At 65.7% G+C, this 41,286-nt stretch carries 45 protein-coding genes, 1 tRNA gene and 1 pseudogene (1 of these 47 cut by a window edge); 30 read left to right on the top strand and 17 right to left on the bottom strand.

Going from position 1 to position 41,286, the window contains the following annotated elements:
* Window positions 1–164: 164 nt before the first annotated feature.
* From ybaL to AC5JLE_RS09055, 4 genes are all read right to left on the bottom strand, one after another.
* On the bottom strand, window positions 165–1,862 hold the full coding sequence (gene ybaL / locus AC5JLE_RS09070) for a YbaL family putative K(+) efflux transporter (protein ID WP_483287193.1): 1,698 nt from the start codon (window positions 1,860–1,862) through the stop codon (window positions 165–167).
* 195 nt (window positions 1,863–2,057) lie between these two features.
* Entirely contained in the window at window positions 2,058–2,939 is an 882-nt protein-coding gene (locus AC5JLE_RS09065; protein WP_050483532.1) for an XVIPCD domain-containing protein, read from the bottom strand.
* A 9-nt stretch (window positions 2,940–2,948) separates the two neighbouring features.
* Window positions 2,949–3,257: a hypothetical protein gene (locus tag AC5JLE_RS09060; RefSeq protein WP_005418535.1), complete on the bottom strand. Its 309-nt coding sequence runs from the start codon at window positions 3,255–3,257 to the stop codon at window positions 2,949–2,951.
* 279 nt (window positions 3,258–3,536) lie between these two features.
* Window positions 3,537–5,924 (bottom strand): TonB-dependent receptor plug domain-containing protein, encoded by a 2,388-nt coding sequence (locus AC5JLE_RS09055; protein ID WP_496065236.1) that lies wholly within the window; start codon window positions 5,922–5,924, stop codon window positions 3,537–3,539.
* 334 nt (window positions 5,925–6,258) lie between these two features.
* Between AC5JLE_RS09055 and AC5JLE_RS09050 the strand changes: the two genes are divergently transcribed.
* The gene (locus tag AC5JLE_RS09050; protein ID WP_164167716.1) at window positions 6,259–8,124 is read left to right on the top strand and encodes an ATP-binding cassette domain-containing protein; all 1,866 of its coding nucleotides are present in this window, start codon (window positions 6,259–6,261) and stop codon (window positions 8,122–8,124) included.
* 76 nt (window positions 8,125–8,200) lie between these two features.
* Here AC5JLE_RS09050 and ampR read toward each other — a convergent pair whose 3' ends face one another.
* On the bottom strand, window positions 8,201–9,067 hold the full coding sequence (gene ampR / locus AC5JLE_RS09045) for a LysR family transcriptional regulator AmpR (RefSeq protein ID WP_014648174.1): 867 nt from the start codon (window positions 9,065–9,067) through the stop codon (window positions 8,201–8,203).
* 175 nt (window positions 9,068–9,242) lie between these two features.
* On the opposite strand from ampR, the gene blaL2 reads away from it, so the two are divergent.
* The 3 genes from blaL2 (at window position 9,243) to AC5JLE_RS09030 (ending at window position 12,152) form a co-directional block, all read left to right on the top strand.
* The gene (gene blaL2 / locus AC5JLE_RS09040; protein ID WP_049406179.1) at window positions 9,243–10,157 is read left to right on the top strand and encodes a L2 family extended-spectrum class A beta-lactamase; all 915 of its coding nucleotides are present in this window, start codon (window positions 9,243–9,245) and stop codon (window positions 10,155–10,157) included.
* 85 nt (window positions 10,158–10,242) lie between these two features.
* The gene (locus tag AC5JLE_RS09035) at window positions 10,243–11,457 is read left to right on the top strand and encodes a cation:proton antiporter (protein ID WP_164167225.1); all 1,215 of its coding nucleotides are present in this window, start codon (window positions 10,243–10,245) and stop codon (window positions 11,455–11,457) included.
* A 53-nt stretch (window positions 11,458–11,510) separates the two neighbouring features.
* Window positions 11,511–12,152 (top strand): hypothetical protein, encoded by a 642-nt coding sequence (locus tag AC5JLE_RS09030; protein ID WP_134967264.1) that lies wholly within the window; start codon window positions 11,511–11,513, stop codon window positions 12,150–12,152.
* A gap of 99 nt (window positions 12,153–12,251) precedes the next feature.
* Here the strand turns inward: AC5JLE_RS09030 and AC5JLE_RS09025 are convergent, their stop codons facing one another.
* Window positions 12,252–12,989, bottom strand: a complete 738-nt coding sequence (locus tag AC5JLE_RS09025) for a DUF3011 domain-containing protein (RefSeq protein ID WP_164167222.1) — start codon at window positions 12,987–12,989, stop codon at window positions 12,252–12,254.
* Window positions 12,990–13,147: 158 nt separating this feature from the next.
* Here AC5JLE_RS09025 and aspS point away from each other — a divergent pair, with 158 nt between their 5' ends.
* The 18 genes from aspS (at window position 13,148) to queC (ending at window position 29,159) form a co-directional block, all read left to right on the top strand.
* Window positions 13,148–14,899, top strand: a complete 1,752-nt coding sequence (gene aspS, locus AC5JLE_RS09020) for an aspartate--tRNA ligase (RefSeq protein WP_046432163.1) — start codon at window positions 13,148–13,150, stop codon at window positions 14,897–14,899.
* A gap of 16 nt (window positions 14,900–14,915) precedes the next feature.
* Window positions 14,916–15,239 (top strand): hypothetical protein, encoded by a 324-nt coding sequence (locus tag AC5JLE_RS09015; protein ID WP_014648168.1) that lies wholly within the window; start codon window positions 14,916–14,918, stop codon window positions 15,237–15,239.
* Between the two features lie 31 nt (window positions 15,240–15,270).
* Window positions 15,271–15,792 (top strand): GNAT family N-acetyltransferase, encoded by a 522-nt coding sequence (locus AC5JLE_RS09010; RefSeq protein ID WP_014648167.1) that lies wholly within the window; start codon window positions 15,271–15,273, stop codon window positions 15,790–15,792.
* 75 nt (window positions 15,793–15,867) lie between these two features.
* A complete protein-coding gene (locus AC5JLE_RS09005; RefSeq protein ID WP_032958946.1) occupies window positions 15,868–16,500 on the top strand; it encodes an esterase/lipase family protein in 633 nt (210 codons plus the stop codon).
* A 176-nt stretch (window positions 16,501–16,676) separates the two neighbouring features.
* Window positions 16,677–17,408 (top strand): YebC/PmpR family DNA-binding transcriptional regulator, encoded by a 732-nt coding sequence (locus tag AC5JLE_RS09000; RefSeq protein ID WP_032128531.1) that lies wholly within the window; start codon window positions 16,677–16,679, stop codon window positions 17,406–17,408.
* A 105-nt stretch (window positions 17,409–17,513) separates the two neighbouring features.
* Window positions 17,514–18,035, top strand: coding sequence for a crossover junction endodeoxyribonuclease RuvC (gene ruvC, locus AC5JLE_RS08995; protein ID WP_014648164.1), 522 nt, complete (start codon window positions 17,514–17,516; stop codon window positions 18,033–18,035).
* Between the two features lie 13 nt (window positions 18,036–18,048).
* Window positions 18,049–18,642 carry a Holliday junction branch migration protein RuvA gene (gene ruvA / locus AC5JLE_RS08990; RefSeq protein WP_014648163.1) on the top strand — a complete coding sequence of 198 codons (594 nt, stop codon included), beginning with the start codon at window positions 18,049–18,051 and terminating at the stop codon, window positions 18,640–18,642.
* 49 nt (window positions 18,643–18,691) lie between these two features.
* Window positions 18,692–20,611 (top strand): potassium transporter Kup, encoded by a 1,920-nt coding sequence (locus tag AC5JLE_RS08985; RefSeq protein ID WP_014648162.1) that lies wholly within the window; start codon window positions 18,692–18,694, stop codon window positions 20,609–20,611.
* A gap of 136 nt (window positions 20,612–20,747) precedes the next feature.
* The gene (ruvB, locus tag AC5JLE_RS08980) at window positions 20,748–21,788 is read left to right on the top strand and encodes a Holliday junction branch migration DNA helicase RuvB (protein WP_049465540.1); all 1,041 of its coding nucleotides are present in this window, start codon (window positions 20,748–20,750) and stop codon (window positions 21,786–21,788) included.
* Window positions 21,778–22,209, top strand: a complete 432-nt coding sequence (ybgC, locus tag AC5JLE_RS08975; RefSeq protein ID WP_014648160.1) for a tol-pal system-associated acyl-CoA thioesterase — start codon at window positions 21,778–21,780, stop codon at window positions 22,207–22,209. Before ruvB ends, ybgC begins: the two co-directional genes overlap by 11 nt.
* A gap of 10 nt (window positions 22,210–22,219) precedes the next feature.
* Window positions 22,220–22,999 (top strand): protein TolQ, encoded by a 780-nt coding sequence (gene tolQ / locus AC5JLE_RS08970; RefSeq protein ID WP_005410752.1) that lies wholly within the window; start codon window positions 22,220–22,222, stop codon window positions 22,997–22,999.
* A 24-nt stretch (window positions 23,000–23,023) separates the two neighbouring features.
* A complete protein-coding gene (gene tolR, locus AC5JLE_RS08965) occupies window positions 23,024–23,452 on the top strand; it encodes a protein TolR (protein WP_006438804.1) in 429 nt (142 codons plus the stop codon).
* Window positions 23,442–24,497 (top strand): cell envelope integrity protein TolA, encoded by a 1,056-nt coding sequence (gene tolA / locus AC5JLE_RS08960; protein ID WP_032958950.1) that lies wholly within the window; start codon window positions 23,442–23,444, stop codon window positions 24,495–24,497. The genes tolR and tolA overlap by 11 nt, the downstream gene beginning before the upstream one ends.
* Window positions 24,498–24,782: 285 nt before the next feature.
* Window positions 24,783–26,102 (top strand): Tol-Pal system beta propeller repeat protein TolB, encoded by a 1,320-nt coding sequence (tolB, locus tag AC5JLE_RS08955; protein ID WP_100450490.1) that lies wholly within the window; start codon window positions 24,783–24,785, stop codon window positions 26,100–26,102.
* 64 nt (window positions 26,103–26,166) lie between these two features.
* Window positions 26,167–26,685 carry a peptidoglycan-associated lipoprotein Pal gene (gene pal, locus AC5JLE_RS08950; protein ID WP_014648158.1) on the top strand — a complete coding sequence of 173 codons (519 nt, stop codon included), beginning with the start codon at window positions 26,167–26,169 and terminating at the stop codon, window positions 26,683–26,685.
* A 3-nt stretch (window positions 26,686–26,688) separates the two neighbouring features.
* Window positions 26,689–27,507: a tol-pal system protein YbgF gene (gene ybgF, locus AC5JLE_RS08945; RefSeq protein ID WP_049406165.1), complete on the top strand. Its 819-nt coding sequence runs from the start codon at window positions 26,689–26,691 to the stop codon at window positions 27,505–27,507.
* Window positions 27,508–27,713: 206 nt separating this feature from the next.
* Entirely contained in the window at window positions 27,714–28,415 is a 702-nt protein-coding gene (gene queE, locus AC5JLE_RS08940) for a 7-carboxy-7-deazaguanine synthase QueE (RefSeq protein WP_496065235.1), read from the top strand.
* A gap of 78 nt (window positions 28,416–28,493) precedes the next feature.
* The gene (gene queC, locus AC5JLE_RS08935) at window positions 28,494–29,159 is read left to right on the top strand and encodes a 7-cyano-7-deazaguanine synthase QueC (protein ID WP_014038216.1); all 666 of its coding nucleotides are present in this window, start codon (window positions 28,494–28,496) and stop codon (window positions 29,157–29,159) included.
* Between the two features lie 92 nt (window positions 29,160–29,251).
* Here the strand turns inward: queC and AC5JLE_RS08930 are convergent, their stop codons facing one another.
* Window positions 29,252–30,208: a DUF2268 domain-containing putative Zn-dependent protease gene (locus tag AC5JLE_RS08930; protein WP_496065234.1), complete on the bottom strand. Its 957-nt coding sequence runs from the start codon at window positions 30,206–30,208 to the stop codon at window positions 29,252–29,254.
* A 179-nt stretch (window positions 30,209–30,387) separates the two neighbouring features.
* Here AC5JLE_RS08930 and AC5JLE_RS08925 point away from each other — a divergent pair.
* A tRNA-Lys gene (locus tag AC5JLE_RS08925) sits at window positions 30,388–30,463 on the top strand.
* 67 nt (window positions 30,464–30,530) lie between these two features.
* Here AC5JLE_RS08925 and AC5JLE_RS08920 read toward each other — a convergent pair.
* Together AC5JLE_RS08920 and AC5JLE_RS08915 are read right to left on the bottom strand one after the other, a co-directional pair.
* The gene (locus tag AC5JLE_RS08920) at window positions 30,531–31,412 is read right to left on the bottom strand and encodes a site-specific integrase (RefSeq protein ID WP_496065233.1); all 882 of its coding nucleotides are present in this window, start codon (window positions 31,410–31,412) and stop codon (window positions 30,531–30,533) included.
* A gap of 187 nt (window positions 31,413–31,599) precedes the next feature.
* Window positions 31,600–31,839 (bottom strand): hypothetical protein, encoded by a 240-nt coding sequence (locus AC5JLE_RS08915; protein ID WP_496065232.1) that lies wholly within the window; start codon window positions 31,837–31,839, stop codon window positions 31,600–31,602.
* Between the two features lie 503 nt (window positions 31,840–32,342).
* On the opposite strand from AC5JLE_RS08915, the gene AC5JLE_RS08910 reads away from it, so the two are divergent.
* Window positions 32,343–32,831, top strand: a complete 489-nt coding sequence (locus AC5JLE_RS08910; RefSeq protein WP_496065231.1) for a hypothetical protein — start codon at window positions 32,343–32,345, stop codon at window positions 32,829–32,831.
* Between the two features lie 14 nt (window positions 32,832–32,845).
* Here the strand turns inward: AC5JLE_RS08910 and AC5JLE_RS08905 are convergent.
* The 4 genes and pseudogenes from AC5JLE_RS08905 to AC5JLE_RS08890 all read right to left on the bottom strand — a co-directional run.
* Window positions 32,846–33,202: pseudogene (locus AC5JLE_RS08905) on the bottom strand (bifunctional DNA primase/helicase); the annotation flags it as partial.
* A gap of 63 nt (window positions 33,203–33,265) precedes the next feature.
* Window positions 33,266–34,057 carry a DUF5677 domain-containing protein gene (locus AC5JLE_RS08900; protein ID WP_496065230.1) on the bottom strand — a complete coding sequence of 264 codons (792 nt, stop codon included), beginning with the start codon at window positions 34,055–34,057 and terminating at the stop codon, window positions 33,266–33,268.
* 208 nt (window positions 34,058–34,265) lie between these two features.
* A complete protein-coding gene (locus AC5JLE_RS08895) occupies window positions 34,266–34,715 on the bottom strand; it encodes a hypothetical protein (protein WP_496065229.1) in 450 nt (149 codons plus the stop codon).
* A 252-nt stretch (window positions 34,716–34,967) separates the two neighbouring features.
* The gene (locus AC5JLE_RS08890) at window positions 34,968–35,258 is read right to left on the bottom strand and encodes a hypothetical protein (protein WP_496065228.1); all 291 of its coding nucleotides are present in this window, start codon (window positions 35,256–35,258) and stop codon (window positions 34,968–34,970) included.
* 829 nt (window positions 35,259–36,087) lie between these two features.
* On the opposite strand from AC5JLE_RS08890, the gene AC5JLE_RS08885 reads away from it, so the two are divergent.
* The gene (locus tag AC5JLE_RS08885; RefSeq protein ID WP_496065227.1) at window positions 36,088–36,438 is read left to right on the top strand and encodes a hypothetical protein; all 351 of its coding nucleotides are present in this window, start codon (window positions 36,088–36,090) and stop codon (window positions 36,436–36,438) included.
* A gap of 59 nt (window positions 36,439–36,497) precedes the next feature.
* Here the strand turns inward: AC5JLE_RS08885 and AC5JLE_RS08880 are convergent, their stop codons facing one another.
* The 4 genes from AC5JLE_RS08880 to AC5JLE_RS08865 all read right to left on the bottom strand — a co-directional run bounded on the left by AC5JLE_RS08880 (window position 36,498) and on the right by AC5JLE_RS08865 (window position 39,543).
* Window positions 36,498–37,424: a 2OG-Fe(II) oxygenase gene (locus tag AC5JLE_RS08880; RefSeq protein WP_496065226.1), complete on the bottom strand. Its 927-nt coding sequence runs from the start codon at window positions 37,422–37,424 to the stop codon at window positions 36,498–36,500.
* Window positions 37,425–37,657: 233 nt separating this feature from the next.
* Window positions 37,658–38,179 carry a hypothetical protein gene (locus AC5JLE_RS08875; RefSeq protein WP_496065225.1) on the bottom strand — a complete coding sequence of 174 codons (522 nt, stop codon included), beginning with the start codon at window positions 38,177–38,179 and terminating at the stop codon, window positions 37,658–37,660.
* Between the two features lie 535 nt (window positions 38,180–38,714).
* Complete coding sequence (locus AC5JLE_RS08870; protein WP_032958956.1) at window positions 38,715–38,948, bottom strand: hypothetical protein; 234 nt, start codon at window positions 38,946–38,948, stop codon at window positions 38,715–38,717.
* Window positions 38,949–39,036: 88 nt separating this feature from the next.
* Window positions 39,037–39,543: a hypothetical protein gene (locus tag AC5JLE_RS08865; RefSeq protein ID WP_032958957.1), complete on the bottom strand. Its 507-nt coding sequence runs from the start codon at window positions 39,541–39,543 to the stop codon at window positions 39,037–39,039.
* A gap of 85 nt (window positions 39,544–39,628) precedes the next feature.
* On the opposite strand from AC5JLE_RS08865, the gene AC5JLE_RS08860 reads away from it, so the two are divergent.
* The 5 genes from AC5JLE_RS08860 to AC5JLE_RS08840 all read left to right on the top strand — a co-directional run.
* Entirely contained in the window at window positions 39,629–39,889 is a 261-nt protein-coding gene (locus tag AC5JLE_RS08860; protein WP_032958958.1) for a helix-turn-helix domain-containing protein, read from the top strand.
* The gene (locus AC5JLE_RS08855; RefSeq protein ID WP_014038211.1) at window positions 39,879–40,307 is read left to right on the top strand and encodes a hypothetical protein; all 429 of its coding nucleotides are present in this window, start codon (window positions 39,879–39,881) and stop codon (window positions 40,305–40,307) included. The genes AC5JLE_RS08860 and AC5JLE_RS08855 overlap by 11 nt, the downstream gene beginning before the upstream one ends.
* A gap of 125 nt (window positions 40,308–40,432) precedes the next feature.
* Complete coding sequence (locus AC5JLE_RS08850; protein ID WP_014038210.1) at window positions 40,433–40,630, top strand: hypothetical protein; 198 nt, start codon at window positions 40,433–40,435, stop codon at window positions 40,628–40,630.
* Window positions 40,627–41,163: a glycoside hydrolase family protein gene (locus AC5JLE_RS08845; protein WP_014648117.1), complete on the top strand. Its 537-nt coding sequence runs from the start codon at window positions 40,627–40,629 to the stop codon at window positions 41,161–41,163. The genes AC5JLE_RS08850 and AC5JLE_RS08845 overlap by 4 nt, the downstream gene beginning before the upstream one ends.
* A 3-nt stretch (window positions 41,164–41,166) precedes the next feature.
* Window positions 41,167–41,286, top strand: partial view of a lysis system spanin subunit gene (locus tag AC5JLE_RS08840; RefSeq protein ID WP_014648116.1) — the beginning only. Its footprint extends 345 nt past the window's final position; 120 of the gene's 465 nt are visible here — the first part of the coding sequence; its start codon is at window positions 41,167–41,169; its stop codon lies off the right edge, out of view.

Here is a 41,286-nt window from a genome sequence, read left to right as displayed (position 1 = left end):
GGGGCGTGAGCCGCATGGATGCGGCGACCGAGCTTACATGGACGTACTTGCAGCGGCCCCCGCAACCGGACCCACCCCGCCATCCCACGCAATGCCAGCCTTTGCTTTCGCCGTTGCCGCCGCTTCGGCAGGTGCAGGGCGCAGCCCTGCCGCACGCACACCCCTCACACCACCGGAATGCTGTGCTGCCCCAGGTTCCGGTACGGCGGCGTGGACATGATCATCTCCGCCAGCGAATACGCCAGCTCGCGCTCGGCCATCACCGTGCCATCGGCGCCGTGCTCCAGCAGATGCTTCACCTCGGCATCGCTGTGTGCGCGCGCCAGCAGGGTCAGGTCCGGATTGATCGCCCGCAGCTTGGCCAGCGCCTCACCGGCTTCCAGCGGCTGCGGAATCGCCAGCACCGCGATCTTGGCGCGCTCCGGATGGGCCTCGGCCAGCACCCGGTCGGCGGCGGCACTGCCGCGGATCGCCGCCAGGCCCTTGGCATGTGCCTGCTCGACGTGTTCCTTGTTGTCATCGATCACCAGCACCGGCACGCCACGGTCGCGCAGCACCTGCGCCAGTTCGCTGCCGACGCGGCCGTAACCGATCACGATGGCGTGGTCATGCAGGTCGCGCGACGGGCCGATCGCTTCGGGCGGCTCGGGTACCTGCGGAGACTGCTCCTGCTTGGCCTGCCAACGGTCCAGCAGGCCGAACACCAGCGGGTTGAGCATGATCGACACCAGCGCGCCGGCCAGCACCAGCGACTGGCCTTCCTTCGGCAGGATCTGCAGCACCACGCCGAGGCCGGCGATGATGAAGGCGAACTCGCCGATCTGCGCCAGGCTGGCCGAGATGGTCAGCGCGGTGCTGGTCGGGTGGCCGAACGCACGCACGATGAAGAACGCCGCCGCCGACTTGCCGAACATGATGATGGCGACGGTGGCCAGCACCTGCCACGGATGCTGGACGAGGATGTTGGGGTCGAACAGCATGCCGACCGACACAAAGAACAGCACCGCGAACGCATCGCGCAGCGGCAACGAATCATGCGCGGCCTTGTGGCTCAGCTCCGATTCGTTGAGCAGCATGCCGGCGAAGAACGCGCCCAGCGCGAACGAGACGCCGAACAGCATCGCCGAGCCGAACGCCACGCCCAGCGCGATCGCCAGCACGGACAGTGTGAACAGCTCACGCGAACCGGTACCGGCGATGCGCTCGAGGATCCACGGGATGACCCGCCGACCGACCACCAGCATCACCGCCACGAACAGGCCCAGCTGCACGAAGGTCCAGCCGATGTCGGCCAGCACGCTGCCGAGCGAGTGCGATTCCTTGGCCGCGTCAGGACCGAACACACCGGCCATCACCGGCATCATCACCAGCGCCAGCACACAGGCCAGGTCTTCCACGATCAGCCAGCCGACCGCGATCTTGCCACGCATCGTTTCCAGCAGGCGGCGTTCCTCCATCGCCCGCAGCAGCACCACGGTACTGGCGGTGGCCAGCGAGAAACCGAAGATGACGCCATGGATGGCCGGCCAGCCCATCAGCGAGGCCACGCCCCAGCCGAGCAGGGTGGCCACCGCGATCTGGCCGATGGCGCCGGGGATGGCGATCGCCTTGACCGCCATCAGGTCCTTCAGCGAGAAGTGCAGGCCGACGCCGAACATCAGCAGCATGACGCCCAGTTCGGCCAGCTGGTTGGCCAGCGCCTGGTCGGCGACGAAGCCGGGAGTGAACGGGCCTACGCAGATGCCAGCAACCAGGTAACCGACCAGGGGAGACAAGCGGAGCTTGTTGGCCAGCGCGCCGAAGATGAAGGCGAGCCCCAGGCCAACGGCAACGATGTTGATCAGGTCGGTGTCATGGTGCATCGGCACTCGCAGGAAATCGGGGGATGCCCCGATTTTCACCGATGCGGTCACATACGGCAAACGCTGGCCAGCGTATCGGATCGTTGCGTGGGCGGCTTGTACGGGCGAGATATCAAGCCTTGTTGAGAGATGGCAGGCCCTGACGGGCCGAATGGTGCCTACCTATGGGGGGGCTCCAGGCGTAGCCGTCGATGATCACACCATCTGCCGGCGCTGGGTCTCTTCCAGGGCAGGCTCGGCCTGCTGCGGCGAGGCGGCCAGCTGCTTGTCCAACTGATGAATCTGCCGCAGCGACTCCGCAACGGGTGGCTGAAGGGCCGTTTCAATGTTGATGTGGGCACGCAGATGGCCCGGGTCATCCAAGGCTCCTTGAATGACGAAGATGTTCTCCGGCCTTGGGGGCTGACCAGCCGGCAAGCCCAATACCACATGGTCGATCCGTTCCAGACCTTGTGCCCGGGCAAGTTGGGTGAGGCTGGCCGCCATGCGTTGGCTGGCTTCATCAGATGCGCGACCCAACGATGCGTCCAGCGCGTGGACGCCGGCGAGTGCTTGCTGGTGAAGCGATGCCGAGGCATCGCTCAGCGTTGGGATGCTGGTTTCCGGCCGTTCGGTTGCCGGTTGCGGCTGCGAAGGACTGGTGGGCCGCACGCGCTCTGCCTTGCGAATGGACTCGATCAGCTCCCGCGGTGTATCGGTGAACAGCAGTTCGCCTGCATCCAGGGACTGCCCGGTAACCTTGTTCACGGTACTGGTCGCCCACGATGCGCAGGTATTGCCATATGACCAGGTGACATTTTCGCCCAAGGCCTGGTCAAGTCGCTTGACCTGCTCGGGAGTCAATTCGTAATAGCGTGAGGCCGAAGGTGTGGCCCGGGCTTCCATGCCTTCGCGGATGTCCGAACCTGGGCCATTGTCCTCAACGAGTGGATGGTTGTCTGGCCACAGGCCATGGAACGTCGTATGGCCGTTTCGCGTCACCGAGATCCAGGCGTGGCCGTCCACGAACTGATTGAACGACCCCTGTGTATTGGGGTCTACGTGACTATGGATGCCGAGGACGACCTTGTCGCTCATGGGATGCCCTTACGGAAAAATCTGTGTTTCGCCATCGGCGTACAGCATCACCACGCGCGGCGCCATCAAGGGAATTTCCTGACGGGCCGGGCCAGCAGGTCCGGGCTTCACGTCGCGCCGCAGCATGGTTGTGCATTGGCCGGATATGGGGCAGCGATCAACAACGACTTTCATGGTGTCCCCTTCCACGACATAGCTCATCCCTGCCGCGTAGTACATGCTTTCCATCGGTTCATTGAACTGGACCTGGAGCTTCGACGCGGAGAGCTGGGTGACGACGACCGGCTCAAGGCTCGATTTGGAATAGCTGGGTTTCACGTGATCTCCTGAACACCCTGACAGGGGGGCCGCCAGCGCAACCCACGCGAGCGCAGCGTACACATGGCGGCGAGTGATGCAGGCTCTCGTCACGGAGCGGCTCCTTCGTTGGTCCGCTGATTATGCACGGGACGACCTATGAGGCGCGTGCAACAGAGCACAGCCTGGAAACCGGGTGCAGGAGCTGGCAACGGTATACGGTCAGGGCCGCGCCTGCCCCGAGGCCGCGGGCGGGTGTGTGGAGCAGCGCCGGGCAGGGCCCGGCGCACCCATTACCCCTTACCAGGTGTACTTGATCCGCCCGTACACATACGCGCCGTTGAAGCCGAACGGCGAGTAGTTGCTGTACGGCAGCATGCCGAAGGTGGAGTTCTGCAGGTCCTCGGTGCGGTCCGGGTACTTGTCCAGCAGGTTGTCGGCACCCACGGTCAGGGTCCAGTTGCTGCTGGGCTTGTAGCTGGCCGAGGCATCCACCACCCAGGCGTCGCCGTAGGTCTGGTCACGCAGCGCGGTGGCCGAGTTGCGCACGGTGAATTTGCCGTAGCGGGTGGCGGCCAGGCCCAGCTCCCAGTGGTCCGAACGCCAGGTGCCGCTCAGGATCGCCTTGTCGCGCGGGTAGCTGTCCTCGATGCGACCGATCTCATCACGGCCGATCAGCGACTGGGTCAGGCCCAGCGTGCCGAACACCGGCGGGGTGCCGCCAACGCGGCGCACTTCGGTGTCGTTATAGCTGTACGCAGCGGTCAGCTCCAGGCTGCTGGCGCTGAACGGTACCGTGTAGCTGGAGACGAAGTCGACACCGCGGGTGCGCGTATCCAGGCCGTTGGTGAAGTAGGAGAACGCGGTCACCTGCGGCAGGCCCAGGGTGCCCAGCAGCGCGCTGGTCGCGGCATTGGTGGTGATGCTCGACGACAGCGCGATGCGGTCATCGATGTCGATCTGGTAGGCATCGACGGTGATGTACAGGCGGTCGACCGGCTGCAGCACCAGGCCCAGGCTGTAGGAGGTGGAGGTCTCGGCCTTCAGCGGCGAGGCGCCCAGCGCCTGCGCGGCCTGGCTGGTGGTCGGGAAGGTGCCGCGCTCGACGAATACGCCATTGAGGAACTGGCTGGTCACCGCCTGGTAGCCCTGCTGCGCCAGCGAGGGCGCGCGGAAACCACTGGAGGCGGTGGCCCGCAGCGCCACCTTGTCGGTGAACGCGTAGCGCGCCGACAGCTTGCCCGAGAAGCGGTCGCCGAAGTCCGAGTAGTCCTCGTAGCGGCCGGTGATGCCGGCCGAGAACTTCTCGGTCAGGTCCGCTTCCAGGCCGGCGTAGACCGCGTAGTTGTGGCGGTCGGCATGCACTTCATTGGTCGGGGTGAAGCCCGCGAAGCCCTGCGCGCCGCTGCCGGTGTACGAGTTCAGTTCGCCCGGGTTCTGGTCCCACTTCTCCTTGCGGTACTCACCGCCGAAGGACAGCGTGACCGGGTAGGCCAGGCCCCAGTCCAGCGACTTGGTCAGGTCGGCATTGAAGATGTCCTGCTGGTACTTCAGCGTGCCGTCGTAGAACGAGCGCGGGCTGGTCGCACCCAGGCTGTAGTTGATGCTGTTGCGGGTGTGGAAGTCCAGGGTGTTCTCGCCGTGATTCAGGCTCAGGTCCCAGGTCCAGCCGTTGTCGGTGTTGCCCTTGACCCCGGCCACCAGCGAGCGGTCCTTGGAGTACTGGTTGATCTCCGGCACGAAGCCGTCCGGATAGGTCTGCGCCAGCAGCGCGCTCTGCCCGCTGTGGTTGCGCGAACGGTAGAACGCGAACGAGGTGATGTCGCGGTTGCTGAGCAGCGCGCTGGCGTAGCCGGTCACGTGGTCGCTGAAGTCGAAGCTGGCGTTGGCCGAGGCCGCGGTGGCATCCACGCGCGGGTCGCCGACGATGAAGGTCTTCTGGCCGATGCTGGGGAAGTTGCCGGTGTTCGGCGTGGTGCCGCGGTACGGGCCGGCGCGGTTGCTCTCGTCCTGCTGGCTGATCTGGCCGGCCACATGCACGCGGCCACGGCCGTTGCCGAACTCGACGCCGGTGTCGCCGGACAGCTGGTACTTGTTGCCGTCGCCGGCCGAGTACTGGCCGTAGTCCACTGCCAGGCTGCCGCCACGGCCGCTGCCCTTGAGCACGATGTTGATGACGCCGGCGATGGCGTCCGAGCCGTACTGCGCCGAGGCACCGTCGCGCAGCACTTCCACGCGCTCGATCGCGGCGATCGGGATCGCGTTGATGTCCACCGCCGACGAACCACGGCCGATGCTGCCGTTGACGTTGATCATCGCCGAGGTGTGGCGGCGCTTGCCGTTGACCAGCACCAGCACCTGGTCCGGCGACAGGCCGCGCAGCTGCGCCGGGCGCACGCCGCTGGTGCCGTCGGTCAGCGCCGGGCGCGGGAAGTTCAGCGAGGGCAGGGCGCGCGACAGTGCGGTGGCCAGTTCACTGGTACCGGTGGACTGCAGCACTTCGGGGGTGATGATGTCGATCGGCGACTGCGATTCGGCGACCGTGCGGTCGGCCACGCGGGTGCCGGTGACGATCACCGTGTCCAGGGTGTTGGCGGCGGTGCCGGCCTGCTGTGCAGCGGCGACGAACGGAGAGCCACCGAGTGCGACAGCGACGGCGGCGGCGATCAGGCGGGTCTTGCGGGTCATCGGGATGGGCTCCGGTTGGCGGGGGCGGCACCGGAATCGACATCACGGGGGTGAGGCGGACGGCGGTTGTTGCGGTGCGCAAAGCAGGAATTAACGGGATATTCAGTGGCTGTCAAATGCCGGTCATCGGGAAAACCGTTGCAGAAGCAACCATTTAGCCCGGATCGGCAGTCGCGGGGAGGGGACCCGGGAGGCGCGCGGCGAGGACGTGGGAGAGAGGAACGCCGGCCGCCGCGCATCCCGGGGCGCGTCAAGTATTCGTTAACGCTAGAATTGCGTCGCAGGAACAGTGCTCACCAGCACATTCCATTCGGTTATATGGACGCCTTCCCCCATGATTTCGCTTCGTAATTTCGCCTTGCGCCGCGGCGAGCGGCTGCTGTTGTCCAATGTCGACCTGACCCTGCATGCCGGTTACCGGGTGGGTGTGGTCGGTCGCAACGGTGCTGGCAAGTCCAGCCTGTTCGCGGCGGTGAAGGGCGAGCTGGAGGCGGACAAGGGTGACGTCGACCTGCCCGGCAAGGTGCGCATCGCCAGCGTGGCCCAGGAAACCCCGTCGCTGCCCGACCCGGCGCTGAGCTTCGTGCTCGGCGGCGACCTCGAGGTGGCCGCGGTGCTGGCCGCCGAGGCCGACGCGACCGCGCGCGAAGACTGGGAAGCGGTGGCCGAGGCACACACGAAGATGGCCGAGCTCAACGCCTACGACGCCGAAGCGCGCGCCGGCAAGCTGCTGCACGGCCTCGGTTTCCCTGCCGAGACGCACCACCGTGCGGTGTCCTCGTTCTCCGGCGGCTGGCGCGTGCGCCTGAACCTGGCCCGCGCGCTGATGATGCCCAGCGACCTGCTGCTGCTCGACGAACCGACCAACCACCTGGATCTGGACGCGGTGTACTGGCTGGAACAGTGGCTGCTGAAGTACCCCGGCACCCTGCTGCTGATCTCGCATGACCGCGAGTTCCTCGACAACGTGGCCACCCACACCCTGCACCTGCATGGCGGCGGCGCCAAGCTCTACCCGGGCGGCTACACCGATTTCGAGCGCCAGCGCGCCGAACAGCTGCGCCAGCAGCAGATCGCGCACGAGAAGGAACAGGCCGAGCGCGCCCACCTGCAGAGCTTCATCGACCGCTTCAAGGCGCAGGCCAGCAAGGCTGCGCAGGCGCAGAGCCGCATGAAGCGCCTGGCCAAGCTGGCCGGCACCGAAGCGGTGCGCGCCGAGCGCGAGTTCCGCATCGAGTTCGCGCCGCCGGCGAAGCTGCCGTTCTCGCTGATCCGCCTGAACCACGTCGAGGCCGGTTACGGCAAGGACGCGGTGATCCTGCACAACGTCGGCTTTGGCCTGGAAGCGGGCCAGCGCATCGGCCTGCTCGGCCCGAACGGTGCCGGTAAGACCACCCTGGTGAAGACCTTGGTGGGCGAGCTGGCGCCGATCGTTGGCGAGCGCATGGCGCATCCGGACCTGAAGATCGGCTACTTCGCCCAGCACACGGTGGAGTCGCTGCACGAAGGCCAATCGCCGATGGAGCACTTCCGCGAGATCGCCCCGGACGCACCGAACCAGTCCTTCCGCGATTTCCTCGGCAAGTGGAACTTCCCGGGCGACCGTGCATTCGAGCCGGTCGATGGGTTCTCCGGTGGCGAACGCGCCCGCCTGGCGCTGGCGCTGATCGCCTGGCAGCAGCCGAACGTGCTGCTGCTGGACGAACCGACCAACCACCTTGACCTGGAAATGCGTGAAGCGCTGGCCGAAGCGCTGGCCACCTTCGAAGGCGCGATCGTGATGGTCTCGCATGACCGCCACCTGATCGGCCTGGTCTGCGATACCTACTGGCGCGTGGCCGATGGCGTGGTCGAGCCGTTCGATGGCGACCTGGATGCCTACGCCGCGTGGCTGCGCACCCGCCCGCAGGCGCAGGGCACCAAGGCACGCATGGAGCAGGTGGAAGAACCGGTGGTGGTCAAGACCGCGCCGGTGGCGCAGGTGGTGCAGAAGAAGCCGGTGAACCCGCACAAGCTGGCCGCCGCCGAGGCCAAGGTGGCCGAACTGGAGGGCGCGCTGGCCGAGCTCGACCGCCAGTTGGCCGACCCGGCCAACTATGCCGATGCCACCCGCATGGCGGTGATCGGCCGCGACCGCGAAACCACCGCCGCGCAGCTGGAGAAGGCCGAAGCGGCGTGGATGGAGCTGCTGGAGTCCTGATCACGCAAAAAAGGGGACGGAGGGGATTAAGTCGTTTGTGCCACAAACGACTTAATCCCCTCCGTCCCCTTTTTTGTTACGTGCCCTGCGCCTGCAGCCATTCGCGGAACCGCTTGGCCGGTTCGCGCTCGGCGCGCGAGCGCAGCCGCGTCAACCAGTAGCGGCCCAGCTCCAAGGTGGTGCCGAAGGGCTGCAGCAGGCGGCCTTCGGCCAGTTCCTGCTCGAACATGCACAAGGGCAGCAAGGCCACGCCGGCGCCCCCGGCGGCGGCCATCGCCACCGTCAGTGAGGAATCGAACACCGGCCCGCGGGCTTCCACGCCGCTCACCCCGGCCGCCTGCAACCAGCGCGGCCATTCGTCGCTGCGGTAGGAACGCAACAACGGCAGTGTGGCGAGGTCCCGCGGTTGCTTCAGCCGCCGCGCCAATGCGGGGGCGCACAGCGGTGCGAAGGGCGCATCGAGGATTGCCGTGCAGGCCTGGCCCTGCCAGTCGCCATCGCCGAAGCGGATCGCCAGATCCAGCCCTTCGCCGGCCAGGTCGATACGGTTGTTGTGGGTCTGCAGGCGCAGCTCGATGTCCGGGTGCGCGGCTTCGAACGCCGCCAGCCGTGGCAGCAGCCAGCCGGTGGCGAAGGTACCGACCACGCCCAGCGTCAGTACTTCCCGGGCCGGCCCGCCGGTGTAGCGCGCAATGCTGGCGGAGATGCGTTCAAACGATTCGTTGAGCACCGGATACAGCGCCGCGCCCTCGTCGGTCAGCGCCACGCCGCGCGGCAGGCGATGGAACAGGCGGATGCCGAGCCGGTCTTCCAGGCCCCGGATCTGGTGGCTCAGTGCGGCCTGGCTGACGCACAGCTCCAGCGCGGCTCGGGTGAAGTTCTGGTGGCGGGCGGCCGCCTCGAACGCACGCAGCGCGTTCAGTGGCAGGGTGGGGTGCAGCATCGGAGAGCCGTGAGCCAGGGTGATGGCTGATCCTACCCGTTCAATGAGGAATTTCGTAAATCTCAAACATTTGATCGCGTCAGGCATGAGTTCAACTTATGGCTTGCCCTGATTTTTCGCGCTGGTCGGTCGCAGGGGAGGCGCCAATAATCGAGCGGTCACCAGGAGAACCCCTATGCTCGCCCGTCGCCGATTCCTGCAGTTCAGTGGTGCTGCCGTTGCGTCCTCGCTGTTTGCCCCGGCGCTGGCGCAACCGGTTTCCGCCTCGTCTGGCATACCCGCCGCGAACGCCGCCATTGCCGGCGCCGCCGATTTCGCCGCGCTGGAGAAAGCCAGCGGTGGCCGCCTGGGCGTCACCGTGCTGAACACCGGCAACGGCCGTCGCATCGGCGGGCATCGGCAGGATGAGCGCTTCCCGATGTGCAGCACGTTCAAGTCGATGCTGGTCGCCCATGTGCTGAGCCTTGCCGATGCAGGCCGCGTTTCGCTCGACACCCGTGTGCCCATCGCCGGGAAGGATCTGCTGTCCTACGCTCCGGTGGCGCGCCGCCACGTGGGCAAGGATCTGACCGTGCGCGACCTGTGCCGGGGCACGCTGACCACCAGCGACAACACGGCGGCCAACCTGCTGCTGGAGGTGGTGGGCGGGCCGTCGGCGCTGACGGCATTCCTGCGCGGGCAGGGCGACAGCATTACCCGCAATGACCGCAACGAGCCGGACGTGAATCTGTTCGCGAAGGGAGACCCGCGCGATACCACCAGCCCGGCCGCGATGGCCACCAGCCTGGCCCGCTTCGCGGTGGGCAATGGCCTGCAGCCTGCATCGCGCCGGCAGTTCGCCGATTGGCTCATCGACAACCAGACCGGCGATGCCTGCCTGCGCGCCGGGCTGGGCAAGCGCTGGCGGGTGGGGGACAAGACCGGCAGCAACGGTGATGACACGCGCAACGACATCGCCGTGCTGTGGCCGCATGCGGGCGGCACCGCGTGGGTGGTCACCGCCTATCTGCAGGGCGCATCGGTCGATGACGACCAGCGCGCAGCAGTGCTTGCACGGGTGGGGGCGCTGGCCGATGCGATGATCGGATGAGGTAACCGGGGTCATCGGGAAATGGCTTGCCGGATCGGTCGGGCACGCGCATCCTGCGCGCGTTCGAACCCCACGGAAGACCCCGATGAGCCATGAGTTGATCTACCTGCTGCTGATCTTCGCGCTGCTGGTGATCCCGCGCGCACTGCAGCGCTTCAGCCTGCCGGCGCCGTTGACCTGCCTGCTGTTCGGCATCATCGGCATGCTCTGGCTGGGCGACCAGGCACACGACGCGGTGATCGGCCTGCTGGCCACGCTGGGCATTTCCTCGCTGTTCCTGTTCGCGGGCCTGGAAGTGGATCTGCAGGCGCTGCGGCGTGGCATGTGGCCGCTGCTGGCGCACCTGTTGATCCGTACCGGCACGCTGTTCGGCGTGGGCTGGCTGGCCTGGCGCTATGCGGGGCTGCCATGGCAGGCCGCTGGGCTGCTGGCGCTGGCGCTGCTGACGCCCTCCACCGGCTTCATCATGGATTCGCTGTCGCGGCTGGGCCTGAGCGAGGACGAGCGGTTCTGGGTCACCAGCAAGGCCATCGCCGGCGAACTGCTGGCGCTGGCGGCGTTGTTCATCGTGCTGCAGGCCGGCGACCCGGGCCACATGGCGCTGTCCAGCCTGGCCCTGCTGGCGATGATGATCGGCCTGCCGCTGCTGTTCATCGCGCTGGGCCGCTGGGTGGCGCCGCACGCGCCGGGCTCGGAGTTCTCGCTGCTGGTGATGGTCGGCATGGTGGCGGCGTACATCACCTATCTGCTGGGCGTGTATTACCTGGTGGGCGCGTTCATCGCCGGCCTGGTCGCGCGCCTGCTGCACCAGCGCATGCCGCTGCTGGCCTCGCACGAGAACCTGCACGCGCTGCGCCTGTTCGCCTCGTTCTTCGTGCCATTCTATTTCTTCAATGCCGGCACCAAGGTGCCCAGCGAAGCCCTCAGTTTCGAGGCGCTGGGGCTGGGCATCGTGATCACCCTGGTGGTGCTGCCGCTGCGCATCGGCGTGGTCTGGCTGCAGCGCCGGGTGATGTTCGGCGAGAGCTTCCGCAGCAGCCTGCGCGTCTCGCTGGCGCTGGCCCCGACCCTGATCTTCACGCTGGTCCTGGCGGCGATCATGCGCGAGCGTTTCCAGATTCCGGCGGTGCTGTTCGGCGCGCTGCTGCTGTACGCCGCACTGACCACACTGTTGCCGTCGCTGGTGTTCCGCACACCCTTCGACGTCGATCCGGTGGAGCAGGAGCCGGCGGGCGAGGGCGAGTCCGCGCCGGTAGCGGCCACCGAGACGCGGCCGGAACCTCACATCGCCGAACGCTGACCGGTTGCCGCGCGCGGTTTGCGCCCGTCGGCCATGGCCGTTAGGGTTGGGGCATGAAACTGCCTGCCGTTGTCACCGCTTCCGCCCTCCTGCTCAGCCTCGCTGCCTGCTCGCAGCGTTCCGATACGGTCGCGCATGATCTGGCGACCGCACCGGCCGATGCCTTCATGGCTGCCATCGCCGCGCATTGCGGCCAGGCCTATGAGGGCCGGGTGGTGGAGGACACGCCGGCACCGACCGGCAAGGACCCGTTCGCCGGCCAGCGCCTGGTCATGCATGTGCGCGGCTGTGCCGACCCCGCCCATGAACTGCGGATTCCCTTCCATGTGGGGGATGACCATTCGCGCACCTGGGTGCTGACCCGCACCGAAAACGGCCTGCGCCTGAAACACGATCATCGCCACGAAGACGGTAGCCCCGACGCGATCACCCTCTATGGCGGCGACAGCACGCCACCGGGCACCGCCGAGCGCCAGCAGTTCCCAGCCGACTCCGATTCGGTGGCGATGTTCCGTCGTGCCGACATGCTGGCCTCCACGCACAACACCTGGGCGATGGAGATCGACCCCGACCAGACGTTCGTCTACGAACTGACGCGCCCGGAAGGCCGCCGTTTCCGCGTGAAGTTCGACCTGAGCAAGCCGGTCGAGCTGCCGCCCGCACCGTGGGGCGACGAGAAGGCGCCAGCACCCTGATCTTCGGGTCGGATCCCTCCTGCGGAGGGTCCGGCCCGGTCACTGCATGAACCCACGGGTCAGAGCCCTGGCCGTCGGCCAGGGATCAGACCCCGGGGCTCAGCGCGCGCTGAAGCGTGCGCGGCAGCCGTTGCTCACCCACACCTGGCCGCGTGCATAGCCCCAGCTGCGGCCTTCCTGGCAGGCACTGCCGGACAGCTGCTGTTGCAGCACCGGCCGGCCCTGGCGCTCATCCCAGTCGCAGTTCTGCGTGCGGTTGTTGTTGCTGCTGCAGGTGATCGAATAATTGCTGTTGCCGCCGCCCCAGCCACCGCCGCCGCCGCCCCAGCCGCGGGCCTCGGCGAACTCGGCGCGGCAGCCGTTGCTGACCCAGACCGCGCCGTTGCGCACGCCCCAGGTGCGTCCTTCGTCGCAGGGGCTGCCGGACAGCTGGCGGACCAGGCGGGCGTTGCGCCAGCCGACCGGGCAGCTGCGCTCACGGTTGCTCTGGCTCTCGCAGCGGATGGTTTCGCCGGGACGGCCGTTGTTGCCGCCCCAGCCACCGCCATTGCCACCGCCCCAGCCGCCGCGGGCTTCAACGAACTCGGCGCGGCAGCCATTGCTGACCCAGATGCTGCCGTTGCGGCTGCCCCAGGTGCGGCCCTCGTCGCAGGCGCTGCCGGACAGCTGGCGGACCAGCTGCGCATTGCGCCAGCCGGTGCTGCAGACACGTTCACGGTTGTTCTGGCTTTCGCAGCGGATCACCCCGTCCTGCGCAGCGGCCGGAGCAGAGGGCAGGGCGAGCACGGCCAGAGTGCTCAGGGTCACGGCCAGGCTGGCCAGGGACAACGATTTCATGGCGGCATCCCATACGGTGGCAGGTGCCCGACTATAGGGACCGGGGCGATCAAGCCGGCGTGACTGCCCGGATTTGCCCCGGCCGGGGCCTCGGCCGCAGAATACGAGGCTTTCCGGCCCCCATCCGGTGCCGGCGTTCTCCAGCGGAGCTTCCCCCCATGCGTACCCACTTCTGCGGCCTGGTCGACGAGACCCTGATTGGCCAGACTGTCACCCTCGCCGGCTGGACCGACGTGGCCCGTAACCAGGGCGGCGTCTGCTTCATCGATCTCCGCGATCATGAAGGCATCGTGCAGGTGACCGTGGAGGTCGACAACGCCGACGTGTTCGCCGTGGCCGCGTCGCTGGGCTATGAGGACGTGCTGCAGGTGGAGGGCGTCGTGCGCGCCCGGCACGCGGTGAACGACAAGATGCGCACCGGCAAGGTGGAAGTGATCGCCACCGCCATCACCGTGCTGAACAAGGCCGCCCCGCTGCCGTTCCACGCCCACGAGAACCCGGGCGAGGAAACCCGCCTGAAGTACCGCTACCTGGACCTGCGCCGCCCCGAAATGCAGCGCATGCAGCGCACCCGCATCAAGCTGGTGCAGGCGCTGCGCCGCCACCTGGACGAAAAGGGCTTCCAGGACATCGAGACCCCGATCCTGACCAAGGCCACTCCGGAAGGCGCGCGCGACTTCCTGGTGCCGGCGCGCATGCATCCGGGCGAGTTCTACGCCCTGCCGCAGAGCCCGCAGCTGTTCAAGCAGATCCTGATGGTGGCCGGGTTCGACCGCTACTACCAGATCGCGCGCTGCTTCCGCGACGAGGCCCTGCGTGCCGACCGCCAGCTGGAATTCACCCAGCTGGACATGGAGTTCGCCTTCGTCCGCGAACGCGATGTGCAGGACTTCGTCGAGGACATGATCCGCGCCATCTTCAAGGAAGTGGTCGATGTCGAGCTGGATGCCAGCTTCCCGCGCATGACCTGGGCCGAGGCGATGCGTCGCTATGGTTCGGACAAGCCGGATCTGCGCATCGCGCTGGAACTGGTCGACGTGGCTGAACTGGTCAAGGACAGCGAGTTCCCGGTGTTCACCGGCCCGGCCAACGACGCCGAAGGCCGCGTCGCCGCGCTGCGCATCCCGGGCGGCGCGTCGCTGAGCCGCAAGCAGATCGACGAGTACGCCGCGCATGCCGCCAAGTACGGCGCCAAGGGCCTGGCCTACATCAAGATCGCCGACAACGGCGAAGTCAGCTCGCCGATCCAGAAGTTCTTCAGCGAAGAGCGCTTCGCGGCGCTGGTGGCCCATGTCGGTGCCGGCAATGGCGATATCGTGTTCTTCGGTGCCGGTGGCTACAACAAGGTCTCCGACTTCATGGGCGCGCTGCGCCTGAAGGCCGGCAAGGACTTTGGCCTGGTCGCCGACGGCTGGGCACCGCTGTGGGTCACCGACTTCCCGATGTTCGAGTGGGACGAGGAAGAACAGCGCTACGTCGCCCTGCATCACCCCTTCACCGCACCGGCCGTGGACGACATCGCCGATCTGCGCGCCAATGCCCGTACCGCCGTCTCGCGCGGTTACGACATGGTGCTCAACGGCAATGAAATCGGCGGCGGTTCGATCCGTATCCACCGTCCGGACATGCAGAGCGCGGTGTTCGAGCTGCTGGGCATCGGTGCCGAAGAGGCCCGCGCCAAGTTCGGCTTCCTGCTCGACGCGCTGAACTACGGCGCGCCGCCGCACGGTGGCATCGCCTTCGGCATCGACCGCATCGCCGCGCTGATGGCCGGAACCGAGTCGATCCGCGACGTCATCCCGTTCCCGAAGACCACCGGTGCACAGGATCTGATGACCGACGCGCCGTCGCCGATCGTCGACGCGCAGCTGGCCGAAGTGCACATCCAGGTTCGCCCCAAGACCAACTGATCAGGAGATCCAGGCAATGACCGAGTTTGCGTTTTCGCTGGAGTGGGAAAAGCTGGGCAATGAAGGCTCCGAGGCCACCCTGGTCACCGAGCGTGCACGCGTGTTCGGGGGGTGGCTGGTCCGCGTCGGTACCAATCCGGCCGCGATGGCCCTGACCTTCGTCGCCGACGGCGAAGGCCGTTGGGACGGTGAAGACTTCGGCGTCGAGGACTACGAGGACGACGAAGAGGAAGAAGAGTACGACGAGGACGAGGAAGGCGAGGAAGAAGAGGACGAGGACGAAGAGGAATACGAGGAAGAGGACGAGGAAGAAGAAGCGGAATCGCCTGGAAAGGCTTGACCCGCGCTTCGCCCTGACGTCAACTTCCTGCATGTATTCGATCCGCCGCGCCACTGTGGACGACGCGCCGACCCTGTCGGCGCTGGCCGCACGCACGTTCACTGAAACCTTCGGCCATCTGTACCCGCCGCAGGACCTGCAGGCCTTCCTCGAGGAGGCCTACACGGTCGAGCGCCAGCGCGTGATCCTGTCCCACCCCGATTACGCGGTGTGGCTGCTGGAATTGGATGGGGAGGCGGTCGGCCATGCCGCCGCCGGCCCCTGTGGCCTGCCGCATCCGGATGTGAAACCCGGTGACGGCGAACTCAAGCGCCTGTACCTGGTCAAGACGCAGCAGAGCTGCGGCTGGGGCAGCCGCCTGCTGGAAACCGCGCTGGCCTGGCTGGAACACGAAGGCCCGCGCACGTTGTGGCTGGGCGTGTGGTCGGAGAACTTCGGCGCGCAGCGCTTCTACGCCCGCTACGGCTTCGAGAAGGCCGGCGAGTACCTGTTCCCTGTCGGCGACACCCAGGACCTCGAATTCATCCTGCGCCGCGCGCCGCGCGCGGCCTGACGTTCACCGCCGCTTGCCGCGCGCGCGTGTTCAATCACCTCACGTTCCTGCCCCGCTGACCGCCAGGCTGTTTGCATGACTCCCCCCGTATTGCTGCTGCATGGCATCTGGAATGCCCGTGCCTGGGTCGGGCCACTGGCCTGGCGCCTGCGCGCGCGTGGTTTCCAGGTACACGCGTTCGGCTATCCCTCGGTGTTCGGTGGCCCCGATGTGGCAGTGCCGCAGTTGCTGGAACGTCTGGCCGACGCCGGGCCGTTGTCGCTGGTCGGTCACAGCCTGGGCGGACTGCTGGCACTGGAGGCGCTGCGCCGCGATCCGCAGCTGCCAGTGCAGCGCGTGGTCTGTCTGGGCTCGCCGCTGCGCGGCAGTGGTACCGCGCGCTCGTTGTCCGATCATGGCTGGGGCCTGGCGCTGGGGCGCAGCAGCGAGCTGCTGCTGGACGGCCTGCCGGACTGGCAGGGCAAGGCCGAGGTTGGCCTGATCGCCGGTTCGGTGCCGCACGGGCTGGGCAGCCTGCTGGGCGCGATCGACGATGCGTCCGACGGCACCGTGGCCCTGGCCGAGACCCGCCTGCCGGGCCTGGCCGACCATTGCGTGGTGCGTACCAGCCACAGCGGCCTGGTGGTGTCGCCCGACGCCGCGCGGCAGACCGCGCATTTCCTGCGCCACGGCCACTTCGACCACAGCCGCGACGCGGCGGCGGCATAGGGGCAGGGGAGGCGGGGCCGCCTTGTAGCGCCGAGCCCATGCTCGGCTGCATTCCGTCGGGCCCATTGAGCCGAGCATTGGCCCGGCGCTACAACAATACGGGCCTAGACACGGTTGCAGCGCCCGATCAGGTAGAATCCGCGCCTTGATCCTGAAGCAGCCAGACGGTAGCACCCATGGGTAGAGGCCCCTCCATCGAAGCCCGCAAGAACGCGTCCGACGCGAAGCGCGGCAAGATTTTCACCAAGATCATCCGCGAGATCGGCGTTGCCGCGCGCGGCGGTGGAGGCGACCCCAACAACAACCCGCGTCTGCGCGTGGCGGTGGACAAGGGCCTGGCCGTGAACATGTCCAAGGACGTGATCGAGCGCGCCATCAAGAAGGCCACCGGTGAACTGGAAGGCGTCGATTACGAGGAAATCCGCTACGAAGGCTATGCCCCGGGTGGCGTGGCCGTGATCGTCGACTGCCTGACCGACAACCGCGTGCGCACCGTGGCCGACGTCCGCCATGCGTTCAGCAAGTGCGGCGGCAACATGGGCACCGAAGGCTCGGTGGCCTTCATGTTCAAGCGCCTGGGCGTGCTCAGCTTCGCCCCGGGTGCCGACGAGGAAGCCATCACCGAAGCAGCCATCGAGGCCGGCGCCGACGACATCGTGGTCTACCCCGATGACGGCTCGATCGACGTGGTCACCAGCCCTGACGCGTTCAATGCAGTCAAGGACGCGATGGCCGCCGCCGGGCATGTCGCCGATCACGCCGAGATCACCTTCCGCGCCGACAACGACATCAAGGTCGAGGGCGAGGTCGCCCTGCAGGTCAAGAAGCTGCTGGACATGCTCGAAGACCTGGACGACGTGCAGGACGTGTATTCCAACGCCGAACTCGGCGCCGACGCCTACGCCTGAGCCGTCCTCGACGGCCTGGGCGCGGGCCGTTGAACGGTCACCGCGGACAGTCATGAGCCCATACGCCTGCCAGCGCCCCCCGTTCCGCCCCGCCAGGAGCGCGGCATGACCCGCATCCTCGGCATCGACCCCGGTTCGCAGCGGACCGGGGTCGGCATCATCGATGTCGACGCCGCCGGCCGCGTCAGTTACGTGCACCACCAGCCGCTGGTGCTGCTGGGCGCGGACGACTTCCCGCAGCGCATGAAGCTGCTGGTGCTGGGCCTGGCCGATCTGTGCCGCGAGTACCAGCCCAATGAAGTGGCCATCGAAAAGGTGTTCATGGCGCGCAATCCCGATTCGGCGCTGAAGCTGGGCCAGGCCCGCGGCGCGGCGATCTCGGCCGTGGTGCTGCGCGACCTGCCGGTGCACGAATACGCCGCCAGCGAGATCAAGCTCGCGGTGGTCGGGCGCGGTGGCGCTGAAAAGCAACAGGTTCAACACATGGTCGGGCTCATGCTCAACCTGAAAACCAAGCTGCAGGCCGACGCGGCCGACGCGTTGGCGGTGGCGATCACCCATGCCCACGTAAGGGCGACGGCCAACCGCCTGGGGCTCAGTGCCCGCCAGGCGTGGGGCCGCAAATGAGGAGTTGCACGCAATGATCGGTCGACTGCGCGGCATCGTCGCCTACAAGGCGCCGCCGTGGCTGGTGGTGGACGTGAACGGAGTGGGCTACGAACTGGAGGCGCCGATGAGCACCTTCTACGACCTGCCCGAGCTCGGCCGCGAGGTCACCCTGTACACCCATTACTCGCAGAAGGAAGACAGCGTCTCGCTGTACGGCTTCCTGCGCGAGGGCGAGCGGCGCCTGTTCCGCGACGTGCAGAAGGTCAGCGGCATCGGCGCGAAGATCGCGCTGGCCGTGCTGTCCGGTGTCAGCGTCGAAGAATTCGCGCGCATGGTCCAGGCCGGCGACATCACCGCGCTGACCCGCATCCCGGGTATCGGCAAGAAGACCGCCGAACGCATGGTGCTGGAACTGCGTGACCGCGCGGCCCAGTTCGGTGCCGGCGGCGCGCTGCCCACCGGCAGTGGTCCGGCCCCGGCCGATCCGCTGTCCGATGCCACCGTGGCCCTGCAGCAGCTGGGCTACAAGCCGGCCGAAGCGGCCCGCATGGCCCGCGATGCCTTCAATGAAGGCGACGAAGTGGCCACCGTGATCCGCAAGGCGCTGCAGTCCGCGCTGCGCTGAACCGCGTCCCTTTCCCCCAACCTACCGCCTGAGCTTCGCCAGGAGTCCCATGTCCAGCAGTCAAACCCCGCACGCAGCCGCCCCCGGCGGCCATGGCCACGCCCCCTCCGCTGGAGGACTGGCGCTGGTCATCGGTGCGATCGGCGTGGTGTTCGGCGATATCGGTACCAGCCCGCTGTACACCCTGAAGGAGGCGTTCTCGCCACACTACGGGCTCAACAGCGACCACGACACCGTGCTGGGCGTGTTGTCGCTGGCGTTCTGGGCGCTGAACCTGGTGGTGACCCTGAAGTACGTCACCATCATCATGCGCGCCGACAACGATGGAGAAGGCGGCATCATGGCGCTGATGGCGTTGACCCAACGCACGCTGCGCAACGGCTCGCGCTCGGCTTATGTGGTGGGCATCCTCGGCATCTTCGGCGCCTCGCTGTTCTTCGGCGACGGCGTGATCACCCCGGCCATGTCGGTGCTCAGTGCGGTCGAAGGCCTGGAGGTGGCCGCGCCCGGACTTCATGTCTTCATCGTGCCGGTCACCCTGGTGGTGCTGCTGGCGGTGTTCGCCGCGCAACGCTTCGGTACCGAGAAGATCGGCAAGGCGTTCGGCCCGATCATGGCAATCTGGTTCGTGTCGCTGGCGGCAATCGGCATCTACAACATCGTCGATGCGCCCGAGGTGCTGAAGGCCTTCAACCCCTGGTGGGGCATCCGCTTCTTCATGGAGCACGGCTGGCACGGTATCTTCATTCTCGGTGCAGTGGTGCTGGCGGTGACCGGCGGCGAAGCGCTGTATGCGGACATGGGCCACTTCGGGCTGCGCCCGATCCGCCACGCCTGGTACTTCTTCGTGCTGCCGTGCCTGGTGTTGAACTACCTGGGGCAGGGCGCACTGGTGCTCAACCACCCCGAGGCCCTGAAGAACCCGTTCTTCGAGGCAGTGCCGTCGTGGGCGCTGTACCCGATGATCATCCTGGCGACCATGGCGGCGGTGATCGCCTCGCAGTCGGTCATCACCGGCGCATTCTCGGTCTCGCGCCAGGCCATGCAGCTGGGCTACATCCCGCGCATGCGCATCAAGCACACCTCGCACGACACCATCGGCCAGATCTACATCCCGGGCATCAACTGGGGCATTGCGGTGATGGTGTTCGGGCTGGTGCTGGCGTTCCGCAGTTCGTCCAACCTGGCCGTGGCGTACGGCATTTCGGTGTCGGCCACGATGCTGATCGACACCCTGCTGCTGGCCGTGGTGGCGCGGACGTTGTGGCCGAAGTCGCGTGGCTGGCTGCTGCCGCTGTGCGTGGTGTTCTTCATCATCGACCTCGGCTTCGTCATTGCCAACGGCGCCAAGCTGCTGCAGGGCGCCTGGTTCCCGGTGGTGCTGGGCATCTTCCTGTTCACCATGATGCGCACCTGGCGCCGTGGCCGCGAGCTGCTGCGCGACGAGATCCGCAAGGACGGCATCCGCCTGGATACCTTCCTGCCGGGCCTGATGCTGGCCCCGCCGGTGCGCGTGCCGGGCACCGCGGTGTTCCTCACCGCCGACCCGACCGTGGCGCCGCATGCGCTGATGCACAACCTCAAGCACAACAAGGTGCTGCACGAGCGCAACGTGTTCCTGCACGTGGAAACCCTGCCGATCCCGTATGCGATGGAAGGGCAGCGGCTGAAGATCGAATCGGTGGGTGACGAGTTCTACCGCGTCTACGTGCGCTTCGGCTTCATGGAGACCCCGGACGTGCCGCTGGCGCTGATGCGCTCGTGCGACCACGGTGGCATCTATTTCGATCCGATGGACACTACCTTCTTCGCCAGCCGCGAGACCATCGTCGCCACCGCCAACCGCGGCATGCCGATCTGGCGTGACAAGCTGTTCGCGCTGATGCATCGCAACGCCGCCCCGGCCACCGGCTTCTTCCGGATTCCGGGCAACCGCCTGGTCGAACTCGGGGCCCAGGTCGAGATCTGACGCGCGCGGGGTCGGATCCCTTTTCCGCAGGAAAAGGGCTCTGACCCCATGTTCCCGGTGTCCCGGTTCGGGGTCAGAGCCGTTTTCCTGTGGAAAACGGATCCGACCCCATACGCTTTTGCCGCATAATCAGCACATGACCGACGACCGCATCATCGGCGCCGGCGCCACCCGCGAGGATGACGCCGCCGACGCCAGCATCCGCCCCAAGCGCTTGGCCGACTACCTCGGCCAGGCCCCGGTGCGCGAGCAGCTGGAGATCTACATCGAAGCGGCCAAGGCCCGTGGCGACGCGCTCGACCATGTGCTGATCTTCGGGCCGCCCGGCCTGGGCAAGACCACGCTCAGCCACGTCATCGCCAACGAGCTGGGCGTGGCCCTGCGGGTGACCTCCGGCCCGGTGATCGAGAAGGCCGGCGACCTCGCTGCGCTGCTGACCAACCTGCAGCCGCATGACGTGCTGTTCGTGGATGAGATCCACCGCCTGTCGCCGGTGGTCGAGGAAGTGCTGTACCCGGCGATGGAAGACTTCCAGATCGACATCATGATCGGCGAGGGCCCCGCCGCCCGTTCGATCAAGATCGACCTGCCTCCATTCACCCTGATTGGTGCCACCACCCGCGCCGGCCTGCTGACCGCGCCGCTGCGCGACCGCTTCGGCATCGTCCAGCGCCTGGAGTTCTACAGCGTCGAAGAGCTGACCCGGATCGTGCGCCGTTCGGCCACCATCCTCGGCATCGACTGCACCGCCGATGGCGCCGGCGAGATCGCGCGCCGCGCGCGCGGCACCCCGCGTATCGCCAATCGCCTGCTGCGCCGCGTGCGCGACTACGCGCAGGTGAAGGCCGGCGGCCACATCGACGAGGCCGTGGCACAGGCCGCGATGAAGATGCTCAAGGTCGATCCGGAGGGCTTCGACGAGCTCGACCGGCGCCTGCTGAAGACCCTGGTCGACTACTTCGACGGCGGCCCGGTCGGCATCGAATCGCTGGCCGCGGCGCTGTCCGAAGAGCGCGGCACGCTGGAAGACGTGGTCGAGCCGTACCTGATCCAGCAGGGCTTCCTGGTGCGTACCGCGCGCGGCCGCATGGCCACCCACAAGGCTTACCGGCACATGGGCCTGAAGCCGAAGAACCCGCCGCAGGACCTGTTCGCGGAGGTTCCCGATGTCGGTTGAGCCCCGATTCAGTTGGCCGACACGCATTTACTGGGAAGATACCGACGCAGGTGGGGTGGTCTACCACGCCCGCTACGTGGCCTTCATGGAACGGGCCCGGACCGAATGGATGCGCGCGCTCGGCTACGGCCAGGAGCGCATGCGCGCCGAGCACGGGATGGTCTTCGCGGTGCGCTCGATGCAGATGGATTTCATCAGGCCGGCACGGCTGGATGACACCCTGCAGGTGACTGCCCGCCTGGTCCAGCTGAAGAAGGCCAGCATGGTCTTCGACCAGCAGATCCTGCGCGACGGCGAGCTGCTGCTGTCCGCGCAGGTCCGCATCGCCGCACTGGAAGCGGCCAGTTTCCGCCCGCGTGGCATGGACGATGCCGTCCTTGCCGTGCTGCAACCCCACCTCCACCCCGAATCCGAACATTGAGGAACAACGGATGATCGCAACGCTCCTGGCCCTGCAGGCCACGGTCACCGAGGCACTGCCGGCCGACGTCAGCAACGCCGCGACACAGACCCTTGCCCAGGCCACCACCGGCGGCGGCATCAACTACCTCGAACTGATGGCCAAGGCCAGCCTGCCGGTGAAGATCATCGTGCTGCTGCTGCTGGTCGGCTCGTTCGTCAGCTGGGTGATCATTTTCCGCAAGGCCCGCGTGTTCAAGCAGGCCACCCGCGAAGCCGACGAGTTCGAGAACCGCTTCTGGTCCGGCGCCGACCTGGGCAAGCTGTACAGCGCAGCCACCGACCGCAGCCGCAGCGTGACCGGCCTGGAAGCCATCTTCGAAGCCGGCTTCCGCGAGTACACCCGCCTGCGCGACAAGCGCCGGCTGGATGGCCGTGCGCAGCTTGAAGGCGCGCAGCGCGCGATGCGCACCACCTACACCCGCGAAGTGGACCAGCTCGAGCGCAACCTGGAGCTGCTGGCCAACATCGGCTCGACTGCCCCGTACGTGGGCCTGGTCGGTACCGTGTTCGGCATCATGGTGACCATGCACGACATGATCAGCAGCGGTGCGCAGGCCGGTATCGCCGCCGTCGCGCCGGGCATCTCCGAGGCACTGTTCGCCACCGCCATCGGCCTGTTCGTGGCGATCCCGGCGGTGTGGGCCTACAACCGCTTCACCACCCGCGTGGAGCGCATGTCGGTGCGGTTCGAGACCTTCGCCGAAGAGTTCAGCTCCATCCTGCAGCGCCAGAGCGCTGGCGACGAGTAAGCGCCTGACCCGGGAGTCCAAGCCATGTCCGCTGCCATCGGTCGCCGCAAGCGCCGCAAGCTGAAATCGGAAATCAACGTCGTTCCCTACATCGACGTCATGCTGGTGCTGCTGATCATCTTCATGGTCACCGCACCGCTGCTCACCCTGAGCTTCGACGTCGACCTGCCGCAGTCCAACGCCAAGGCGCTGGAGAGCAAGCAGGACCCGGTGATCGTCTCGGTGCGCCAGGACGGCCAGCTCAGCCTGAAGCTGCCCGACGCCAAGGAGCCGGCCGCCGTGTCGGCCGAGGAACTGGAAGGCCGCCTGGCCGGCATCGCCGCCCAGGACAAGGGCGTGCGCGTGATCGTCGCCGCCGACCGCGCCGTGGCCTATGAGAAGGTCATTGCCGCGATGGACGTGATCAAGCGCGCCAAGGTAGACAAGGTAGGCCTGGCCACCGATGCACGCTGACGCCCTGCCACCCCCGCATCAGCGCGAACCCGGCTGGGGTCTGCCCCTGGCGCTGGCGTTGCTGGTGCACCTGCTGGTCGCGCTGGTCTTCATCGTGGCCTGGCTGTGGTCGCCCCAGCGCAACACCGATGCCGCCGCTGGCGACCCCTCGGTCGAGGCCAGCCTGGCGCTGTCCGCCTCCGAGGCGTCCGCCGCACGCCAGGCGCTGCGCCAGTCGGAGAAGCTGGAGGACCTGCCGCCGCCGGTCGCCGAGCCGATCCCGGTGCCGGAAGACACCATTCCGCCGCCGCAGCCGATTCCCGAGCCGCGCCCGCAGGACGCGCCCACGCCCCAGCAGCAACAGGCGCAGGAGCGTGTTGCGCAGCCGGACACCAAGGACCAGGAAGCGGTGAGCGCACTGGCCGTCTCGCAGGAGAAGGCCAAGCAGGAACAGGAAGCCAAGCGCCGCCAGGAGCAGATCGACCTGACCGAACGCAAGCGCCAGGAAGAAGCGGAGCAGAAGCTGCGCCTGGCCAAACAGCAGGAAGCGGACGAGAAGAAGAAGCAGGCCGAGCAGGAGCGCGTCGCGGCTGACAAGGCCGAGGCCGAGAAGCAGAAGAAGATCGCCGAGATCCGTGCCCGCCGCGAGCAGGCCGAGAAGGAAGCCAAGCTGGCCGAGCGGAAGCTGCGCGAGGTCGCCGCCGCGCGCAATGCCGCCGGCAGTGCCGCTGCCGGCTCCAGCGGCGCTTCCCAGCCGGCGGCCGGTGGTGGTGGCAACAGCGACGATCTTTCAGCCAAGTACGCCGCAGCGATCCAGGCCAAGGTGCTGTCGCAGTGGGTGCGCCCGGATACGGTGCCGCTGGGCCAGCGTTGCCAGATCACCATCACCCAGATTCCGGGCGGCACGGTGATGCAGGCCAAGGTCAGCCCGAACTGCCCCTATGACGAGGCCGGCAAGCGTTCGATCGAGGCCGCGGTGCTCAATGCGCAGCCACTGCCGTACCGCGGCTTCGAGTCGGTGTTCGCGCGTACGCTCAACTTCACCTTTACCGCCCAGGATCGCTGAGGCGGGCAGGGCAGGGGTGGCCTCGGGCCACTCCTGCCCACGGATGTCGCGCTTGCCTCTGGCGTGCTCGGTTTCGGCCGGGCAGGCTGCAGGCTGCTGTCGAACACCGCCCCGAGGGGCGGCGTGACCGGGGCAGGCAGGTGCGATGTTAGCCACGACGTTAACGGTGCGTGAGAGGGCGGGCTGGAACTGACCCGGAATTCACGTACCCTTGGTTCATGATTGCGAAGCGGTTCACTCCTGCTTTGTTATCCCTCGTTCCGGTTTCCCCCTATTGAGCGCTCCATGAAAAAGATGCCTCGCTGGCTTGCCGTGTTTGCGGCCCTGTTGCTGCCCTTTGCTGCCGTCGCGCAGCAGAAGGGGCTGGATATCGACATCATCGGCGGCAATGCCTCCGCCCTGCCGATCACCATCGTGCCGATGCCCTACCAGGGTTCGTCGGCCGCTCCGCAGACCGACGTCGCCGGCGTGGTCCGCGCCGACCTGGAGCGTTCGGGCCAGTTCCGCACGCTGCCGGAAGCGCAGATCGTCGAGAAGCCCTTGCGTGGCGGTGACATCCAGTTCGCCACCTGGCGCGCGCTGAAGCAGAACTACATCGTGGTCGGCCGCGTGCTCGATGCCGGTGCCGGTGCCTACCGCGTCGAGTACGAACTGTTCGACGTGCCCAAGGGCGAGCGCCTGCTGGGCCTGGCGATGACCGCCCGTGGCAACGCCATGCGCGACGTCGCCCACCAGATGGCCGACGCCATCTACGAGAAGATCACCGGCGTGCGCGGCGCCTTCTGGACCCGCATCGCCTACGTGACCGCCAGCGGCAAGGGCGATGCCATGCGCTATGCGCTGATGGTGGCCGACTCCGACGGCTACAACCCGCAGACCATCGTGCGTTCGGCCGAGCCGCTGCTGTCGCCGTCGTGGAGCCCGGATGGCAGCAAGCTGGCCTACGTCAGCTTCGAGCGTGGCAATTCGGCGATCTACATCCAGAACATCGGCACCGGTGCGCGCGAACTGGTCACCAGCTTCCGCGGCATCAACAGCGCCCCGGCGTTCTCACCCGATGGCCGCAAGCTGGCCCTGACCCTGTCGCGTTCGGGCAACCCGGAAATCTACGTGATGGACCTGGGCAGCAAGCAGCTGACCCAGCTGACCAACCACTTCGCCATCGACACCGAGCCGACCTGGGCGCCGGATGGCAGCGCGGTGTACTTCACCTCCGACCGCGGCGGCCGCCCGCAGGTCTACAAGGTCGGCGCCGGTGGCGGCAGTGCCGAGCGCGTGACCTTCCAGGGCAACTACAATGCCAAGCCCTCGGTGTCCTACGACGGCAAGAAGATCGCCGTTGCGCAGGGCTCGGGCAACAGCTACAAGATCGCGATGATGGACAGCTCGCTGGGTTCGCCCCGCTGGAGCACGCTGTCCCCGGGTTCGCTGGATGAATCTCCGAGCTTTGCGCCCAACGCAAGCATGGTGTTGTACGCCGCCCGCGAGGGTGGCCGTGGTGTGCTGTACGCCGTTTCCGCCGATGCGCGCGTGCGCCAGCGGTTGGTTCTGGCTGACGGAGATGTGCGCGAACCGGCATGGTCCCCATACCGTACCCAGCGCTAAAAGAGTGTTAATATTTTCGCTGTCTTGAACCCCTCATCGGCCTAGGAGCCACAAAGGTATCGCCATGAACAAGTCCACCCGCGTTCTGCTTGTTTCCCTGCTGTCTGTGGCCGTCCTGGCCGGTTGCTCGAAGAAGGTGAAGGAAGAGCCGGCAACCCCGGTCGACACCGGCACCTCCACCACCACCCCGACCGGTCCGTCGACCTCCGGCCTGTACGGCCCGGGCGACCTGGACACCGACGCTTGCCTGCGCCAGCGCGTTGTCTACTTCGACCTGGACAAGGAAGACGTGAAGCCGGAATTCCAGGCCATCATGGCTTGCCACGCCAAGTACCTGCGTGACCGTCCGTCCTCGCGCATCACCCTGCAGGGCCACACCGACGAACGCGGTTCGCGCGCGTACAACCAGGCCCTGGGTGAGCGTCGTGGCAACGGCGTCAACTCGGCCCTGCAGGCCAACGGTGGCTCGGCTTCGCAGCTGACCGTCGTGTCCTACGGTGAAGAGCGTCCGGTCTGCACCGAGTCGAACGAGTCCTGCTGGTCGCAGAACCGTCGCGTCGAAATCGTCTACACCGCGCAGTAATCCATGCGCATTGGCATCAAACTGATGCTGGTCGTTGCGGCAGCCCTCGTGGCTGCCGCACCGGCGCATGCACAGCGACAGAGCCTGGCCGACCGTGTCGGCGCGCTCGAGCAGCAGATGTACAACAACAGCGCCAACCAGGACCTGTTGAACCAGATCAATCAGCTGCGGCAGCAGGTCACCAGCCTGCAGGCCTCGATCGAGCAGTTGCAGCACGACAACGCCCAGCTCAAGCAGTCCGCCCAGGACCAGTACCTGGATCTGGACAGCCGCCTGAACCGGTTGGAAGGGGGCAATGCCGCCCCGGCCCTGCCGCCCGTTCCGGCGAGCGCGCCGAAGGCCGCACCGGCCCCGGCAAAACCCGCAGCGGCGGCCACTTCCGAGCGGCCGCCTTCCGTCCACGGTGATGCCGGCAGTCTTGCCGCCACCGGCGACGAGCGCACCTCCTACAACGTCGCCTTCGATTCGCTGAAGGCCGGCAAGTACGATGATTCGGCGCAGTTGTTCCTGAGCTTCCTGCAGCTGTACCCGAACGGCGTTTACGCGCCGAACGCGCTGTACTGGCTGGGCGAGAGCTACTACGCCACCCGCAACTTCCCGATGGCCGAGACCCAGTTCCGCGAACTGCTCTCGCGCTATCCGACCCACGACAAGGCCGCCGGCGGCCTGCTCAAGGTCGGTCTCTCGCAGTATGGCGAGGGCAAGGTCGACCAGGCCCAGCAGACGCTGGAGGCCGTCGTGGCGCAGTACCCCGGCTCGGACGCCGCGCGCACCGCGCAGGACCGTCTGCAGTCCATCCGCCTCGGCAAGCAGATCCGCTGATCCGCTGACCCGGCGTACAATAGGTGCCCTGTAGAGCCGAGCCCACGCTCGGCTGCTTTCGTTTCCGGTTCGGCAAACCCGCCCGGATCCGGCAGCGCCGGGCCCTGTCTGCCCGGTTGTTTTCGTAGAGCCGAGCCATGCTCGGCTGCGTTCGTTACCGGCCACGGTAGCCCACCCGCCACGTGTCCCACCAAGAAGTACCCGCCATGACCGCCGTTACTCCGTCCAGCGCCGCCGCCACGCCCAGTGAGATCGTGCAGTCGCCCCTGCCACGCCTGAAGATCACCGAGATCTTCACCTCGCTGCAGGGCGAAGCCGATACCGCCGGCTGGCCAACCGTGTTCGTGCGCCTGACCGGCTGCCCGCTGCGTTGCCAGTACTGCGACACCGCCTATGCCTTCCACGGCGGCACCTGGTGGGATATCGACGACATCGTGGCCGAGGTGCTGGCCCAGGGCGTGCGCCACGTCTGCGTGACCGGTGGCGAGCCGTTGGCGCAGAAGCGCTGCCTGGTGCTGTTGGAAAAGCTGTGCGATGCCGGCATGGACGTCTCGCTGGAAACCTCCGGTGCGCTGGACGTCAGCGCGGTGGACCCGCGGGTGTCGCGCGTCGTCGACATCAAGACGCCGGGTTCGGCCGAAGCCGCCCGCAACCGCCTGGAAAACCTGCCGCTGCTGACCGCCCGCGACCAGATCAAGTTCGTCATCTGCAACCGTGAGGATTACGACTGGGCCAAGGCCATGGTCGCCGAGCACGGCCTGGTGAAGCGCTGCACCGTGTTCTTCTCGCCGAGCAAGGGCGAGATCACTGCGCGGCAGCTGGCCGACTGGATCGTCGAAGACCGGCTGCCGGTGCGCTTCCAGATGCAGTTGCATAAAATCCTGTGGAATGACGAGCCGGGCCGATGAGCCCGCGCAGCGTTCCCTGATGTAACTCCGGCGCGGGACAGCGTGCTGGCTTTCCCCTCCCAACCGGACGTTTTTCCCATGAAGAAGGCAGTCGTGCTTCTCTCCGGCGGCATGGATTCAGCCGCCGTCATCGCCATGGCCCAGGAACAGGGCTTTGCCGTGCATGCCCTGAGCGTGCGCTATGGCCAGCGCCATACCTCCGAACTGGATGCCGCCGCCCGCGTGGCGAAGGCCCAGGGCGTGGTCGCACACAAGACTGTGGATGTGGACCTGCGCAGCATCGGCGGCTCGGCGCTGACCGACGACATCGACGTGCCCGAGGCCGGCGGTGCCGGCATTCCGGTCACCTACGTGCCGGCGCGCAACACCATCATGCTGTCGCTGGCCCTGGGCTGGGCCGAAGTGCTCGGTGCCAACGACATCTTCTGCGGCGTCAACGCCGTGGATTACTCCGGCTATCCGGACTGCCGCCCCGAGTTCGTGGCGGCGTTCCAGGCGCTGGCCAACCTGGCCACCAAGTCGGGCGTGGAGGGTGCGGGCATCAAGGTGCACGCACCGCTGCAGTTCCTCAGCAAGGGCCAGATCGTCAGCGAAGGCGTGCGCCTGGGCGTGGACTTCGGCCTGACTGTGTCCTGCTACAACGCCGACGCCAACGGCGCCGCCTGCGGCCACTGCGACGCCTGCCGCCTGCGCGCGCAGGGCTTCGCCGAGGCCGGCGTCGCCGACCCGACGCTGTACGCCTGACCGGTTCTGGTAGTGCCGGCCGCTGGCCGGCATTCCCGTGGGTGCGAATTGCCCTCCCGGTGGGTGCGAACCGTTGGTTCGTACTCCTTGATCTACCGGGCCCGCAGCCATCCCGATGCCTCGACGAAGTCGCGCACCGCCTCCGGATCGGCATAATCCAGCTCGATCATCCGCGCGATACCCGCCTTCTCATCCGATTGCCGGCGCATGTACTCCTGCGCGATGCGGTAGCCGGCGTAGTAGCCCACATCACTGACACCGAATGGATTACGGGCGCTGTTGTAGAGCCAGTTGTCCAGATCATCACCGTCCATCTCGGCGATGAAGCGCGTGCGGATTTCCGCTTCATGCTTGGGCCCGTAGCTGTACAGCGGCAGCGCCGGCCGACGCCCGCTGATGCGTTCGGCCACGTACTCGGCCACGCCTTCGCGCACCGCATACTGGGCCAGGTTGCCGGTGGTCTCGCGCTGCTGGGTATGCACGTATTCGTGCAGATTGTTCTGCGCGTTGTTCGCACCGGGTCGGCTGTCGTAGAAGATCCGCAGCCGGCTGCGCATCGGCTCGGGCAGCTCGCTCACGTCCACGCGCTCGTCGCCCAGCGCCATCTCCGCGCCGATCAGCACCTTGTCGCGCAGCGTGGTGCCGCCGGTACGCAGCACGCCAACCGCATAGGTGATGATGGCCGGGCGCAGGGCAGGGTAGAGCGCACGGAAGGCGGCCAGGTCCTGCTCCAACGTGGCGCTGGCCTGCTGCGCGTTGGCGGTCAACGGCCGTACCGAAGTCCAGAAGCGTGGCCACGACTGCATGGCCTCGGCGTATTCGCGGGCCGTGTAGTTGCGGACCTGCATCAGTGCATGCAGTCCCGGGCTGCCGGGATCGATGTAGCGCTGCTGCACCAGCGCCACCCGGCGTTCGGCATCAGGCTCGGCGCGCACCGCATCATAGGTGGTCCAGAAGCGGGCGATGTCGTCAGTGACGACCTGGGACGGGGCGGCCAGAGCGCTGCAGGGCAACAGCAGGGCGGCGAGCAGGTTGAAGGGCAGACGCATCCGAAGTTCCGCGGTGGGGATCGCTGATGGGATGCGTAGAGGGGCCGGAAGGTTTAAGCGGGCTGGCCCGATCGGGTAGTGCCGGCCGCTGGCCGGCAGCCTCGACACACCGTGGTTTCGCGCGACCCAGCAAAGTAGGGTAGAATGCGGACCCCGCCGAAAGGCCGGGGCAATGCAGCGGGCCGTTAGCTCAGTCGGTAGAGCAGAAGACTTTTAATCTTTTGGTCGAAGGTTCGAATCCTTCACGGCCCACCATTGCATTCAATGACTTAGGCGCCCACTGGGCGCCTTTTTCATGCTGCCGGGAAAATTGGCGGGAAAATTACGTGGTTCCACGCTCAAGTGCGCTGCGCTTCCGTGGTGGCTGAACCACGGGTACTTCATGGTCGTAGCGCTGCTGCATCGAGGCCGATTTGTGTCCGCCGGCAGCCTTGTTGTCGCCGTCGGTGATGCCGTGATGCTTGAGGCCGTGGAGGGCGAATCGATCCTCCTTGGCGATGACGCCCACGCGGATGGCCTCGGTGATGAAGCGCTGCCAGGCGCTGGACAACGCGCTGCGGGTGATCGGCTCGCCGCCGCGCTCGATCAGCAGGTAGCGATCGCTGGCACGCAGCGGTACCGGCCGCACGCGGCCCTTCCGGTTCCAGATGCGGGTGCGCCGCGCGATCAGCTGGTCCCACGCTTCAATCATGGCCGGATCCCATTCGGTGACGTTGTCCCGCGAGCCCTTGCGCCGGTTGCTGCGGATGCCATCGTCCTGTCGGTGTGCGTCGGTGAGGGTGCAGACCTCGATGCCGCGCAGGCGCACGCTGTAGGCCAGCACCATCACTGGGGCCAGGTAGTCGGGGAAGCTGCCCTTGACGTTCTCGCCCAGCGCGCCGCGTTCGCGCGCGAAGGCCAGTACAGCGCGAAACGCCTCCTGCGAGGGCATGCGGGAATCGGCGCGCTCCCTCGCCTGGCGCACGCCCTTGGCGGGGTTGGTGCGGCAGTAGCCCATGCGCACGCCCCAGGACATGACCAGGCGCAGGTAGCGGTGCAGGTGGTTGGCCTTGGTCGGGTATGCCGGCAGGGCGGGCTGCACCTTGTTGGCGGGCCTGCCGGCAGCGAACGTCTTGACCAGGCGCTGCACCACGGGTGTGGTGATGCGGTCGACCGGAATCGAGCCCAGCGGGGTGCCGTCCTTGCGCAGGTAGGTGGGAAGCACCTCTGCATAGCTGCTGTAGTTCTTACGGGTGCCCCTTGCCAGGCGCCGGAAATCGCTGGATTCCTGGTAGCGCTCGAACAGGAAGTGCAGGGTTCCGCGAGCGGGTCGACATCGAGCTCGTGCACCAGATAGTGCAGGCTGTTGAGCACTTCGGCCGGGGGGCGCTTGGCGTCCCGGATGCAGGCGCTCATGACAGCGCCCTCGGGCCGCCGTTGGCCGCCGAGGTGCAGCCGGTGGGCCAGCTGGCGCAGGTCTGCTCGATCGCGCGCTGTACGTGGGCCAGGGTGAGCTCGGACGGTGCTACGCCCGGCCCCAGCAGACGGGCGAACAGGGCCAGCCAGCAGGCGTGGTTCCACTCGGTGGTGTCGGCAATCTGGCCGAACAGATGGGCAAGCTGGCGCGCACGCGCAAGATGGCTGTGTGCCATGGAGGACGTCTCCTGTTTCTGAGATCGGACCTCGGGGAGACGTTTCTACGCGTCGCACCGAGGGTGTCGGGAGGGTAGAAACCGGGAAACAGACCGGCGGGCAGCTTTCCCCTTGCGGGTGTTGTATGGCTGCCGCCCTCCCGACGCAAAGAACGTCGTTGCGCACGAATTGCAGGCGCAAAAAAAACCGCGATGCTGTCGGGCGCGGATGCCGCTGTTTCCTCAGAGTTTCTACGCTCCTTGTGGCGGACTTTGCGTCCGACACGGGCCTGTGTCAAGTTCAACCCGCAATATTGCCCCCGGGCGTCGGAGGCCATAGGATCAGGGCAAGCCGCCAGCCGGCGGTGTGAACAGGGGGCATACGGAAATGGCACCGAGAGATACTGGCAGTAACCGCGATTTGGAAGATTACGGCGTGAGTCGACATTCGCCCCCTCCGTATCGCAACCCGTCTTATCCCGCTCCTGAATCGTCGAAGCCTGATGATGATCAGGACGACTCAGATGAAGACTGAGAAGCGTGCCGACCGGACGCTGTTCGAGGTCGGCATGGATATCTGCTACTACATCAGGCTCTCGGAACTTCACGAACGCCTCTATGCACGCCTTGACAAGGCGATCAAGGTGGCCGAATTGGTGTCTGGCAGCGGGGCGTTTGTCACACTGCTCAAGGGCGCGCCGAGCGTCGCAGCTGTGCTCACTGCAGCCGTTGTGATTCTGTCCATCGTGAGCTTGGTGTTCGACTTTGGCGGCCGGGCTCGCGCGATGGCTGATTCCAGAGCGAAGTACGAAGCAGTCCGGGTGACGTCGCTCCGCGATGGGATAAGCGTGGCTAGGGCCGAAACGGCGCTCGCAAGAGCGGGAGCCGGTTCGCCTACGATCATCGAAGCGCTGCGATTGCCGGCATTCAACAGCAATCTCAAGGGGCATGGATTTGAAGATAAGGTCATGCCACTCAGCCGCTGGGAGCGCTTTGTAGACGCAATCGCTTGAGAGTTGCTGGGTGTTCATGCTCTGAACACCCAGCAGCGCACGGCCACGCCAGCGCCGGTGCTGGTGGTCTTGATGGCGCTGTTGACGGTGAGGTTGGCGTCGATCAGCTTGTGGCGGCGCGAGTCACGCAGGTAGGCGCGCAGCAGCTTCAGATCCGGCACAGGCTGGTTGAACTGACTGGCCCTGGCGACGAAGTCGTTGAGGTTGATGGCGATACGCTGCGGGTCGCGCGAGTGGTTGACGATGCGCCGCTCGCCGCTGCCGATGGTTTCCAGATACTCGTAGGTTTCCCAGAACTCGTCGACCATGGGGTGGTCGGCGCTGATGGCGGTCTGCCGCTGCAGGGCCATCTCCACCAGCGCGGAGCGGGTGGCACTACCACGATGTGGCGCGGTCACGCCTCACCAACGAGTAATCCGCTGAACCCATAGCACCTACTGAGCCGCCTCCGGGCGGCATTCTTGTTCCGGCACGTCGAAATTCCCTGCGAGCATAGGCCGCAAATGCATCATCTGAGCTTGCAGTCGATCCAAGATCGCAAAGTGATGCGCGAATCTTCCCTCGGGTAAGTAGACGATCTTCTCAAGTGTCTGCGCTGCTGTAAGCAGCACGTAGCTAGCGACCGACAACATCATGAACGTGACATCGTAGGGGACCGGCGCCCGGTAGGTCATTCCGTGCTCACCCTGGTGGCGATATGCCAAGGCCGCAAGGTCGGTGTGCGCGAAGCTGCAGAGCATGCTGTACGTGGCAATCAGATCGGTCAGCCCTGCGGCAATGAAATCGTCGGCCTGAGACCGCCTGTTCCCTCTCTTCCCAAATTTTTCGTGCAGGGGATCGTACTGCACCATGCATTCAGCCAGCCGTGCGTCAAACATTTCCCCGCTATGTGCTGGTAGCTCCTCCGCATCCAGGATAGAGGCGTACAGCTTCTTCTCACCATGCTTCTGCTTGTACCTCATGCGCTCCACGTGACTAGGACCCGCACCGAGCAGTCGCAGGTCGGCGAGCGCCTCCAACATGGATCGAAGGGGGATTGCTGCGTGTGTCGTCAGGCCGGCCTGAGTCAGCAGCGTCGTGGCTTCGTGCTGTTCAGAGATGGACAGAAAGAGAGCACATTGGAGCCGCCCAGGCGACGCGACAGGCGGGCGCATCTCGCCGATGAGGGCAGTCACTGCGGTGACTTGTTGAATCGCTAGGTCGACGAGCTGCCGCGTCTGATTCATTTTTTCGTCCGAAAGCAGGCGACTCTGCGTGCGGTGCTCGTCTCCGGTTGCGCGTCTTCTGGCGCCCAACTTTCGGCAATGACGACTCATTGCTCGGCGCTGTCATTGCTCGCGGCGTGCCCGTAAGAGTGCTTGAGGATTGTCAGTGGTGCTAGACTCAGCGCACCACAATTGAAAGAGAGACCGCCTCGGAGCGGTCTCTTCGTTTTCATCTAGGTGTTTGCAGGGACTGGGTCTCGCGGTGGACCACCAACTCGGCGATAGAAGAACCGGCCGTAGGCTGCCGCCAGATTATTTCTTGGTACTCATTCTGAGCTACATCGATTATTCGTAAGGTGGCGTAGGAGACTGTTGAGATGTCGCCAAGCAGTGACGAAATTCGATCAAATGAATCGGGGGAGGCGGAGTAAGTCGCATTGATGAAACGTCCTTGCGCGCGCCTGCCGAGCGATGCATACCCATAGTTCTGTTGTGTGTCGTGCACGTTACGGTCGATGGCGACTTCGCACGGATAGCCGGAGATCTCAAAGCCCTCGCTATGATGCAGCTTTACCGGGCTGATTAGATGGCCCTTCAGTCGAATTACAGGTTTGCTTTCGCCAATCGGGATTGAGAGATCAGCCGATTCGATGCGGATGCTTAGCTGGTGCTGGTTCATGAGGCTCCTTGCCCAATGTTGTCTCCCTATAGGGTAGGCGCCCCGAATGGCAGGTTGGGAAGAATATTTGCTCTCCGCATAACATTTGTTGTCTGTGCGTGTAGTCCCGCTGTCGACTGTCCGCCGCGCGCACTCGTCTCCCCGCCACACCAGCAAACCCCATGGCGTGATTTTTCTGCATCGCCTGCAGATAATCAGCGGGCAGCAACTGGCCCATATGGAAAGGCCGCCCCTTCGGGCGACCTTTTCTGTTTATGCCTTGCTGGACTGCGGCAGGATGAGGCACTTGGCGTTCGTGCCGCCTGCCTCGCGACACTCAGCGAACGGGCCGGCCTTGGCCTGCCACATCGAGCCGGCGACGGCGAACACGACCGCCGTCAGGACACACCAGGCCGTGAAGGGGCGCTCAGGTGTTGGGACGCCGTTGAAGTAGGCGACAACCTTGCGAAACCCAAACCCTGCTGCAACCACCAGCGGCCCAACTGCTGCGCCGACGAGGGTCCAGATGCCCAGCGAAAAGCCTTCCGATATGCCTTGCAGCATGAAGCGATCTCCATTCAGTAGTTGATGCAGCCCCTGTGCGACAGTTATCGGCGGCAGCTGGGCGTACTTGAGCCCAGGCGGAACGGCCGTAAGCGGCCCCCTTGTGCCAGATGCTCGCGCACGCCCCCCAGGGTACGGAATGGCATGTAATGGTACCGATCAGCCGCTCGAACCCGCCGCGCGCACTCGTCTCCCCGCCACGCCTGCGGGCCTGATAGGGCGGTTTCCCTGCAGCCCCTGCAACTGGCCGAAAGTCCTGCCATACATAGGCTCCTGTTCCATGGGCAGCATGGTTCGCCGCCTGCGGATCCCTGCGCTTGGGCAGCTTTGCGGCGGCTAGGGCACTGCTGGACTGTCGCTGATGAGCGGGCGGAATTCTTCATGTGCCCATCGGAAACAGGCAATCTGTTGGGCCATCTCGTTGGGGCCGACCTATGTCGTTGAATTAAAAGAATGATTTGAGATTGCGTGGGAAGGCAATGTGCAGATAATCGGTGCGCGGCGCTGATGCAATGTTATTGATTCATAAGGAAAAATTTTAGGAGGAAGATTGCCCTGCCTCTTAGCAATCTGATTGCAGATTAATTGCTCATTAGTTGCCAGTGGCGATGCTTCATAACTGTATGAATTTGAATGGAATTTCGTGTTTTTCGTCGGGGCGTTACAGAAATTGCCTCTTCCCGATGGACATCTGAAAACTTCCCTCTATAAGCGTGGGGTACCCATCTCTCTATCCACTCGCGCGCTTCCTCTCTTCCCCTCTCGCTTACCTGCGTTGCTTGGCTGTGTGATCGCAGTCCCTGCGACGGCCAGCCGTATCCTGCACGCCATGGCACTTCCCGACGGCTTCTATTGGACAACGCGCTCGGCCAGCAATCCTGAGGAGCCGCAGGCCGTCATTGCCTGTGATGGCGTGTGGATCGTCAGCATGTCCCAATGGGTGGACGACGGCTCGTGGTTCGCTTCGCTCGACCGTCACCGACATGGTCCGGGCGGCCCTGCCCGGAGCTGCAGCAGTTTTGCGCAGGGCCAGGCCGGTGCGGAGTTGTGGGTTGCCCGGCATCAAGCAAGGCTCCGCTCCGACGTGGCTGCATTGACCAAGTACCGCCAGGCGGTGCGCGCCAACAGGCTGGCCAGGACCTCTGTGGTTCTGCCATTCAGTTGGATGGCAGGGGAGTAGGCTGCCTCCCGGCCCGGCCGGGTGCGGGCGATGCGAAGGAGCCTTCGGTACTTCCGGTGCTACCGCGCGTGGCGCAGACGAAGGAAGGCGCGCTTTGCCCAGTAGAGAAGCGTGCCCCCCAGGCCAGAGTCCTGGGCGTTGCGTAGGGCGGCATTCTCGGAATAGAGCTGCCGGATATGCGCATCGCGTTGCGCGATCACGTCCTTGGCCCATGCAACGTCGTACGCGCTCAGCACGTAGCCCGTGGTGAAGTAGTCTGGTAGCTGGCGCTTGACGTAGTGAACCGTGTGCCGCTCCACCGTTTCTGCGGCAGGTCGAACCTCGGTGTAAAAGAAGAGCGCAATCGATTGCCGGGTGCGCTGAGCGTGTGCTGCCGGTAGACGAACCTGGCTGAAGCCATGCCAGGAGTGTTCGGAGGTCGCGAAGATCGCGCACCGATTGAACGTTGGCGGCACTTGCCTCTCGGCGTTTGACGTGGTCCAGGGATCACGGAACAGCTCAAACGAGCCACCCCATTCCGCTTCCCAGGACGGATTCAGATAGAGGACGACGTTGAGACGACGGTGCCAGGGTTCGACGGGGTGGAAATTGGCATCGATGTGCGGGTCGAGGCTGGTCCCGTCTCTGCTTTCATGGGTCCCACCGCCGAGGTACCACGGATCGTAGATCAGACCGTCAATCCCGGTCAGCCTCGATAGCAGCAACAGAAACTCAGGGCTCCTGATGCAATAGTCGAGTCGACGATAGGTGGTGCCCAGAGAGCGCACGGCCTCGACGGTGGACTTCCCGCCGGGTGTTCCGTCATCTGCCATGGAGTTGCCGCAATCAAAGGGCGGGAATTGCTCGGAGAGGAGTTCCGCGAAGTCCAGGTCGAGGAAGTCATCGATGACCAGGTGGGGAAACGGGACTACACATCTGAACTCTGACTGCAGCTTTTCCGCGTTGGCAACAACGCGGGGATTCAATATGGAGGTGCCTGTCTGCATCGACCTGGCCTCTGCGCTACCTTTGGGAAGCGAAGTCTAGGTGGTGCAGATCAGCGACCCCTGCAGTGCAGTGGGGTGTTTCTAACTATACCTAACGCTTCAATCACTTGGTGGGGATTCGCAGTCCCTGTCCTCGTTCTGATGCATGCTGGAAGCGACGGTCGCAGGCGCGGACAAAGGCCTCGAGACCTCTAGCGGAGTGGTTGCCAGATCTTCTTCCTTGCCACTGACCGTCATAAGCTGAAAGCATGCCGGGTGTAGGCTCCCGTCCCTCCCCAGCGACTCTGGAGGTCCGATGCGACCCTCCAGAGCTCCGAGTAAGGCACGTGATGCACTTGGATGATTGCTGACTCCGGGAAGTAGGGGGAGTCGTAGAGATCCACACTGATCTCTTGCTCCCATGGAACTCGAATGTCGTTCTGCGCGTAGGCTATTCCAAGTTCCCGAAGCGCTTGGAGGGTCGTCTCGACGACAACTCCATGATCTGAACCTGACTCGTCCAGCTCATTCAGCGCGAAGAACGCAGCGACGGACTTATCTTTGGTGAAGCTCAGCCAACTGTGCCTGTAGCCGGAAGAGTCCATCGCAGTGAAGGTCAGAGCGTTCTGAACACACCTGCCGACGTAGATGTCAGTGTCTCCTGCAGAGACCCGAGTGTCTCCTGCATGAAACTGTGCCTCGCGTTCCTCGCCCTTTCGCGCAACACCTTGCCGAGTCTCCCACTGATGCGAGGTCATGCCGCGATAGATCTTCATCGAGGTTGTGTCATCTTGATCAGCAGAAAAATAGACCATGAAGATTGGTTCCAGATTGGGGGGCCGAGTGTCGGCCAGATCAGCGAGATCCAGGGCGGGAGAATTCAGTCGGACCATAAGCAACCGCAGGCGTTTCACGGAATGCGGCCGGGAAAGAACGCGGATGTAGGCTGCTGATCCTAAACGATGGCCTAGCCATCTTTTAATCTTTTGGTCGAAGGTTCGAATCCTTCACGGCCCACCATTGCATTGACGATCAAGAAGGCGCCCAAGGGGCGCCTTTTTTGTTGCTTCCTTCAAAGCACTTCCGCAATGGGGGAAGTGCCGCTGCAACGATGCGGTGTTGCAGGTGCCATCGACTCCCCGGCGCCCGCTGGCAGCGGGTGCGGGGAGGCGGCGCTCCGCGCACCCGCTTCCGTCGCTGCTGCCCCCACGTCACTCACCTTAAAAAAATTACCTTTAAGGTAACAATAATGGTAATTTCAGGTAATTGATCTCATCAGAACCGGCCGTTTCCGGCCGGCCAGGGACGCTGTCAGCCGTAATGCGCGCGCAACAGCCCGGCGTCGTGGAAGGAAATGCCCTCGCGGATGCACTCCTCCGCGCGCTCCATGTCCTTGTGCAACTGGATCAGTGCGTCGTCGGCGAGTTGCTCGATGTTGACCACACCGCAACATGCCTGATCGATCACATGCTGCATGGGTTCGCCCCAGCGTCGGCGTACGTTGCGGATCATGCGGCAATGCCACTCGCGCATGATCGCGTCCATGCGCCTCTCCCCGCGGACCACATGTGCGTCTCCCGCCACCACCCGCAATGCCGGCGCCGGGGTGCGCTCGCCGCGCAGTTCCTGGGTCCTAGCGGCCAACCGCTGTGCGAGCTCCTCGAGTCGCGTGTGAGTCATCCCTTGCCTCCCTGATCCGTCTTGCCAGAAGCTTCGTCAGGTCGAGCACATTGTCCGGTGCAGAGGGCTGACCGAACTCGTCCACGACCATGAATGCGGTCTCCAGCAGCACGGGATCGTAGATCCATTCCGGTGGATCGCCGACCAGCTCCAGGTAGTGCGAAAGCACCTTGACCGCAGCGCTCATTTTCTCGAAATCCAGTCCCGTAGATTGAGACTGAAGCGACACGTCCCCGTCCTGATCGACGCGATCCAGCGTTCCATGTGGAAGCTGCATCACTGATTCAAGATCGCGCGCAAGCCGATGGCCGATGCTCTTCGGGTTGCTCTCGGAAATCCACTGGCTGACCTGGGGCTGGGCCCAGCGGGTGCCACCGTACAGGCGGGCCCACTCGGCCGGGCCGCCGGCGGCGGCCACGCGGAGGCGCATGTTGAGGGTGCGAGCGGTACTGGCGTCCATCTGTAGATGGTGCGCTGCATTACCAATCCAGCAAATGACCAAAACGGTATTGACTATCCATTACCGTAGCAGTAATGTGTGGCCCATGAACCTCATCGACTACGCCATCTCCCAAGGGGGCTACGGCACCCCCAGCTGTCCCGTCATGCGCCGCCTGGCCCACCAGACCGGTTGCGCGCTGCGGACCCTCTACATGATCGCCCGCGGCCACAAGCTTCCCGGCGCACGCCTGTGCCGGCGCATCGAGCTGGCCACTGCGGGCGCCGTGCGCCGCGAATCCCTGCGCCCGGATGTGTTCGGTCCGGCCCCGTCGCCCGTCAAAGGAGAAGCCACCCATGCAGCTTGATACGTTCGGTGAGTATGTCCGCAGCCGCCTGGAGCACTGGGGCGGCGAATATGCGCTGCATCGCGACTGCGAATACCTCGGCTTCCAGTCGCGCAACCTGCTGGCGGTGCTGATCGAGCATCGTGGTGACATGCCGGGGCGGGCCCAGGGCTACAAGCCTCTGGAAACCGATCAGCTGGCGCAGCAGATCGAAGACATCATCACGGCGGTCGCGCGTGACAACGTGGCGATGGCCTGTGCGCTGCGCGGCTACTACTGCGGGCGTGGCCGACGCAAGGTCGAACGATTCGAAACGGCGAATCTGCTGCTGGCCAACAGCGGGCAGCGGCCGGTATCCAACCGGCATTACCTCAACCTGGTCGAACTTGGCTTCCAGCGCGTACGTGGCTGGATGGAGGGCATCGCCCAGGCCGCATGAGCGGCGGAACCGATCTTCCGCCCGCCTCCCGACCGGAACAACCCTCGTGCCGAGCCGGCAGCGGGGCGGGCACCCCTTCGGGCCACGTCGATGCGACGCGGCCTGCATTCCCTCCAGGACCCATCATGAAAGAAGAAATCATCAGCACGGCCGGCGCGGCGGCCATCAAGTCGGCGCCACCGGTTACCGTCGCCGGTGCGCTTGCAGCCGGCATCACCCTGGACCGCCTGGTCGTGGTCCTCACCATCATCTACCTGGCGGCGCAGATTGCCTATCTGGGCTGGCGCTGGCTGCGCGAATGGCGCCGCAGGGAGCGCGAATGAGCCGGCCCGGCAGTACATTGCCGGTACGCAGCCTGGTCGCCGCGCTTGCGCTGAGTGCTGCGGGCCTGATCGCCATCGTTGACCGCGAGGGATACACCGACGCCGCAGTGGTGCCCACGCGCAATGACCGGCCCACCTATGGCTTCGGCTCGACCGTTCGCGAGGATGGCACGCCGGTGAGGCTGGGCGACCGCACCACGCCAGTACGCGCGCTGCATGCCGTGCAGGCTCATCTGGCCAGGGAGGAAGGGCAGTTCCGCGCGTCGCTGCCCGGTGTGGCGCTCAGCCAGGGCGAGTACGACGTCTATGTCGATTTCCTCTACCAGTACGGCATCGGCAACTGGCGCGCGTCGTCGATGCGCCGGCATCTGCTGCAAGGTGAGTATCACCAGGCCTGCGATGCCTTGCTGCTGTGGAGACGGGCAGGGGGCTACGACTGTTCAACCCGCATCGACGGCCGCCCCAACACCGTGTGCTGGGGAGTGTGGGAGCGCCAGCAGCAGCGCCACGCGCGTTGCCTGGCGGAGCAGTGACCCATGCCGCGCATGCTGGTGGTGATGGCGTCGCTGCTGCTGTGGTCGTTGCTGATGTTCATGACTGGCTGGCGTTGGCGCGGTGATCGCAGCGACCTCGCGATGGCGCGTGCCGATGTGGAG

The sequence above is a fragment of the Stenotrophomonas sp. genome, assembly GCF_059505245.1.
Note: the sequence above shows the minus strand (reverse complement) of the source record. Positions and strands in the feature narration are given on the sequence as shown.

Coding starts and splice junctions, on each gene's coding strand:
- ybaL (WP_483287193.1), bottom strand. CDS start 1,862: ATGCACCATGACACCGACCTGATCAACATCGTTGCCGTTGGCCTGGGG.
- AC5JLE_RS09065 (WP_050483532.1), bottom strand. CDS start 2,939: ATGAGCGACAAGGTCGTCCTCGGCATCCATAGTCACGTAGACCCCAAT.
- AC5JLE_RS09055 (WP_496065236.1), bottom strand. CDS start 5,924: ATGACCCGCAAGACCCGCCTGATCGCCGCCGCCGTCGCTGTCGCACTC.
- AC5JLE_RS09050 (WP_164167716.1), top strand. CDS start 6,259: ATGATTTCGCTTCGTAATTTCGCCTTGCGCCGCGGCGAGCGGCTGCTG.
- ampR (WP_014648174.1), bottom strand. CDS start 9,067: ATGCTGCACCCCACCCTGCCACTGAACGCGCTGCGTGCGTTCGAGGCG.
- blaL2 (WP_049406179.1), top strand. CDS start 9,243: ATGCTCGCCCGTCGCCGATTCCTGCAGTTCAGTGGTGCTGCCGTTGCG.
- AC5JLE_RS09035 (WP_164167225.1), top strand. CDS start 10,243: ATGAGCCATGAGTTGATCTACCTGCTGCTGATCTTCGCGCTGCTGGTG.
- AC5JLE_RS09030 (WP_134967264.1), top strand. CDS start 11,511: ATGAAACTGCCTGCCGTTGTCACCGCTTCCGCCCTCCTGCTCAGCCTC.
- AC5JLE_RS09025 (WP_164167222.1), bottom strand. CDS start 12,989: ATGAAATCGTTGTCCCTGGCCAGCCTGGCCGTGACCCTGAGCACTCTG.
- aspS (WP_046432163.1), top strand. CDS start 13,148: ATGCGTACCCACTTCTGCGGCCTGGTCGACGAGACCCTGATTGGCCAG.
- AC5JLE_RS09015 (WP_014648168.1), top strand. CDS start 14,916: ATGACCGAGTTTGCGTTTTCGCTGGAGTGGGAAAAGCTGGGCAATGAA.
- AC5JLE_RS09010 (WP_014648167.1), top strand. CDS start 15,271: ATGTATTCGATCCGCCGCGCCACTGTGGACGACGCGCCGACCCTGTCG.
- AC5JLE_RS09005 (WP_032958946.1), top strand. CDS start 15,868: ATGACTCCCCCCGTATTGCTGCTGCATGGCATCTGGAATGCCCGTGCC.
- AC5JLE_RS09000 (WP_032128531.1), top strand. CDS start 16,677: ATGGGTAGAGGCCCCTCCATCGAAGCCCGCAAGAACGCGTCCGACGCG.
- ruvC (WP_014648164.1), top strand. CDS start 17,514: ATGACCCGCATCCTCGGCATCGACCCCGGTTCGCAGCGGACCGGGGTC.
- ruvA (WP_014648163.1), top strand. CDS start 18,049: ATGATCGGTCGACTGCGCGGCATCGTCGCCTACAAGGCGCCGCCGTGG.
- AC5JLE_RS08985 (WP_014648162.1), top strand. CDS start 18,692: ATGTCCAGCAGTCAAACCCCGCACGCAGCCGCCCCCGGCGGCCATGGC.
- ruvB (WP_049465540.1), top strand. CDS start 20,748: ATGACCGACGACCGCATCATCGGCGCCGGCGCCACCCGCGAGGATGAC.
- ybgC (WP_014648160.1), top strand. CDS start 21,778: ATGTCGGTTGAGCCCCGATTCAGTTGGCCGACACGCATTTACTGGGAA.
- tolQ (WP_005410752.1), top strand. CDS start 22,220: ATGATCGCAACGCTCCTGGCCCTGCAGGCCACGGTCACCGAGGCACTG.
- tolR (WP_006438804.1), top strand. CDS start 23,024: ATGTCCGCTGCCATCGGTCGCCGCAAGCGCCGCAAGCTGAAATCGGAA.
- tolA (WP_032958950.1), top strand. CDS start 23,442: ATGCACGCTGACGCCCTGCCACCCCCGCATCAGCGCGAACCCGGCTGG.
- tolB (WP_100450490.1), top strand. CDS start 24,783: ATGAAAAAGATGCCTCGCTGGCTTGCCGTGTTTGCGGCCCTGTTGCTG.
- pal (WP_014648158.1), top strand. CDS start 26,167: ATGAACAAGTCCACCCGCGTTCTGCTTGTTTCCCTGCTGTCTGTGGCC.
- ybgF (WP_049406165.1), top strand. CDS start 26,689: ATGCGCATTGGCATCAAACTGATGCTGGTCGTTGCGGCAGCCCTCGTG.
- queE (WP_496065235.1), top strand. CDS start 27,714: ATGACCGCCGTTACTCCGTCCAGCGCCGCCGCCACGCCCAGTGAGATC.
- queC (WP_014038216.1), top strand. CDS start 28,494: ATGAAGAAGGCAGTCGTGCTTCTCTCCGGCGGCATGGATTCAGCCGCC.
- AC5JLE_RS08930 (WP_496065234.1), bottom strand. CDS start 30,208: ATGCGTCTGCCCTTCAACCTGCTCGCCGCCCTGCTGTTGCCCTGCAGC.
- AC5JLE_RS08915 (WP_496065232.1), bottom strand. CDS start 31,839: ATGGCACACAGCCATCTTGCGCGTGCGCGCCAGCTTGCCCATCTGTTC.
- AC5JLE_RS08910 (WP_496065231.1), top strand. CDS start 32,343: ATGAAGACTGAGAAGCGTGCCGACCGGACGCTGTTCGAGGTCGGCATG.
- AC5JLE_RS08900 (WP_496065230.1), bottom strand. CDS start 34,057: ATGAATCAGACGCGGCAGCTCGTCGACCTAGCGATTCAACAAGTCACC.
- AC5JLE_RS08895 (WP_496065229.1), bottom strand. CDS start 34,715: ATGAACCAGCACCAGCTAAGCATCCGCATCGAATCGGCTGATCTCTCA.
- AC5JLE_RS08890 (WP_496065228.1), bottom strand. CDS start 35,258: ATGCTGCAAGGCATATCGGAAGGCTTTTCGCTGGGCATCTGGACCCTC.
- AC5JLE_RS08885 (WP_496065227.1), top strand. CDS start 36,088: ATGGCACTTCCCGACGGCTTCTATTGGACAACGCGCTCGGCCAGCAAT.
- AC5JLE_RS08880 (WP_496065226.1), bottom strand. CDS start 37,424: ATGCAGACAGGCACCTCCATATTGAATCCCCGCGTTGTTGCCAACGCG.
- AC5JLE_RS08875 (WP_496065225.1), bottom strand. CDS start 38,179: ATGAAGATCTATCGCGGCATGACCTCGCATCAGTGGGAGACTCGGCAA.
- AC5JLE_RS08870 (WP_032958956.1), bottom strand. CDS start 38,948: ATGGACGCGATCATGCGCGAGTGGCATTGCCGCATGATCCGCAACGTA.
- AC5JLE_RS08865 (WP_032958957.1), bottom strand. CDS start 39,543: ATGGACGCCAGTACCGCTCGCACCCTCAACATGCGCCTCCGCGTGGCC.
- AC5JLE_RS08860 (WP_032958958.1), top strand. CDS start 39,629: ATGAACCTCATCGACTACGCCATCTCCCAAGGGGGCTACGGCACCCCC.
- AC5JLE_RS08855 (WP_014038211.1), top strand. CDS start 39,879: ATGCAGCTTGATACGTTCGGTGAGTATGTCCGCAGCCGCCTGGAGCAC.
- AC5JLE_RS08850 (WP_014038210.1), top strand. CDS start 40,433: ATGAAAGAAGAAATCATCAGCACGGCCGGCGCGGCGGCCATCAAGTCG.
- AC5JLE_RS08845 (WP_014648117.1), top strand. CDS start 40,627: ATGAGCCGGCCCGGCAGTACATTGCCGGTACGCAGCCTGGTCGCCGCG.